This window comes from Aeromonas sp. FDAARGOS 1403 (assembly GCF_019047325.1).
GTDB lineage: Bacteria > Pseudomonadota > Gammaproteobacteria > Enterobacterales > Aeromonadaceae > Aeromonas > Aeromonas dhakensis.
Window position 1 is genome coordinate 656,498 of sequence record NZ_CP077249.1, and the last position, 56,169, is coordinate 712,666.

Here is a 56,169-nt window from a genome sequence, read left to right on the forward strand (position 1 = left end):
GTGGCATCGCGGGTGATCGGCCTGTTCGAGCACACCATCTCCCAGCTGGTGGCGCTGGCGGCCCTGATGCCCATCGTCGCCGGCATCGGCGGCAACACCGGCAACCAGACCATCACCATGATAGTGCGGGCGCTGGCGCTGCAGCACATCCAGACCGGCAACGTCTCCTTCCTGCTGTGGCGCGAACTGGGGGTGGCCCTGATCAACGGCCTGGTGTGGGGCGGCACCATGGGGGTGGCCACCTACATCCTCTATCAGGATGCGGCGCTGGGCGCCGTGATGACGCTGGCCATGATGCTCAACCTGCTGGTGGCGGCGCTGATGGGGGTCATCATCCCCATGACCATGAGCCGACTGGGGCGCGACCCGGCGGTGGGCGCCAGCGTGATGATCACCGCCATCACCGATACCGGCGGCTTCTTCATCTTCCTGGGGCTGGCCACCCTGTTCCTGCTTTAATCCCGTCTGCAACAAAAAGGGAGCCTTCATGGCTCCCTTGTTCATTCGGCGCGGCCGCTATACCCGGTATTTGGCCACTGCCTGGTTGAGCAACTTGGCCTGCTCGGTCAGGCCGTGACTCGATTTGGCGTTCTCCTCCGCCATCAGGCTCGACTCCTGGGCGATGTCACGGATGTTGTTGACGTTGCGGTTCACCTCGTTGGCCACCAGGCTCTGCTGCTCGATGGCGGCGGCAATCTGGGTGCTCATGTCCATGATGTGGGTGACGTCCTGGGTGATCTGCTCCAGCAGCTCACCCGCCATACTGGCCTGCTCCGAGCTGCTGTTGCCCTGCTCGCGGCAGGTCGCCATCATGCCCACTATGTTGCCGGTCTGCTTCTGCAGCGAGCTGATGATGCCGGCGATCTCCTGGGTCGACTTCTGGGTGCGGATGGCGAGGCTGCGCACCTCGTCCGCCACCACCGCAAAGCCGCGGCCCTGATCTCCCGCCCGCGCCGCCTCAATGGCCGCGTTGAGGGCCAGCAGGTTGGTCTGCTCGGCAATGCCGCGGATCACGTCCAGCACAGAGCCGATGGTCTCGCTCTCCTGCTGCAGCTGGGCCACTTCGCGGGAGGAGTTTTCCAGGTTGTCGGCCAGGGAGCGGATCTGGCTGACGGTGTTCTCCACCGCACTGCGCCCCTCCATCGCCTTGTTGTTGGTGGTCTGGGCATTGTTGGCGGCCTGCTCGGTGTTGCGGGCGATCTCCTCTATGGTGGAGCCCATCTCGGTGGAAGCGGTCGCCACCATGTCGGTCTCCTGCAGCTGGCGGGCCGCCCCCTCACTGGTGCGGCGGACGTTGCCTGAGAGGTGATCCGCCGCCTCGGTCAGAGTGTGCACGCTCTGCTTCACATCGCCAATGAGGTGGCGAAAACCTCCCAGCATGACGTCCAGGTTGCTCGCCAGCTGCGCCATCTCGTCCGCCCCCTGCAGCTCTATCTTGAGGCGCAGGTCATTGTCCTGCCGGATGCGGTTGACGGTGTCGTTCACCCGCGAGATGGGGCGATCGATGCTGCGGCCCAGCAGCATGCTCATGATGCCCATCAGCACTATGATGACGCCGCCACAGACCAGCATCAGGGTGTTGAGGCGCGAGGTCTGCCGTACCAGCTCGTCGGCGATGTGCTTGTCGACCGCGGCGAACCCTTGCTCGGTCTGGTGCACCAGATCCCGCATCTGGCTGCGCAGCCCTTCCCCCTCATTCAGCCCCAGCACCTGCATTCCCTGCACCAGGGCGATGAAGTCCTGCTTGTACTGCTCGCTGGCCTGCTCCAGCTTGCCGCGTTCAGCCTCCGGCAAGGTTGCCAGCCGCTGCTGGAAATCCTTGTGCAGGGTCTGGAAGCGCTCCAGATACTGGATGTCGGAGCGCAGCATGAAGTCTTTCTCCGCCCGCCGCAGCTGCAGCATGGTGATGAGCAGCCCCTGCTCATCCAGCTGCTTGAGCCCCTCCTCCACCTCGTGCACCGCCGTCCGCAGGCGACCGTAGAGTCCATCCTCCGGCCCCAGCCCGATCTTCTGCTGCTGGACCACCAGCTCGTTGAAGGCCTTGCCATAGGCCCCCATCTGCTGATCCAGCATGGTCAGCTCGCCCTGCACGGCACTCAGGTTGTCCTCCTGGCTCAGGGTCTGGTTGAGCCGGTGAAAGTCAGCCAGCACTTCATTGAAGCGGGCAACGAAGGTCGGATCCTTGCGGATCAGGAAGTCTTTCTCCGCTCGTCGCAGATTGAGCATGGCGATCTCGAGGCTGTCCACATTGCGCTGGGCCTCGGTCAGATGGCGACTCACCTGGTTGGAGTAGAAAAACAGGCTGCTCAATACCAGCATGGCTACGGCGACCAGCGCGGTATTCAGGATCAATTTATGACGGATGAGCACGATGAACCTCTCACAAACATGGGGTGGCATGCATTGAGCTTATGCAGAAAACGTTATCCCTGTTGTTGTTCAAGGAATATTCATTGAAATGCCAGTCCCACTCCTTATACTGGATCCCACCTGTTTCCAGCGGTGGATTTGACACAATGGAATACAACACTTCAGAACTGTGCGACATCTATCAGGACATGGTGGATGTGCTCGAACCCATGCTCTGCTCCTTCGGCGGCCGCGCCTCCTTCGGCGGCGTCATCACCACAGTCAAATGCTTCGAATCGAACGGCCTGATCCGTGAACTCGTCAAAGAGAACGGCGTTGGTCGGGTACTGTTGATCGATGGCGGCGGCTCCATGCGCCGTGCCCTGATCGACAGCGAGATCGCCACCACGGCGGCGGAGAACGAGTGGGAAGGGATCGTCTGCTACGGCTGTGTGCGCGAGGTCGACATTCTGGAAGATCTGGATATCGGCATTCAGGCGCTGGCGGCCATTCCGGTGGGAGCCGACAGCAAGGACGTAGGCGAGACCGATCTGCCGGTCAACTTCGGCGGTGTCACCTTCCTGCCGGACGACCACCTCTACGCCGATACCACAGGGGTGATCCTCTCCCCCGATGCGCTCGACATCGAGTAAGCAGAGCAGAGTGAGAATGGGAGCCAAGGCTCCCATTTTTTATGCCCGCGTGCTGCCGGACGCGGACAAAAAAAGAGGGCCAGTAAAAACTGGCCCCTTAACTGGAAGCAATGTGAGCAATGTCGTGCCTTCACAAGAAGTCCATCACGTTGGAACGAATGAAGTCTTTCCCGGAAAACAAGGTAACAATAATCATTCTCATTTAACTAAGCAACCCTTATTTGCCATAAATGCAAAAAAATTGACCACCCCAAGGGGTGGTCAATGTCGTCAGGCTTGCCGTGTGGCCGTTTGCAGGCCGCTCAAACCGGCCTCGCCCACCAGCTTGCGGCTGAGATAACGCAGCAGCACGCCGTAGAGCGGAACAAACAATCCCAGGCTTATCAGCAGCTTGAACACGTAGTCCACGGTTGCGATCTCGACCCAGTGCTCGGCCATGAAGGGGTCCGTGCTGCGCCAGAAGGCGATGGTGAAGAAGGTGATGGTATCCACCAGATTGCCGAACAGGGTGGAGGCCGCCGGTGCCACCCACCATGCTTTCAGCAGCCGCAGCCGGTTGAACACCACCACGTCCATGAACTGGCCCACCAGATAGGCCATAAAGCTGGCCAGGGCGATACGTGCCACGAACAGGTTGAACTCGGCCAGATTGCCAACGCCCTGGAAGCTGCCCTCAAAGAACAGCACCGACAGCGCATAGGAGATAGCCAGCGCCGGCAACATCACGGTCTGGATAATCTTGCGCGCCAGGCCGGCACCGAAGATCCGCACCGTCAGATCGGTGGCCAGAAAGATGAACGGGAAACTGAAGGCGCCCCAGGTGGTATGGAAGCCGAAGATGGTGATCGGCAGCTGCACCAGATAGTTGCTGCTGGCAATGATCAGGATGTGGAACAACGAGAGGCGCACCAGCGCCGTCTGGTGCTGAGCAGGGGTCAGATTCATATTGTGACCTTTTTGGTTAATGGGGTTAGGGAACCCATACCGCCACCATTGGCGATAATTGAGGGGCGAGATTATACGCCCCCAAATTGATAGTTCAATCTTTATGCGGTGGGTTGAGGCTGCGACGCCTGCTCAGCCCTGATGCTGGCGGGCCAGCCAGAGCAACACCTCGGCATCGGCCGGCTGCTCCGCCGCCAGCCAGCAGCCGCTGTAGTGTTCGTACTCGAGCCAAAAGCGGCTCCCCTCGAATTCCAGCAGCCAGCTGTGACGATCGGCGCCACACTCACGCTCGAGCGCCACCAGCTCCCACTCCTGCAACAGGGCATCGGCTAGGGTTGGAAAGCTGTCCCAGTCGAGCGCGGGGTGCTCCAGCGTCACCACCCCGGCCTCCCTGTCTATCTGCGTGATCCGCCAGTTCATCGGCTGCTCCTCAACTGCTGCAAGTGAGCTCGCCACCGCAATACCATGCTGGTTGCGGAGTAGCGAGATCCTCGTATTCGGGTTGTTCATCATAGGGATGCTGCAGGGCCGCAAACAGCCGCTCGAACGGCGCCATGTCTCCTCGCTCGGCAGCCTCGATCACCCGCTGGGCCAGCGCGTTGCGCAGCACATACTTGGGATTGACAGCATCCATCAGCCCCTTGCGCACAGCATCCTCGCTCCCCTCCCGGGCGAGGCGTGCCCGATAGGCCTCAAGCCACCCTTGCCAGGCGGCAGGCTCCGGCAGCAGGGCCAGCAGGCTGGCGGGCCAATCGCCCTGAACGGTCAGCGCCCCCAGCCGACGCAGGAACAGGTGGTAATCCACCTTGTGCGCCGCCAGCAGCCTGAACAGTTCGCGAAACAGCGCCGGATCCTCCTCTTCCCACACCGCCAGCCCCAGCTTGGCGCGCATCAGCTCGGAATAGTGCAGCATCAGCTGGTGCTCGTACTGAGCCAGGGCCGACGCCAGCGCGTCGCCATCGACGTGACCGGCCAGCGCCTGGGCCAACTTCTGCAGGTTCCAGTAGCCGACCGCCGGCTGCTGATCCAGCGCATAGCGACCACCCGGATCCGAGTGATTGCAGACAAAGTCCGGCACATAGGCATCGATGAAGCCATAGGGGCCGTAATCCAGGGTCAGCCCGAGCAGCGACATGTTGTCGGTGTTCATCACCCCGTGGCAGAAACCTGCCGCCTGCCACTTGGCGATGAGCCGCGCGGTGCGGCGCACCACTTCGGCAAACAGCTCGGTCCCGTTCGCAAGCTCCTGGAAATGATGACGCAGCGCATAGTCGATGAGGGCCGGGATCTTCTCCCCCTGCCCACTCCAGGCGAAATACTCGACATGACCGAAGCGCAGATGACTCGAGGCGGTGCGCAGTACGGTCGCGCCCGTCTCCACCTGTTCGCGGTAAACCGGCTCCTGACTGCCCACCAGCACCAGTGCCCTGGTAGTGGGGATGCCAAGGGCATGCAGCGCCTCGGAGGCCAGGTACTCGCGAATGCTGGAACGCAGCACGGCACGGCCATCGCCGAAACGGGAGAAGGGGGTCTTGCCCGCCCCTTTCAAGTGCAGGTCCCAGCGGCTGCCATCCGGTGCCAGCTGCTCCCCCAGCAACAGGGCACGGCCATCACCGAGACGCGGGCTGTAGCCGCCGAACTGATGGCCCGCATAGACCTGGGCCACCGGCTGCATGCCGGGCAAAGGCTGGCCATAACCACAGCAGGCCAGCCAGTCGGCCTCGCTCACCGCCCCCAGCCCCAGCTCGCCGAGCAGCGCACGGTTGAGGTGCAGCAGGCCGGGGGCATGCAGTGGTTGGGGGGCGACGGGCTCACAGGCCCAGGGCAGTTCGGTGGCAAAAGTGTTGATCAGCTTCATGGTGGTGCGGTTCGTCCCTGCGTATGCTCGTGTCACTCTTTATACCGCCGTCGGCCAGCAGTGGCTAACGGGCGATGCGCTATTTCATTTCAAGGAGAAGAAGATGCAAAGATGGTTGGGCGCCCTGCCCCTGTTGCTGTTGTTGTGGGGGCCGGCCCAGGCGGCCGATGTCGAGGCAGGCAAGGCCAAGGCCGCCGTCTGCGCCGCCTGTCATGGGGCCGAAGGCAGGGCCCTTGTCCCCAACTATCCCCATCTGGCTGGGCAAAACGCCGCCTATCTGGTGAAACAGCTGAAGGCTTTCAAGGATGGCAGCCGCAAGGAACCCCTGATGGTGCCCTTCATGGCGCCGCTCACCGAGGCGGACATGGAGAACCTGGCAGCCTATTACGCCAGCTTGAAATAATTCACGGCGTCCGGCCAACGGGCGCCACTCCCCTGATGTGCCGCACGGGCCTGAGTCTGCCGCGGCCGATGACGCCTTGCGAATCTCCCCTACCGGCGGCAGTAGTCGATGATCAAGTCCATAAAGGCTTCCCCGAAACGCTCCAGCTTGCGGTGACCGACACCGTTGATCGCCAGCATCTCGTCTTCCGTCATCGGCATGAATCGCCGCTGACCCCATCTCCACCAGGGTCGATCCTACCGACGGCAGTAGTCGATGATCAGGTCCATAAAGGCTTCGCCGAAGCGCTCCAGCTTGCGGTGACCGACACCGTTGATCGCCAGCATCTCGTCTTCCGTCATCGGCATGAGCTGCGCCATCTCCACCAGGGTGGCGTCGTTGAACACCACGTAGGGCGGCACCTCTTCATCCTCGGCGATCTGCTTGCGCAAGGCGCGCAGCTCCTTGAACAGCCGCTTGTCGTAGTTGGCGTTGTCGAGCAGGCCGTTGCGCTTCTCCTTGCGACTGGAGATGGGCTGCAGGCGGGGCACCGCCAGTTCCAGCTTCACCTCGCCGCGCAGCACGGGGCGGGCCGCCTCGGTCAGCTGCAGCACCAGGTTGCGGGTGATGTTCTGGGTCAGCAGCCCCTTGTGGATCAGTTGTCGGATGACGCTCATCCAGTACTCATGGCTCTGATCCTTGCCGATGCCGTAGGTCGAGAGCTTGTCGTGGCCGTGATCCTTGATGCGCTGATTGAGCGAGCCGCGCAGTACCTCCACCACATAGCCCACCCCAAAGTTCTGACCCACCCGCCAGACGCAGGAGAGCGCCTTCTGGGCATCTTCGGTGCCGTCATAGCTCTGGGGCGGATCGAGGCAGATATCGCAGTTGCCGCACGGCTTGTCGTTGTATTCGCCGAAGTAGTTGAGCAGCACCTGACGGCGGCAGGTCTGCGCCTCGGCGAAGGCCGCCATCACGTTGAGCTTGTACTGCTCCACCTGCAGTTGCTGGGGATTCTCGATGTTGTCGAGCAGCCGGCGCACCCGCCCGATGTCGGCGGGATCGTAGAGCAACAGCGCCTCGGCCGGGGTGCCGTCGCGCCCAGCCCGACCGGTCTCCTGATAGTAGGACTCGATGTTCTTCGGGATGTCGTAGTGCACCACGAAGCGCACGTTGGGCTTGTCGATGCCCATGCCAAACGCCACCGTCGCCACCACTATCTCGATGTCATCCTTGAGGAAGGCCTCCTGGGTCTGCTGGCGCAGCTCGAGGGGCAGGCCGGCATGATAGGGAGCAGCCTTGCAGCCGTGACGGGAGAGCCGCTCGGCTACCTCCTCCACCCGGTTGCGGCTGGAGCAGTAGACGATGCCGCAGTTGCCCTTCTGGCTCTGCACATAGCGCAACAGCTGCTCGGCCGCCTTGAACTTCTCCACCAGGCTGTAGCGGATATTGGGTCGGTCGAAGCTGGCTGTGTGGATAAAGGGATCGTTCAGTTCCAACCGGTGCAGCATGTCGCTGCGGGTCGCCTCGTCGGCGGTGGCGGTGAGTGCCACCACGGGCACCTGGGGGAACCACTGCTTGAGCCGCCCGAGCGCCGCATATTCCGGCCGAAAATCGTGTCCCCACTGGGAGACGCAGTGCGCCTCGTCGATGGCGAACAGGCCGAGCGGCAGCTCCGCCAGCCGGTCCATGAATTCGTGCTGCAGCAGGCGTTCGGGAGAGACGTAGACGATTTTTATCTCGCCGCGCCGCATGGCGGCAAAGTTCTGGATCATCTCCTCCCGGCTCAGGGCCGAGTTGATGTAGACCGCCGCCACGCCGTTGGCGCGCAGGCTGTCCACCTGATCCTTCATCAGCGAAATGAGGGGGGAGACCACCACCCCGAGCCCGGGCCGCAGCAGCGCCGGGATCTGGTAGCAGAGCGACTTGCCGCCGCCGGTGGGTTTGAGCACCAGCGCATCGCGCCCCGCCACTATCTGCTCGATGATCTCGAGCTGGCCCGGCCGAAACTGCTGATAGCCGAACACCGCCTGCAACAGGGCAAGAGGGTTCTCTGGCTGAGGGTCAGGCAGGGTTTCGGCAATGACGGTCATGGGCTCTCCTTTGGGGTCGCCATTCTAAAGCAGCCGCCGCCCACAATAAACCTGCCATTGCGACTGTTAAGGAAGTGTTGCAGACTGGCTGGAGTTTTTACTCGGCTATGCCGACAGGGATTGGACTCAAGGAATGAAACAGATGCTCAAGAAGATGGCGCTCAGTGGCATTGCCAACCTGTTCGCCGAGAGGATGCCCTTCAACAAGCTGATCGGCATGCAGGTCACCCACTACGACTTCGACAAGGTGGAGCTGCGTATCAAGATGGAGGAGAAGCTGATCGGCAACCCCTTCCACAACATCCTGCACGGCGGCGTCACCGCCAGCCTGCTCGACGTGGCCGGCGGCATGATAGTCGCCGCCTCCTGCATCGACGAGCTGGAAGACTTCTCCCCCAGCTATCTCAAGGAGCGCTTCTCCCGCCTCGGCACCATCGATCTCCGGGTCGACTACCTGCGGCCGGGGCGCGGCAACGAGTTCATCGCCACCGCCCACATCATCCGGGCCGGCAGCAAGGTCGCCGTTGCCCGCATGGAGCTGCACAACGAAGAGGGCACCCATATCGCCTTCGGTACCGGCACCTATCTGGTGGGCTGAACCCGCTCATTGCATAAAAACAGCGCTGCTAATCTGATTTTAATCATTAGAAACCTTACCCCCTCTGCCGCCACGGGGTTCATACTGAAAGTCGGGATTGTGTGCAGAGGGAGGATTGCAGGCGATGAGTGCGAAACTGGCCACCAAACCATCCAGAGCCTTGTTGAGGCAGCTCGAGTCCATGCTCGACGAGGTGCAGACACCCGAGTGTCGCCACTGGCTGGAACAGGAGCTTGAGGGATACTCTCTCTGTTCGCCCCTGCCCTGGTATCGCATCATAGCCTGTCGGCAACGCGGTCACTTCTTGGATCTGAAGACGGGAAAATACCTGACCTGTCACATCAACAGTCAAACGCTAAGCCAACGCGATCTGGCCCAGATTCAGTTCATCTATGCCCGTGAACCCGCCGCCCACTATTTGCTGCAACGCAATTCCGGTATTGAGCCCTGGCCAGAACAGCTGCTGGAAGATTATCAGGAGCAGCTGATCCCTGGCCATCTGTGCCTGCAAGCCTGGCATGAGCCCGTGTCTTCATTACGCGAACAACTGATGGAGGGAATAGAACATTTCATTAGTGAGTACCCCAAGCACGCGGCCTTGCAACCTCAACACAGCTTCAAGGCATTGCGGCATCAGCACTGGCATATCTAACAGGCGCCTGGCGCGCAAGGAGGGCACCATAGACAGAACCCAACGAGAGATTGCCACAATCTAGAGTGCCGGAGTCAGGATCAGACTCCACCCTGGGCCACCGAGCGGTGGCCCTTTTATTGTCAGGTTGTCTTGCACAGAACAACCCAACAAACGAGACAGCGAGGCAGCGAGGCAGCGAGGCAGCGAGGCAGGAAAGCAGGAAAGCAGGAAAGCAGGAAAGCAGGAAAGCAGGAAAGCAGGAAAGCAGGAAAGCAGGAAAGCAGGAAAGCAGGAAAGCAGGAAAGCAGGAAAGCAGGAAAGCAGGAAAGCAGGAAAGCATTGTACGACTGCCAGCGCTGGAGCCAGCCTCTGTTGAGGCGAAAGCCAAATGCGAAAAGGCCGCTCTATTGAGCGGCCTTTTCTAATGTGGTCGGTGTGAGAGGATTCGAACCTCCGACCCCTTCGTCCCGAACGAAGTGCGCTACCAAGCTGCGCTACACACCGATGTCTGCGGGACGGGAATTTACCTAAAGCCCCGACCCGACACAAGCCTTTTTTGCATTAAAAAGGAAAAAAAGTGCTGTTCGCTCAACTATTCAGCACTCCCCCCTCCGTTTTACCGAAATGCAGCCGGACGGTGACATTTCGCTAACCCAGTCTTAGGGCAGACGAAGCGACTCAGGCCCCAGCAACCGGCGTTGCCAATCCGCAATCGTGCCGTGCTCCAGCCAGTCCGCCGCATGCTTGCGCCAGTTGGGCGAGAGGGCCGGATTTTCCAGCAGCAACAGCAGGTCCGCCTCGTTGCGTAGCTGATTGAACAGGATATCGGCAGTACGCTTCACCGTGAGCTCAGGGTAGGGTCTGTCCACCAGCTCCAGTCGCTCCTGCGGCATCACCATCCCCTCCTCCAGCACCCGCAACAACCAGCCGCAGCGGCCACTGAGCTGCATCACCTGCGACATCTGGCCATAACCGAAACGCTGATTGAGCTTGAAACAGGGGGATCTGGGCTGGCTTATCTGGATCAGCGCCTCGCCGAGTCGATAGACATCGCCGATGCAGGCCTGCGCCTCGGTCAACCCGACCCCGGAGAGGTTCTCGCCGAAGGCGGCTGGCTGCCAGGGGGTACGCGGGGCCGCTAGGCCCAGCGCCGTCTGCCAGTTGTGCCACCAGGGGTAGTGATCGGCGGGATAGTAGTGCAGCGCCCGATCCGGGCCGCCATGGTGACGCTGGTCGCACTGTTCGTCGCCCGCGAGACCGCTGACGCCGCACCAGAGCGGTATGGTGGTGGCTTGTTTGTGGATGGCACTGACAAGACCGGGAACCAGTTCGGCACCCTGGCCGCTAAAGATGGAGATCCGCATTCTCATCCTCCGGATTGACGAGAGAATGCGGATCTTATCATGTGAGGGGTCAGGCGACTGCCTGCATCTGGGTGGTCATGGCGATCTCGGCACGGCGGCGTTTCTCAGCCTTGGCCATCAGATACCAGCTGCCGAAGGTGAACAGCGATACCGACAGCAGGATCAGGCTGGCCACCGCGTTGATCTCGGGTTTCACCCCGAGCCGCACCGCCGAGAAGACCTCCATCGGCAGCGTGGTCGAGCCAGGGCCAGAGACGAAGCTCGCCAGCACCAGGTCATCCAGCGACAGGGCAAACGACATCATGCCGCCCGCCGCCAGCGAAGGGGCGATCATCGGGATGGTGATCAGGAAGAACACCTTCCAGGGTTTGGCCCCCAGATCCATGGCCGCCTCCTCGATGGAGAGATCCAGCTCCCGCAGCCGCGCCGACACCACGATCGCCACATAGGCGGTACAGAAGGTGGTGTGGGCTATCCAGATGGTCACCATGCCCCGCTCGGCAGGCCAGCCCACCAGCTGGGCCATGGCCACGAACAGCAGCAGCAAGGAGAGACCGGTGATCACCTCGGGCATCACCAGCGGCGCCGTCACCATGCCGCCGAACAGGGTCCGACCGCGGAAGTGCGGGATCCGGGTCAGCACGAAGGCCGCCACCGTCCCCAGCGCCACCGCCGAGATGGCGGTGTAGAAAGCGATCTCCAGCGAGCGCAACACGGAGCTGATCAACTGCTTGTTGTCGAGCAGGCCGAAGTACCACTTGAGCGACCAGCCCCCCCATACCGTCACCAGCTTGGAGGCGTTGAAGGAGTAGATCACCATGATGATCATGGGCAGGTAGATGAACAGCAGCCCCAGCCACAGCATCAGCTTGGCAAAACCGAAACGTCTCATCATGCCTTGCCCTCCAGCTCTTTGGCCTGGTTACGGTTGAACAAGATGATGGGGATGATCAACACCGCCAGCATCACCACTGCCAGCGCGGAGGCCACCGGCCAGTCGCGGTTGTTGAAGAACTCCTGCCACAGCACCTTACCTATCATCAGGGTCTCGGGGCCGCCCAGCAGCTCCGGAATCACGAACTCACCCACCACCGGAATGAACACCAGCATGCAGCCGGCGATGATGCCGTTCTTGGAGAGCGGTACCGTGATCCGCCAGAACCGGGTCAGGTTGCGGGCGCCGAGGTCGGAGGCCGCCTCCAGCAGGCTCTGGTCATGCTTGACCAGGTTGGCGTAAAGCGGCAGCACCATGAACGGCAGGTAGGAGTAAACGATGCCGATGTAGACCGCCAGGTTGGTATTGAGGATCTGCAGCGGCTCATCGATGAGGCCGATGCCCATCAGCAGGCTGTTGAGCAGGCCGTTGTTGCTGAGAATGCCCATCCAGGCGTAGACCCGGATCAGGATCGCGGTCCAGGTCGGCATCATGATGAGCAGCAGCAGTACGGTCTGGGTCTCCTTGTTGGCCCGCGCAATGGAGTAGGCCATGGGATAACCGATCAGCAAGCAGAGAATGGTGCTGACCAGGGCCATCTTGAGGGAGCCGAGATAGGCCGCGATGTAGAGCTCATCCTCCCGCAGCAGCAGGTAGTTGCCCATGTTGAGCAGTATGGTGAGCTGATTGTCCGCCCAGCTCACCACGTCGGTGTAGGGCGGGATTGCCACGTCCGCTTCGGCGAAGCTGATCTTCACGACGATGATGAAGGGCAGCAGGAAGAACAGGAACAGCCAGAAGAACGGGATGCCGATCACCAGCTGCCGCCCCCCCAACGACTTCAGTCGTTTCAATGCCATCATGATTGCAGCACCACGCCGCTGTCATCTTCCCAGTAGAGGAACACCTGGTCATCCCAGGTCGGCCGCTTGCCGTGGCGTTCGGCGTTGGCGATGAAAGCCTGAACGATTTTGCCCGAGGGCAACTGGATGTAGTAAACCGAGTGACCGCCCAGATAGGCGATGTCGTAGACCTCGCCCTTGGTCCAGTTGAAGTCCGGATGCTCGATCTCCACCGGCTTTTGCAGGCTCATCAGCAGCTTTTCCGGCCGCAGGGCGTAGGTCACCTTCTTGTTCTCGGCGCGGGAGCTGATGCCGTGGCCCACGTAGATGGGCTGCTCCAGATCGGCGCAGGCGATGGTGGCGTGGTCCTGTTCGTCCTCCACCAGCAGGCCGTCAAACAGGTTGACGTTGCCGATGAACTCGCACACCAGCCGGCTGGCCGGGGTTTCGTAGATGTCCATCGGGCTGCCGATCTGCTCGATGCAGCCCAGGTGCATGATGGCGATCCGCTCGGCCATGGTCATGGCCTCTTCCTGGTCGTGGGTCACCATGACGCAGGTAACCCCGACCCGTTCGATGATCTCGACCAGCTCCAGCTGCATCTGGGAACGCAGCTTCTTGTCGAGCGCCCCCATGGGCTCATCCAGCAACAGCAGCTTGGGCCGCTTGGCCAGCGAGCGCGCCAGCGCCACCCGCTGACGCTGGCCACCGGAGAGCTGATGGGGCTTGCGGCGGGCATACTGGGTCATCTGCACCAGCTTGAGCATCTCCTCCACCCTGGCGTCGATCTCCGCCTTGGGCAGGTTGTCGTGCTTGAGACCAAACGCGATGTTCTGGGCCACCGTCATGTGGGGGAACAGGGCGTAGGACTGAAACATCATGTTGATGGGACGCTCATAGGGCGGCATGTCGGTGATGTCGACGCCATCGAGGAACAGCCGTCCCTCGGTGGGGCGCTCGAACCCCGCCAGCATCCGCAGCAGGGTCGACTTGCCGGAGCCGGACCCGCCCAACAGGGCGAAGATCTCACCCTTGTGGATGTTGAGGGACACGTTGTCGACCGCCAGCGTTTCATCGAACTGCTTGCTTACCCTGTCTATCTTGACCAGCACTTCTTTGCGTTGCTGGCTGCCCTCGAGGGCTTTCTTGTAGGCACTGGAGGCTATCGCCATTACCAAACTCCCAAAGGTAATACCGGCCGGGGCCGATCCATAAAACAGTCTGGCGCCCCGGGACGGGCGCCAAGGTTAGGTTCCGGACTTGATCCTGGTCCAACTCCGGGTGATCAGGCGCTGCACCGCACGGGGATGTGCCTGCTGCACATAGAGCCGTTCCAGCACCGCCTGGGGTGGATAGACGGATTCGTCTTCGCGCACGCGTTTCTCCATGAACTCTCCCGCCCTGCTGTTGGGGTTGGCATACCCCACGTAGTCGCTCACCTTGGCAATGACGTCAGGCTCGAGAATGTAGTTGATGAGGGCGTGCGCCTCTTTCACGTTGGTGGCATCGGCCGGGATCGCCATCATGTCGAACCAGAGGTTGCCCCCCTCCTTCGGAATGCTGTAGGCGATCTTGATCCCCTTGCCCGCCTCCTCGGCCCTCGCCGCCGCCTGCAGGATGTCGCCAGAGAAGCCGGCCGCCACGCAGATGTTGCCATTGGCGAGATCGCCGATGTACTTGGAGGAGTGGAAGTAGGCCACGTAGGGGCGCACCTTGAGCAACTGCTCTTCGGCACGCTTGAGGTCTGCCGGCTCATGGCTGTTGGGGTCGAGCCCCAGATAGTTGAGCGCCGCCGGGATCATCTCGTCCGCCGAATCGAGGAAGGCCACCCCGCAGTGGGAGAGCTTCTTCATGTTTTCCGGCTCGAAGATGGTCGCCCAGGAGTCGATCTTGTCGACCCCCAGCACCGCCTTGACCTTCTCGACGTTGTAACCGATGCCGTTGGTGCCCCACAGATAGGGCACGGCGTATTGATGGCCCGGATCCACCTTGTCGAGCTGCTTGAGCAGCACGGGATCCAGGTTGGCCAGATTGGGCAGCAGGGCGGGATCCAGCTTCTGGAAGGCCCCCGCCTTGATCTGCTTGGCCAGGAAATTGTTGGAGGGCACGACCAGATCGTAACCGGTACGGCCGGTCAGCAGCTTGCCTTCCAGCGTCTCGTTGGAGTCAAACACGTCATAGACGGTCTTGATCCCGGTCTTTTGCTGGAAGTCACTGAGGGTGGTCTCGCCGATATAGTCGGACCAGTTGTAAAAATGAACCACAGGGGCTGCCTGGGTCAGATTTGCAAACCCCAGGGTCAGGGCCAGCGTAGCTATCTTGGTCATGTGCACTTACTCAGTCCTCTTTATGTGTGATTTGCCAGTGCGCATCCATACGCGCCGTCCAACCTGTCGGGTGGGTCACCACCCTCCCGGCCGAACTGCGGACCGGGAGGGGCACTCTTCACTTACTTGCCTGACTTGATCTTGGTCCAGCTACGAGTCATCAGACGCTGCACCTTGGCCGGCAGATCCGGGAAGGTGTAGATCTTCTTGAGGGTCTCGTCGCTCGGGTAGATGCCCGGATCGTTGCGGATCTTCTCGGACACCAGCGGCACGGAGGCCTTGTTCCCGCTCGGATAGCTGACGGCGTCGGAGATCTGGGCGATCACCTCGGGCTTCATCAGATAGTTCAGGAATACATGGGCCGCTTCCACGTTCTTGGCATCGGCCGGAATGGCCAGCATGTCGAAGAAGCTGCCTGCCCCCTCTTTCGGGATCACGTAGGTCAGATTGATGCCGTTCTTGGCCTCGATCGCCCGGGACTTGGACTGCTGCAAGTCACCGGAATAGCCGACCGCCACGCACAGGTTGCCGTTGGCCAGATCCGAAATGTACTTGGAGGAGTGGAAGTAGGCGGTGTAGGGACGGATGGAGAGGAACAGCTCCTCCGCCTTCTTCAGCTCGTCCGGCTTCTGGCTGTCCGGCTTGAAGCCCAGGTATTGCAGGGCGGCCGGCAGCATTTCAGTCGGCGAGTCGAGGAAGGAGACACCGCACTCCTTCAACTTGGCCATGTTTTCCGGTTTGAACACCAGATCCCAGGAGTCCACCGGTGCCTTGTCACCCAGCACGGCTTTCACCTTCTCCGGGTTGTAGGCATAACCGATGGTGCCCCACAGGTAAGGAATGGAGTACTGGTTACCCGGGTCGCTCGGTTCGAGCGCCTTGAGCAACGAGGTATCCAGGTTTTGCCAGTTGGAGAGCTTGGACTTGTCCAGTTTCTGGAACACGCCCGCCTTGATCTGCTTGGCCAGGAAGGGGTTGGACGGCACCACGATGTCATAGCCCGAGCTGCCCGCCAGCAACTTGGCTTCCAGCACCTCGTTGCTGTCGAACACGTCGTAGACCACCTTGATGCCCGTCTCTTTCTGGAAGTCTTCCAGGGTGTTTGGCGCGATATAGTCGCTCCAGTTGTAGACGTGCAACACCTTCTCTTCGGCCATCGCCGCGCCGCTCATCATGACCAGCGCCACCGAGGCTGCAATCATTCCCGTTTTGAAAGACATCGTCCTTGTCTCCTAAGCAAATTGTATGCGCAAGCCAACCTGCCCGGCGCCCGCCTATCCCCGCAGCTTTGCCGCCGTCAGATCCAGACTGAGCCTGGCCAGATTGACCAATTCATCCACCTGTTCCTCGGTGATCACCAAGGGGGGCGATATGATCATGGTATCGCCGACCGCCCTCATCACCAAGCCATTGTTAAAGCAGAACTCCCGACAGGTCATACCGGCCTGCAGCTCAGCCGGGAAGCGGCTGTTGGTCTGCTTGTCCTGCACTATTTCCAGCGCGGCCACCAGGCCTTTGCCACGGGTTTCGCCCACCAGCGGATGGTCCGCCAGCTCCGCCCAGCGACGCTGCAAATAGGGGCCGATACTATCATGAACTCGCTTAACTATGCTTTCGTTTTGCATAAGCGTAATGTTGGCAATGGCCACGGCGCAGGCCACCGGATGACCGGAGTAGGTGAAGCCGTGGTTGAATTCGCCCCCCTCTTCCACCAGCACCTTGGCGACCCTGTCCCCCACCATCACGGCCCCCATCGGCAGGTAGCCGGAGGTGATCCCCTTGGCCAGGCACATGAGGTCCGGCTTGATGCCAAAACCCTCGCTGGCGAACCAGTGACCGGTGCGGCCAAAGCCGCAGATCACCTCGTCGGCGATCAGCAGGATGCCGTACTTGTCGCAGATGCGCTGGATCTCGGGCCAGTAGCTGTCGGGCGGGATGATGACGCCGCCGGCGCCCTGGATCGGCTCGCCAATGAAGGCGGCCACCTGGTCCACCCCCAGCTCCAGAATCTTCTCCTCCAGCTGACGGGCACGGGCCAGCCCGAATTCGTGGGCGCTCATCCCCTGCCCCTCGCCGAAGTGATAGGGCTGATCGATGTGCACTATGCCGGGGATCGGCAACCCGCCCTGAGCGTGCATCCCCTTCATGCCACCCAGGCTGGCCCCTGCCACGGTGGAGCCGTGGTAGGCGTTGTGGCGGCTGATGATCACCTGCTTCTCCGGCTGCCCCTTGCTGGCCCAGTAGTGGCGCACCATGCGCAGCACGGTATCGTTGCACTCGGAACCCGAGCCGGTGAAGAAGACGTGGTTGAGATGGGAGGGCGTCACTTCGGCCAGCAGGGTTGCCAGCTCGGCGGCAGGCGGGTGGCTGGTCTGGAAGAAGAGGTTGTAGTAGGGCAGTTGCTGCATCTGGCGGGTGGCGGCGTCCACCAGCTCCTGGCGACCGTAACCCAGGTTGACGCACCACAGACCCGCCATACCGTCCAGAATGCGCTTGCCTTCGGAGTCTTCCAGATAGACCCCCTCGGCACGGGTGATGATGCGGCTGCCTTTCTTGTTCAGCGCCTGAAAATCGGTAAACGGATGCAGATGATGGCTGGCTTCCAGTTGCTGCCACTCACGGGTGGTGTGCTGCATTGCTTGCTCCTCGGTTCCTTCGATGTAAGCGATGTTTGTTCGTCAACGGATGAGGGTGGGGGGCTCCCCCACTCACGCGTGGGAGAGCCTGACCTTGGCCCCGGCATTGTCGATATGAGCGGGAACACCCTCGGGCGCTCCCGGCAGGCCGATGCGCGTCAAGCGCGCATCCGGGTCACACGTTCAGCAGCAGGAACTCCCGTTCCCAGCGGCTGATCACCCCGAAGTAGGTTTCATACTCCTTGCGCTTCACCGCCACGAAGGCGCGGGTAAAGCGCTCGCCCAGCATCTCCTTGATGGGGTCGCACTGCTCCAGGTGGCTCAGTGCCTCCTCCAGCGAGCGGGGCAGGCTGTAGGGCAGCTCATAGGCGCTCGACTTCATCTCCGGCAGCGGCTCCAGCTTCTCCATCATGCCGAGGTAGCCGCAGGCCAGGGTGGCGGCCAGCGCCAGATAGGGGTTGGCATCGGCGCCGGCGAAGCGGTTCTCCACCCGGCGGGCGCTGGCCTCGGAGAAGGGTACCCGCAGCCCGCAGGTGCGGTTCTCCACCCCCCACTGGACGTTACGCGGCGCGCTCTCACCAAAGGTGAGGCGGCGGTAGGAGTTGACGTTGGGGGCCAGCAGCGCGGTCACCGCCGGGGTGTATTTCTGCAGGCCGGCGATGAAGTGCATGAACAGCTCGGAGTTGCCGCCGTTCTCAACCCCGAACAGGTTGCGACCGTTCTCATCTTCCAGACTCTGGTGGATGTGCATGGCAGAGCCGGGCTCATCGCTCATCGGCTTGGCCATGAAGGTGGCGTAAATCCCGTGACGGTGGGCCGCTTCCCGCATGGTGCGCTTGAACAGGAACACCTGGTCGGCCAGATCGATGGCATCCCCGTGCAGGAAGTTGATCTCCATCTGGGCGGCACCGGATTCGTGGATCAGGGTATCCACCTCCAGCTCCTGCGCCTCGCAGTAGTCGTACATGTCCTCGAAGATGGGGTCGAATTCGTTGACCGCGTCGATGCTGAACGACTGGCGGGCCGTCTCGGGGCGACCGTTGCGGCCGGTGGGCGGCACCAGCGGATAGTCGGGATCTTCGTTGCGCTTGACCAGGTAGAACTCCAGCTCGGGGGCCACCACCGGCTTCCAGCCCTGCTTCTCGTAAAATGACAGGACCCGACGCAGCACGGAGCGCGGCGCTATGTCGATCAGCTTGCCATTGATGTCGAAACAGTCGTGGATCACCTGGGCGGTGGGCTCCAGTGCCCAGGGTACGAAACGAATGGTATTGGGATCTGGATAGAGCTGCATGTCCCGCTCCAGCGGGTCGATCATGCTGTCGTCATCCGGATACTCGCCGGTCACCGTCTGGGTGAAGATGACCTCGGGCAGGCGCATGCCCCCTTCGCGCAGAAACTTGTTGGCTGGAATGATCTTGCCTCGGGCATTGCCGGTGAAATCCGGAAACAGGCACTCCACTTCCGTGATGCGATTGCTCTCCATCCAGCCCTTGATACTGTCCATGTTAAACCCCGACTCTACGGTTGCCATTGGCAAGGGTGTCTAATATATGGAACACCCTTGTTATCAAATTGTAATCAACATCACCATAAAAGCCCGCCATCAGGGGCAATGTCAAGCGGTGGTGTTTAAAAAACTATAAATAACGGCGCATATAATGACCATGGCGGGGACAAATACTAAACACCCTGTCATGGTAACGACTCACTGCAAAGCCGGTGCCAACGAGACGAGTTACCCCCGTATGTTCTCAGTCAGACCCTGTCGGAATCGGGCCATTTTTTTGCAAGGGCGCACAATCCTTGTCCTCTTTGCTTTGCATGCCTGCATTTTTTTGGTACAAGGCCCGCCCTGATTTGCACTCTCCTGCATGGATTTGGTGCAAATACAGGACACAGGGCTTGGTCTGCAGGCAGACAGCCCCCATAAACAGGGATAATTGGGTTAGTAAACTGACTGGTAGTAAATCGTATGTGTGATTTCATGACTGAAGACCAACTGGCCTTTTACAAGGGACAGATCGAGCGCCAGATCCTCGAACTCGAAGATCGCCTCAACTCCCAGGCCAGCCAGGCCATCGCCACCGATACCAACGAGATGGCTGATGAAATTGACCGTGCCAGCATCGAGGAAGCCCGCCGTCTGGAGCTGAACCGCATCGAGCATGACAAGCTGCATCTGCGCAAGCTGCGTGGTGCGCTCAAGCGCATCAGCGAAGGGGATTTCGGCTACTGCGAATCCTGCGGTGACGAGATCTCCCTCAAGCGGCTGCAGGCGCGTCCCGAGTCCCGCTTCTGCGTCGAATGCCAAAGCACCAAGGAGTTCAACGATACCCACGTGTATCGTCGCGTCGCCTGACGCCTCGCTGCCTGCTCACTGTCGTGCGGCGAGCGTCGCCAGCAGGGTGGGCATGCAGGTGACAATGAGGACACCAAGCTGCTCACCCTGGCGGATCACGGCTACGCAGCAAGAGAGTGACAAGTTCTGTTAGACTCCGGGCAAGCCCCGGACTCTACAGGAGAGCAGAGAGTGAAATGGTTCCTCAAACTGTGCTTGTGTCTGCCGTTGCTGGCACAAGCACAGACCCTCACGGTCAAGGTGCCCAGCCGACCGATCAACGACCTCGACAACGAGTACCAGCTCAAGTTGCTGGAACTGGCCCTCACCCATGCCGACCAGCCGTTTCGCATCCAGCAGGTCGAACTCAACCTCAACCAGTACAGCCTGCAGCAGCAGCTCAGCAAGGGCAAAACCATCAATGTGTTCTGGATGGGAACCTCCAGCGCCCTCGAATCCTCCCTCATCGCCGTGCCGATCCCGTTGTTTCGCGGTCTGGAAGGGCTGCGGCTCTCCTTCATCCACGCCGATGCCCAGGAGAAGTTCAACCAGATCAACTCGCTGGCCGATCTCAAGAAGCTGAAGGCGGCGCAAGGGGTGGGCTGGGCCGACAACAAGATCCTCGAAAACGCCGGCATCCCCACCTATTCGGGGCGCTACAGCAACCTGTTTCGGCTGATCAACGACGGTGACAAGCTGGACTTCTTCCCGCGCAACCTGGTGGAGATCTTCGCCGAGCGCAGCGAGCTGGTGGCGCAATACCCCAACCTGGTCATCGATCAGCATCTGCTGATCCGCTACCCCTTCGCCGAGTTCTTCTTCGTCAGTCCCGAGGCGCCGAAACTGGCCAAGGCGATTCAGACCGGGCTTGAGCGGGCCTATGCCGACGGCAGCTTCATGAAGTTCTTCCGGGAGAACCCCAAGATCCGCGAGGCGCTGGCCAGTGCCAAGCTCGACCAGCGGGTCACCATCGCCCTGCCCAATCCCGACATGACCCCCTTGCTCAAGAGCATTCCGGCCCAATATTGGGAGTATCCCCCGCAGGGATGACGAATCGGCCACCTCACAACGAGGTGGTACACACAGCGCGCCAGGGAGGTGCCATGAAGGGAATCGAGGAGTGGTTTGAACTGTACGGCCAGAGTCACCGGCACCCGGTCAATGTGGCGATCCACAAGCTGGCGGTACCGGGTATCTATCTCTGCGCCCTGGCCCTGCTCTGGTGCCTGCCGGCCGGGCCGCTGCCACCGTCGCTCAACTGGGCTGCGCTGGCCGCCATTCCGGTGCTGGCCTTCTACCTGCGGCTGTCGTTTGCGCTGTTCGTGGGGATGGTGGTGCTGACCGCGCTGGGCTTGGTCGCTTGCCACAGCTGGCAAGGCCCCTTGCTGTGGCCGGCGCTGGCCGGGTTCGTGCTGCTCTGGATAGCCCAGTTCGTCGGTCACAAGATCGAGGGCAAGCGCCCCTCCTTCCTCGCCGACCTGCAATTTCTGCTGATCGGCCCCGCCTGGGTGCTGGCCAGCCTCTATCGTCGTTTGGGCATTCCCTACTGAGGGAAGCCAACAGGAGAGAACATGAGACGTCCTCAGATCCTTGCTCGCGCCTTGCCGCTGCTGCTGGGCGCACTGATTGCCGGCCCGGTGCTGGCCGACAAGGCCGACCCGATCGGCGAGGTGAGCACCGCCTTCAAGCTGTTTGGCCCTAACCACAAGATCCTGGTGGAGGCGTTCGACGATCCCCGCATCGACGGTGTCGCCTGCTACCTGGCGCGCCCCAAGACCGGCGGCGTCAAGGGCGGGCTCGGGCTGGCGGAAGATCCCTCCCATGCCTCCCTCTCGTGTCACCAGATTGGCCCCATCACCCTGCCCGCCAAGCTGAAGGCAGGGGAAGAGGTGTTCGACGTCAGCACCTCGCTGGTGTTCAAGGAGCAGAAAGTGGTGCGCTTTTACGATCAAAAGCGCAACGCCCTGGTCTATCTGACTTACAGCACCAAGCTGGTGGATGGTTCTTACAAGAGTGCGGTCAGCGCCGTGCCCATCATGCCGTGGGGCTGAATCCCCACCATTTATCCCGTGATGACGACCCATATTTGTTGTAATTTAACTACATCATAATCTGCGGAGAGCGCACCATGAGAGTCGCCGTTTTCAGTACCAAGAGCTACGACAAAGAGCACTTCAATCAGGCCAACAGCCAGTACGGTTATGAACTGGAGTTCTTCGACGTGCGGCTGGAGGCCAAGACTGCCCGGCTGGCCCACGGCTTCCCCGTGGTGTGCCTGTTCGTCAACGACGATGCCGACCGCGAGGTGCTGACCGAGCTAGCCGCCAACGGCACCAAGGTGATCGCCCTGCGCTGCGCCGGCTACAACAACGTGGATCTGGCCGCCGCCAAGGAGCTGGGGCTGAAGGTGGTGCGAGTGCCCGCCTACTCCCCGGAAGCGGTCGCCGAGCACGCGGTGGGCCTGATGATGACCCTCAACCGTCGCATCCACAAAGCCTATCAGCGCACCCGTGACGCCAACTTCTCGCTGGAGGGGCTGGTCGGCTTCAACATGCACGGCCGCACCGCCGGCATCATAGGCACCGGCAAGATCGGCATCGCCACCCTGCGCATCCTCAAGGGCTTCGGCATGCGCCTGCTGGTGAACGATCCCTATCCGAACCAGGCGGCCATCGATCTGGGCGCCGAGTACGTGGATCTCGATACCCTGTTCCGCCAGTCCGACGTCATCAGCCTGCACTGCCCGCTGTTCAAGGAGAACTACCACCTGCTGAACAAGGAGGCGTTCGCCAAGATGAAGGACGGGGTGATGATCATCAACACCAGCCGGGGCGGCCTGCTCGACTCCAACGCCGCCATCGAGGCGCTCAAGACCGCCCGTATCGGCGCGCTGGGGCTGGACGTCTACGAGGAGGAGGAGGATCTCTTCTTCGCCGACAAGTCCAACGAGGTGATCACCGATGACGTGTTCCGCCGTCTGTCGGCCTGCCACAACGTGCTGTTCACCGGTCACCAGGCCTTCCTGACCCGCGAGGCGCTGCACGCCATCGCCGACACCACCCTCAGCAACATCCGCGCCATCGACAGTCAGGGCCGCTCTGACAACGAGGTGGAATAAGGGGCCTCCCCTGCCCCTCAGCGGTTCATTGCCGTGCGCCGGGTTGTGAGACCCGGCGCCTTCGGGTAGGCTACCAGCCCTTTTTTGCTCAGGAGTCTGGCCGCCCATGTTTATCGGATTTGATTACGGTACCTCCAACTGTGCCGTCGCCGTGATGGAACAAGGCAGCCCCCGGCTGCTGAACCTGAGCGGTGCCCACTATCTTCCCTCCACCCTGCACGCCCCCCACCGGGATGCCATCGCCGGCCTGTTGGCCGAAGGGCTGGCGCCTGCCCAGCAGAGCGAGTACCTCAAGCTGCGCGGCCCCGTGGTAACCCGGGCCCAGGCGGTACGCCGCCAGATGCGCGAAGAGGGACTGATCGACGAGCTCAGCTTCGGCGCTGCGGCGCTGGAGCGCTATCTGGAAGAGCCGGACGACGGCTACTACATCAAGTCGCCCAAATCCTTCCTCGGCGCCTACGGCCTCAAGGCACCACAGATCGCCCTGTTCGAAGACATCGTCTGCGCCATGATGCTGCACGTGCGGCGCGAGGCGGAGCAGCAGCTCGGCGCGCCGATTCGCCGGGCCGTGGTTGGCCGCCCGGTCAACTTCCAGGGGTTGGCGGGGGAAGAGAGCAACCGTCAGGCCATCGCCATCCTGAGCGAGGCGGCGCGCCTCGCCGGATTCGAGCAAGTGGAGTTTCTCTATGAGCCGGTGGCGGCCGGCTTCGAATTCGAGGCCCGCCTCAACGAGGATGCGGTGGTGCTGGTGGTGGACATCGGCGGCGGTACCACCGACTGCTCGGTGCTGCGGATGGGCCCGAGCCATCGCGCCCAGCTCGATCGCAGCGGCGATCTGCTCGGCCACAGTGGTCAGCGCATCGGCGGCAACGACTTCGACATCCGGCTGACGGTGGAGGGCATGATGCCGCTGCTCGGCATGCACGAGACCCTCAAGACCGGCAAGCCGCTGCCCCATCCGCTGTTCTGGGACGCCGCCGCCATCAACGACGTCAGCGCCCAGAGCCGCTTCTACAGCCTGGAGACGGGCCGCCAGCTACAGGATCTGCAGCTCGACAGCCTGCCCAGCAGCAAGCTGGGACGCCTCGCCAGCCTGCGTGCCCACAAGCTGAGCCACCAGCTGGTGTGGCGCGCCGAGCAGGGCAAGATCGCCCTCTCCCAGGAGGAGTCGGCCCAGCAATCTCTGGCCGAGCTGGAACGCGGGCTGACGGCCGAGCTCAAGCGCGATCAGCTGGCCAGCGCCTCCACCCCGCTGCTGGAGAAGATCGGTGAGCTGATGGACGAAGCCATCGCCGCCGCCGGCGTCCAGCCGGACCGGGTCTTCATCACCGGTGGCAGCGCCCGCTCGCCCCTCATCCAGGCCTTCATCCGCCAGAAGCTACCCCAGGTACCGCTGGAGGGGGGCGATGACTTCGGCTCGGTCGCCTCCGGTCTGGCCCGCTACGCCGAGCGCCTGTTCGGCAACTGACGCCTAGGCGGGGGTGCCGGCGACGACGCCGGCCCCCTTTGCAAGGCCGGTGTTGCCATTTAACGACACAGGCCCAATCCGCAGGACGACAGAAGCGGTCGGGGGCACTCCCCCTTGCCCTGCCTGGGGGGCCGCACAGAGGGTATGCTTGTCACTCCCACTACCGGAGCCCTTTCATGCCCAGATTCTTGCTACTGCTGCTCGCCCTGCTTCTGCTCAGCGCCTGCAGCAGTACTCCCCGCTTGGCCTCGCAAGACCTGCAGCACCACCACTGGGTGCTCGACAAGCTGGATGGCCAGCCCGTCACCGCGGCGCGAGACAATCCGCCCGATTTCGAGATAGGTGAGCACTTCACCGTCAACGGCATCGCCGGTTGCAACCGCTACTTCGGTCAGGGCCACCTCGAGGGGAACAAGTTCTGGGTGACCAGTCTGGGCAGCACCGAGATGGCCTGCCAGGCCCCGCTCGATGCGGTGGAGCAGGCGGTGCTGACCACCCTCACCGAAGGTGCCACCCTGGATGGCACCACCCAGACCCTGATCCTGCAGGGCAAACGGCATCGTTTGGAATACACCCTGCGCGACTGGGTGCTGTAACCCCCCCTTCGCATCACAAAGCCGGATCACAAACAGGAACATGTGCCCCGCCTGTGGCACAATATGAGGCAGTGCTCGCAATGGAGGCTGCCTCAGCCATGTCGATGGACCGTCTGTTTGACAAGATCAAACAACTCCCCACTATCCCGCAACTGCTGCATGAGTTGATGCAGAGCTTCAGCGATGAAAATGCCCGCATCGACCAGATCGCGGCCAAGATCGCCATGGACCAGGTGATCAGCGTCAAGGTGCTGCGAATGGCCAACTCGGCCGCCCTGCGCCGCGGCAACGAAGTCACCTCCATCGAACAGGCGGTGATCCGCCTCGGTTTCAACCGGCTGCGCTCTGTGGTGGTCGCCTCCGGCATCATCGGCAGCTTCAAGGCCCCTCCCAGCTTCGACAAGAACAAGTTCTGGACCGAGACCTTCCAGGTCGCCACCATTGCCAAGACGCTGGCCCAGGAGGCCAAGGTGCTCGACCCCGAGACCGCCTTCACCTGCGCCCTCATCCACAACATCGGCGAGCTGCTGATCCAGAGCACATTGCCGGAAGAGGCGGAGCTCATCAATCTGGCGATCCAGAAAGGGAGCAGCCGGGTCGAGGCCCAGCGCGAGATGCTGGGGTACGACTACGCCCAGCTCGGCGCCGAGCTGGCGCGACGCTGGAACCTGTCGGAGGCCTTCGTCGACGCCATCTCCCAGCAGCTGGATCCCCTCTCCCACGATCCGGTCAGCAAGGAGGCGGTACTGATCCGCCTGGCGGTCTTCATCTCCTTCGCCTGGAACGCCGGGGTGCCGGCCCAGGCCATCATAGCCCGCTTCCCCAAACCGCTGGCCGACCAGCTGGGACTGGATCCCAAGTCCCTCGCCGGTCAGCTCGAAACACTGCATGAACAGGGTAATGCCCTCGCCGATCTTCTGACTCAATAAGCATCATGACCCATCCGTTTCTGTTTCATCCCCAGGTGGCGCCCTGGTTCAAAGAGAGCGCCGACGCCCTGCAACTCACCCTGTTCAGCGAGCTGGACGCGCCGATCCGCGAGGTGTGGCTGCGCCACGAGCCGGACAACGAGGAGTATCTGGTGCCGATGACGGCGGTCTCCACCCGCGATCGGCTGCAGGTATGGCAGGGCACCTTGCCGCTTCACAAGGGGCAGGACATCCACCTCTACTGTTTCAAGTGTCTCACCGACGAGGAGCAGTGGTGGCTGCACGGGGCCGGCGTCAGCTCGGCCATGCCGCCGCGGGAACAGCATTTTCGCTTCAACAGCCTGCACCAGCCACCGGCCTGGGTGCAGGATCAGGTGTTCTACCAGATCTTCCCGGATCGCTTCTGCAATGGCGACCCGTCTCTCAGCGTCAAACATCACGAATACGAGTACCGCGGCAAGGCGGTCATCAGCAAGGCGTGGGGCGAGCCGGTCAGCCGCCACGAAGAGGGCCACGGCGCCTGCGAGTTCTACGGCGGCGATCTGGCGGGCATCGATGCCAAGCTGCACTATCTGCAGTCCCTCGGGGTGACGGCGCTCTACCTCAACCCCATTTTCGATTCGCCGAGCAACCACAAGTACGACACCCAGGACTACTTCAAAGTGGATGCGCATCTGGGCACCAACGCCCAATTCGCCGAGCTGACCCGCAACCTGCACCAGCGCGGCATGAAGATCATCCTGGATGCGGTGGTCAACCACACCTCCACCGAACACCCCTGGTTCTGCCCGCCGCTGGGGGCCCAGCGCAACCCTGACTCGCCGTGGCGCAGCTTCTACACCTTTGACAACGAAGGGGATTACGTCAGCTGGAAGGGCATCCGCAGCCTGCCCAAGCTCGACTTCTCCAGCGAACAGGTGCAGGACGCCGTCTATCGCGCCGACGACGCCATCCTGCGCTACTGGATGCGTGCCCCCTACCAGATCGATGGCTGGCGCTTCGACGTCATCCACATGCTGGGGGAGCGCGGCACTGCCGAGGGCAACCGCGGCCACGTGCGCGCCATTCGCGGCGCGGTGAAGCAGGAGAACCCGGACGCCTACGTGCTGGGCGAACACTTCTTCGAGGCGAGCCAGTGGTTGCAGGGGGATCAGGAGGATGGCGCCATGAACTACTACGGCTTCGCCCACCCGATCCGCGCCTTCCTGGCTGGCCAGGACATCGCCTACCACCCCATCAAGATCAGCGCCGAAGAGCTGGATCGCTGGCTCAAGCTGGCGCGGGCCCACATCCCGTTCAAGAATCAGCTGGCCCAGTTCAACCTGCTGGACAGCCACGATACCGCCCGCTTCCTCCATCTGCTGGGGGAGGACAAGCAGCGGATGCGGCTCGCCGCCACCCTGCTGCTCACCTATATCGGCGTGCCGTCCATCTACTACGGCGACGAGGTGGGGCTCTCTGGTGGCAACGATCCGGACTGCCGCCGCTGCTTCCCGTGGGAGACCACCGCCTGGGACCATGTGCTGCACGACCACTACCGCCGGCTGATCCAGATCCGCCGACAGCGTCCGGCCCTGCGCCGCGGCGACATCCAGACCCTCTATGCCGGCCCCCACAGCTATGTGTTCGCCCGCACCCTGCAAAGCGATCAGGTGGTGGTGGCCTGCAACCGTCACCCCAGCGAGCCGCGCACCATCAGCCTGCCCCTGTGGCAGACCGCGAGCCCGGCCAGCCGCTTCACAGACGCCTTCAACGGCGACAAATTCGAAGTGGTGCAGGGAGAAATACAGCTCACCATCCCCGCCAACTCGGCCAGAGTGTTGCTCTCCAGCTAGGCGTCAAAAAAGCGGAACCCCTGTGTTCCGCTTTTTGTTAAAGCCCCCGAGATCGCATAAAGTTGTTTGAACTGGGTTGGATTTCTCTATGAATCATCTAGTTAGTTCACTCAGAGTGGAATAAAACTGGCATCATACAAGGCCGCTTCCGCCCCTTTTCGGCTAAACTGGCCCAAGGCACATAAATTGCTTGTCACTTGGCATCACTAGCGAGAATCCGTCATGTTCGACAATAAAACCCTATTGATTACCGGCGGCACTGGCTCGTTTGGCAAGATGCTGGTCAAGACAGTGCTGGAACGCTACAAGCCGAAGCGGCTGATCATCTACTCCCGCGACGAGCTGAAACAGTTCGAGATGCAACAGGTCTTCAACGCCCCCTGCATGCGCTATTTCATCGGTGACGTGCGGGATGCCAACCGGCTCACCATGGCGATGCGCGGGGTCGACTATGTGGTGCATGCAGCGGCGCTCAAACAGGTGCCGGCCGCCGAATACAACCCCATGGAGTGCATCAAGACCAATATCCACGGGGCCGAGAACGTCATCCAGGCCGCCCTGCTCAATCAGGTCAAGAAGGTGATCGCCCTCTCCACCGACAAGGCCGCCAACCCCATCAACCTGTACGGCGCCACCAAACTGGCCTCCGACAAGCTGTTCGTCGCCGCCAACAACATCGCCGGTCAAGATCCAACCCGTTTCGCGGTGGTGCGCTACGGCAACGTGGTGGGGTCGCGCGGCTCGGTCGTGCCCTTCTTCCAGAAACGGATCGATCAGGGCGCCACCACCCTGCCCATCACCCATGTCGAGATGACCCGTTTCTGGATCACCCTGCAGCAGGGGGTCGACTTCGTGATGAACAACTTCCCGCGCATGAAGGGGGGTGAGATTTTCGTGCCCAAGCTGCCTTCGGTGCGGATCACCGACCTGGCTACCGCCATGGCCCCTCAGCTGGAGCAGGAGATCATCGGCATCCGCCCGGGTGAAAAACTGCATGAAGTGATGTGCCCGTGTGACGACTCCTACCACACCTTCGAGTTCGACGACTTCTTCATCATCGGACCGACCATCAACTTCAACAATCGCAACAATGACTTCTCCGTCACCGCCTCAGGTGAAAAGGGAACCATGGTGGCCCAGGGGTTCGAGTACAACTCCCGTGACAACGCTGATTTCCTGACGGTTGAACAGCTGAAAGAGTTGAACAGCAAGGTGGTAATGGAATGATCCCGTACGGCAGACAGTCGATCAGCGAAGCGGATATCGAAGCCGTGGTCGAAGTATTGAGGTCAGATTTTCTGACCCAGGGGCCTGTGGTGCCCCGCTTCGAGCAGGCAGTGGCGGATTACTGCGGAGCCCGCTTCGGGGTGGCGGTCAACTCAGGTACGGCCGCCCTGCATATCGCCTGTCTGGCTCTGGGTGTCGGCCCGGGTGACTGGGTCTGGACCTCCCCCATCAGCTTTGTCGCATCGGCCAACTGCGCTCTCTATTGCGGAGCCCAGGTCGACTTCGTCGACATCGAGCCCGATACCGGCAACATGTGCGCCATCGAGCTGGAGCGCAAGCTGGTAGCCGCCAAGGCTCAAGGATGTCTGCCCAAGGTGGTCATCCCGGTACACTTCGCGGGCCTGCCCTGCGACATGCAGGAGATCCATCGCCTGGGACAGGAGTACGGTTTTCGGATCATCGAGGATGCCTGCCACGCCCTCGGCGCCCGCTATCAGGGTGAACCCACCGGTAACGGCCGCTACAGCGACATCACCGTCTTCAGCTTCCACCCGGTGAAGATCATCACCACCGGCGAAGGCGGCATGGCAATGACCAACGACCCTGCAATTGCCAAAACCATGAGCATGTTGCGCAGCCACGGCATAACCCGAGATCCGGCCGACTTCATCAATGAGCCGGACGGCCCCTGGTACTACGAACAACAGATGCTGGGCTTCAACTACCGGATGACCGATATCCAGGCTGCATTGGGGTTGAGTCAAATGGCCAATCTGGAAAGCTGGATCGCCAAGCGAGGCGAGATTGCCCATCGTTACTTTGAAGCATTGGCCCCTGAACGTCTGCCCCGTTATTTCGGCGAAGAGCGGCGCAGCGCATTCCACCTGTATGTACACCATGTAGCCCCCGAACAGCGCGGTAACCTGTTCCAGCGACTACGCGATCAGGGCATTGGGGCCAACGTGCACTATATGCCCATCTACAAGCAACCTTGGCACCAAGAAGGCCACCAGTCAGCCCTACCGATGGCAGAGGTTTACTATTCCGGGGCCATCACCCTCCCACTTTTTCCACATTTAGCAATCGCAGAACAGCATCAGGTATTCACATTGATAGCTACAGACGCATAACGATGCAGACAAGAACAAGTAAAGTAGCCAAATTTGAAGCAAATAAGGGGGGTCATGCTAGGTAGTAGCATTGCTCATGAAAGGCGGCATCTTGCAGCCCTACCCACTCGTGATGCCCTACTGCCAGCATTGGTTGTATTGATCCTAGTAAGGGAACAGGCCTTGCAGCCATCTTAGCCACGCTACCAAGCCGCTTTATTCATAGCGACAGGATCAAGGTTAATCCGACAGCCTTTATGCAAAGGGCCATCAGTGACCGGTTTTGGCTATTGGAAACGCTAGGGTTCGCTGCAGACATACGCGTTGATATAGACCTGACTGACGGCATAAGAATACAGTTCCCTGATCACAGGATCATACACCTGCAGGCCTCTACTAATGCTCCAGAACTTCGTTGTTATGCAGAGGCCAAAAGTCAGCAGGAAGCAAAGACGCTAGTTGAAAACACTCTATATTGCAATAGAAACGATGAATAGCTGGAATAGCCAGTGACAAGCCTTATTTGGAGCGTTCATAACAACTAAGGGTATAACTGATAGCATCATACAATGCTTTCCCTAGTTGTTGTTGACGGATCAAACCTTCAGAAAGTAGCACATCTGCTACAGGCATCTTCCTCTCCTGGACTAATACCTTTTGCATATGCTGGGTCAAGTCTTCTGCATTCTGCTGATGAAAATGATATACCCCTGGTGTCATGATTTCCTGATTTACTTCAATATCTGAAAGCAAAACAGGGATACCAAGGGAGACCGCATCATAAGTTGCTCCACCACCAGGCCCACCTTCAAATAGGGTGGGCTGTACTAGCGCAATCGAACCTTTCAACAATCCTATTTGATCAAATTTTGGAAGGTGCCCAAGAAAGTGAACTTGATCAGAAATACCAAGTGTGTCAAGCAGCGCTTTTTGCTCCTCAACATAGCCAGGATGCCGATAATCAGATAATGTACCGGTGCAAACTAGATGTACATCCTTACTCGCTAGCCGCGCGAAAGCATGAAATGCTGTTGGATGATCTTTATGAATCCAAAACTGATTGCAGATAAGAAAATATTTTTGTGGCAGGCCATACTTTTTCTTTATCTCTAGCGAATCCACAGCTAACCAATCTGGTATTGGATGGGGAGTAAAAGGTAGCACTTTAATACGTGCAGCGTTAATCCAAGGATAAAACTTAACAATATCAGACTTGACTGACTTTGAGTTTACAACAACGGCTTTGCAGTCACGTAAGCGAGCAGAAAATGCCGTTTCTCTAGCGAAGCACTCATGCTCCGTAAAATAATAGTGAAGATACTTGTGTTGGAAATCAGGAATATAAGCTAACCAAGGAATAGGAAATTTAGCCCCCAAGTCACTGTTAACTGGGAGAACAATATCAACATTGTTATGTTCCAATGTACTAGCTAGATCGTCATGGAGAGAAGAATAAAATATCTGTTCAGGAACAATCGTAGCATTGGCAAGATAGTCCTGTAATTGAAGATATATATCATCCTTTACTAACTCTTCGTCCAACGCGATTACGACTTGCCATTCGTAGAGAGGAACTACTGCTGTGAGACCATTGAGTATATGACGAATAAACTCCAACCCTCCCGACCAACAGAAGTGCTGGGGTAATAAGGCTACTTTTAACTTTCTCATGTATATTTCCACTTAGAAGACAGATGACTTAGTGACTACTCTTGCTGGGTTACCAACAACAGTGCATTCGGGTGGTACATCTTTGGTGACGACGGCTCCCATACCTATTATGGCTCCACGCCCTATAGTGAGTGGGCGATGGAGGCTGCCATTGCGAATGATAGCGCCGGATCCTACGAATACATCATCAGATATGTGCACACGACCATTGCAGCTGACTCTAGGTGAAAAAGTAACAAAATCTCCAATAATACAGTCATGTTCAATATAGGAGTAAATGTTACAATGAAAAAATCGACCAATGACAATATCGGTTGTTGCCATACTATGGGCACACAAAATGGCACCAATGCCAACTATTACATTATCATAACATAAATGCTCGTCTGCGATCAGGTTAATCGGTACTCCACCAAGACGGATACATCGTTCGGCAATTTTACGCCTCAATACGACATCTGCGATCGCAATAGTAAAAAGAAAACCTGGTTTTATAGTGTTTTCAAAATATGAGTCAGAGACTATTTTACCATAAGGAAAACAATCTCCATTTATATCTTTTACTACAAAACAAAATTCTAAACTCTGCTGAATACAGAACTTTCTTATCAGCGGTAAAATACAACGAGCAAAACTACCAGCACCAAAAACATAAAGATTGTTAGCTTTATATGCAGAGTTAATATTCATTTATAAAAACCAGTGATTTTTTCAACTATATAATACAACATCTCATCTGTCATGCTAGGCCAACTTGGCAAGTTCATACCGCGTTCTGAAATATCCTCACTGATCGGAAAAGAATGCCCATCCTGATAATACATTGGCATGAAGTGAATGGGGGGGAATAATGGTCTTGTCTCTATTCCGGCATCACTTAAGTAATGACGCAATGTATCTCTTACTTCTCTAGTATCTGTTAAAATAGAAAACATCCACCAAGAATGACAACTGCCCGGCCGCTCTTTCTGAAATTGAAGTGGCAATCCTTGAAGATGAGCAATATAAAAGTCAGCAATCTCTCGCTTTCGATTAATGAAAGCGGTGGCCTTTTCCAATTGAGCCAGCCCAATAGCCGCACATATGTTAGTCATACGATAATTATAGCCGACAATATCATGCCAGTATTCTTTTCCTTCCATCAAACCCTGCCCCTTTAAGTGGCGAATTTTCCTGTCCAATTCAGCACTGTTGGTGGTGACCATGCCACCCTCTCCAGTTGTCACTGTTTTATTTCCAAAGAAACTATAGGTGGTAATATCAGATAAATGACCTATATGATGACCGTCAATGCGGCTACCAAAAGCCTCCGCGCCATCTTCAATGAGAAATAGCTTATGCTTTTTTGCAATGCTCTGTAGCCTGATCATATCTGTTGGCTGTCCATATATATGAACAGAAATAATTGCCTTGGTCTTCTCTGTAATTAGCTCTTCAACAAGATCACAATCTAACTGCCAGCCCAATGGTTCTATATCAACAAAAACAGGTTTTGCTCCAACATAATTGATAGCATTGACAGATGCAATATAAGTGAAGGTAGGAACAATAACCTCATCACCAGGTCCAATGTCCAATGCTAAAAGGGCTAGATGCAAAGCTACAGTGCCGTTGGAAACGGAGGCCGCATATGCCATGCCAGTAAAACTGGCAAACTCTTGTTCAAACTTTTGAATAAACTCTCCCTTCGAGGAAATCCAAGAGGAGTCGATACACTCGATCACATACTTTTTTTCATTACCTGACAGATCAGGCTGGTAGACAGGAATCATTGAGTACACACTAAAAGTCCTCAAGCTGTTTTGTCAGAGTATTAAAAACCGGCATGCCACGTATTTTTTCAATAGCACTAACCCCTGGGGTAAAAGTCAGCCCCCCCTGTTCGTCACGATGCTCTCTGAATTTGGCAAGAATATAACCTTGCTCACAACTTAGTTCAGCCAAAGCACCCGCCAGTCCATTAAGAACAAAATATGCGTTATTGCCCGCACTATTACACCCAATAAATTTGTATCCCTTTTCTTTTGCTAAGTAGCATAGAGCGTTTAAAGATGCCCCTGCATAGAGGCCACTATGATGTTTAACATGACGGATGAATTGTGGTTCATATGGTATCGTGATACTTCTTTTCGAACCGAAAAGGCTATTATACTCAACTATGACAATAGCAGGCCTCACTACATTAATGGCTTTCCAAATCCAATAGTCATTTCCATCTACATCTATGTGTAGTAGCCCAATATCTCCGGCAAAGCCAGCATCAGCAATTGTATCATTTATGTTTTCGGCAGTAACAAAGCCACAGAGAGCGGTCAGATCATGCCGCCAATAATTTTGTGTTTTTTTAATATATTCTATATTGCTAGGATCTGCATCGATAACCAACCCTCGCCAGTTATTATTTTCTAATAGGAATCGAGTGTTCGCCTCATTATAGTTTTCCACACCAAACTCAATAAAAATTGTTTCTTTTATACCAAGTATATTTACAAGATGTTGAATAATCCCATCATCACCAAATTGTGAAAACACTCTAAACTCAGCATCTTGTAAGGATGACACGGTGTTATAATTTAGTTTAGCTAGCAGCTTCCCTAACAGAACTTTATTTAGGGCACCGTCAATTTCAAACTTTCTATTTAAGTTGGCAAGTTTAGTGTGAATATCAGTATCATTACTTATGCTCTGCTTTTTATTCATTACTATCCTCTCATACAATAACTTATAATGAACGCCAACTCATGATAGTACAGCTAGGTAAAGCGTCAGATAACATACTTGTAATTACGCTTTCATGATTTCCCTCAATACAATTTATAACAATATCAGGATTAAAATCCTGCCACTGGTCAGATTGGCCAACAGGCACGCCTTCAATACATTCACATTGACCTGGGCTAGAGACTAAAAATGCACAGACAGATATTCCCCTAAGCCTTAGCAGCTGGAAGATTAGCAAGGAAAGATCTGCAGTTCCAAATATGGCAACCTTTTTTTCTGAAAGATAGGAAAAATGAGAGTGATGTGACAAAGAAACCCGAGTCAATCTCTTCAGGTCAACATTCGTTTTATTTTGGTTTGACTTTTTTTCATTATTAAGACCATTATTGAATCTAATAATAGAATTAACCACCTTACGGTTTTCAGATAAATCTATAGGAAAGCCATCTTTATGGTAAGAAGAGGATCTGTCATGTGGTAATGAATGTTCAATACTGGCATAATGTGTTCCAGAACCATCGAATCCAATGTTTGTGGTCATAGCTCTAATCGGGTTTAAGCACAAACCACCATTTTTAAAAATAGTTGCATACCAAAAGACCGCCCACGTGCTAATTTTACCAGTGGCGTTACTTATAACTTGATCCCAAAAGTTATAACTGCCATATATATTAAAGTTCTGAATGCCAACTTCATCAAATTCATCAATTAAAGCTTGCGGATCGCGCTCATAGTAATTCCAGCGATCAGCCCATGTAGCCCACCCCCACCCAAGGGCGGTTCGCCACAAAAAAGTAGATGGTAACCCCCCGACTTCAACAGGAAAATTCCAACCACTAATATGCCAAACCATAGGCTCATTTTTATAAAAATCGAGTGCATCATTCATATATTCAAGAAATGATGGAGCAACTAAAACGTCATCCTCTAATATTATGGCTCTACCATATTCAGCCATAACTTCACCAATACCAGATATAATATTCTCTGTCAGCCCTAAATTATATTCTCGTTGTTTAATAACCAATGAATAAAAACATTTTAAATGACTAATGTTGTGTAAATTCTCCAAAATTAGCGCTTGTTTACCATGATCATCAATATTCTTGATACCATCCAAATAAACTACTAGCGGTGTCTTTTCAGACAAATTACACTGCTGTAAAAATGCAAGTGTTTTGGCTGTATGTTCTGGCCTATTGTAAGCAAAAAGAACAACAGGAGCACAGCTATTGTATTGTGTATCTTGTCCCACCATAGCTGACTCCACTCTGGATTAGAAATAGGTTACTTAACAGCCACTGCATATATAGAACCATACTCTCTATCTTTAATATCAATTGAACCATCAAATGATCTCAGCAATACAGATGAAAACTCCACTTTTTTCAGCGTATTGACAAGGTTCTCCTCATCAAACATGTATTTATGCTGATCAGACATATAAGCCACATAATTCACTTGGTCAATTAACGAGCCGGTATCAATACGAGCAGGCTGATAAAAATCATTTGGATCTCGAAAGTAATGGCCATCGATATATGCCTCAATATAACATCTAGAATTAGGCACACACACAAGCAACTTACCGCTTGGCTTTAATACTCGGTAACATTCTTTTATAAATATTATCAAGTCATTATAATTAAAATGCTCTAACATATGAGATGTATATATCATATCCACCGAGCTCTGACCCAATGGAATTCCTCTTCTTAAATCGTAGTTGATGTCGGCACCATAAAGATCGACTGTTGTCCAACCATCACATCCTTTTCTTGTTCCAGATCCCAATTCAAGCTTTATTACGCTATTGATACTGAGCCTCTTCCAGAGAAGATTTGCAGTCCTACGTAACAGGGCAATCCTAATATATCTTTTGATTCGACCAAAAATATAAAATGGATTTATATAATCGATTATATTCATTTATATTTAATCCCATGATGAATCACGTAAGAGAGCTTTACCATCCGTTGTATACATCCCTTCTAGGAAACAAATAGTAGTAATATGGCGATGATATACCCTATCTCTAGCATATGAGCGGGTTGTAAATCTTCTTCCTTCATGTTCTAGTTGATGTTGTTCAAAATGAATGGTATTCAAGCCATATCTTTTTATTAAATATATATATTCACTATATTTATAGTCCATCCTTTCGGTATTGTCTAAGACAATGATTTGCTTTTTGTTTTTTATTTTACTCAATACTCTTTCAAAGCACATAACCCGATCTCTGCCATCAATCACGGTGATGCTTATATCTTCATCTTCATAAGAATCATCATATGGTCTTTCTGACTCAATCATTTTCAAACGGTCTTGATAATCAAATGCATATGCTGTATCGATGATTTTTTTTGCCCAATTGGTATCGTGTTCTACAGAAGTAACAAAACAACCTTTACTCAGAAAATAGAGAGTCGAGTTTCCCGAACCAAATTCAAACACTTTAGTTGGAAAACCCATTTTCCTTCTTTCTGAAATAAAAGTATCAAGAAAATCTATTGCTCCATCAGTAACCCATGGCAGGACTCTCAGCATATAAATCTCTCCGGTTGTTGTTGAATTTATTTATGGTTATCTTGGTACCAACGCCATACATCTTTGAGTCCCGAAGCTAAACATATTTTTGCTTGCCATCCGAGTTCATTCAACCGTCTAACATCTAGTCGCTTAATTGGTGTGCCCTCTGATTTATGTTCATTGAAGTTCAAGTCACCATTAAAGCCACTGACCGTTCTCAAATATCCTGCCAGTTCACGAATCGAACAATCAATTCCTGTCCCAATATTAATATGAGAACATCTAGGATCAGTCAGTGACTGTAAGTTTTGTTTAGATATAGACATAATATGTAAGCATGCTGCCGCCAAGTCATCGACATGCATGAATTCACGACGGGCGTTGCCACTACCCCAGATCTCTACAAACTTATCGCCTTGTTCAATGGCTCGATAGAACTTTCCTATTAAAGCAGGGATAACATGACTGTACTGAGGGTGAAAATTATCATATGGGCCATAGAGATTGGTCGGCATGGCACAGCGATAATCTCTTCCATATTGCCTATTGTAACTTTCACACAGTTTAATACCGGCAATTTTGGCAATAGCATAAGGTTCATTGGTCGGCTCCAATGGGCCGGTAAGAAGTGCCTCTTCCGAAATGGGTTGTGGGGTCAACTTTGGATAAATGCAACTAGATCCCAGAAATAACATTTTCTGTACATCAACAAGATGTGCACTGTGAATTAAATTAGCTTCAATCATCAAGTTTTGGTAGATGAATTCGGCTGGGAAACTTTCGTTTGCATAAATTCCTCCAACCTTGGCAGCCGCCACATATATTTCATCTATTTGTTGACGCATCAAAAACCGTTTTACCGCTTGTTGATCTGTCAGATCTAGCTCACCTCGAGTAGCGGTCACCAGTTCAACTGAATCCAGCATCGTAAGTTGCCGACACAAGGCTTGTCCTACCATGCCGAGATGTCCAGCAACAAAGACTCTCTTCTTAGCCATATATTCAGTCCCCCATGGACTCACCAATCTCAAATCCGTGTTTTTTCAACAAGGCATGGCACTGCGCTACTTTCACATCAGCAGCAACCATTTCGGCACACATTTCTCTGACTGTAAAACTGGGTTTCCAACCCAGTTTTTCTCGTGCTTTACTCGCATCACCTAACAAAGAATCAACTTCTGCAGGACGGAAATACCGGGGATCAATACGAAGGACCACATCACCAGGACGAACTGCCGGAGCCAGCTCTCCCTTGGTTGATACCACCACTGCAACTTCTTCAACCCCCTTGCCTTCGAAACGTAATTGCATACCTACATCTTCTGCTGCCCAAAGAATGAACTGACGCACAGAATACTGCTCGCCAGTCGCTATCACAAAGTCTTCAGGTTCTTCTTGCTGTAACATGAGCCATTGTAGTTGTACATAATCCTTTGCATGACCCCAATCCCGTAGAGAATCAATATTCCCCATGTAGAGACAACTATCCAAACCTTGGGCAATATTGGCCAAACCTCTGGTAATCTTTCGAGTAACAAAAGTTTCTCCCCTACGGGGAGATTCATGATTGAAAAGAATACCGTTGCATGCATATAAACCATAAGCCTCACGATAGTTCACCGTGATCCAGTATGCATAAAGTTTGGCAACGGCATAAGGAGAGCGTGGATAGAAGGGGGTGGTTTCTCTTTGCGGTATCTCTTGGACCAGGCCAAACAACTCTGACGTCGAAGCTTGATAAAACCGGGTTTTTTTCTCCAATCCCAACAACCGGATAGCCTCTAGCAGGCGCAGTGTGCCCATAGCATCCACATCGGCCGTATATTCAGGAGACTCAAAGCTGACGGCTACGTGAGATTGAGCCCCCAAATTATATACCTCATCTGGTTGAACCTCTTGAATAATACGGGTCAAGTTAGAGGAGTCCGTCAGATCACCATAATGCAGTACAAAATTTTGATGTTCAATATGAGGGTCTTGGTAGATATGGTCTATACGTTGAGTATTGAACGATGACGCTCGACGCTTGATCCCATGTACCTGATACCCTTTTTCTAACAGAAACTCGGCCAAATAGGAGCCATCCTGCCCGGTTACACCAGTGATAAGTGCGACTTTCTTATTCATAGATTTCATGCCACTTGATGATCTGTGCTACAGGAGCCTTGTGTTGTAACTTCAAAACTATTTCATCACCATGCTCTCCCTCTACGGAGTTAAATAAAATATCCACATTGGAGGGGAAATCATGTAAAGACCAGACTTGTCTACCATTAAAGGTACTGTCACTCCCCAGAGAGGTAATAAAGAAGTCTGTCACAATACCCGATTTTTCAAGCAGCATGTATATTATGTTAGCCATAATACCGGTACCAAAGATACCAATACGTCTTCCTTTCAGTACTGAAACATCTTGCTCCTTCTCCAAATAACTATGAAAAAGCCGCTTCAATAACGTCATATTTTTATTTGCTAATGCCAAAGCTACGTCTTGTTGGTTTACCCTTTCCAAATCAAGAAGTTCGTAAATAATCCTGGTTTCCCGATTGATTAGGTTATAGTTTTCAATATTACTGCTCAGCCCACCAAGATAGAAATGGGCCACTGTTCTGTCAGAAAAATCCCCACGCTTAAAAAGAATGGTCTTCAACATAATATAGGAATCAGCAGCAATATTAAAAGACCGGGGAAAACCACCATATTCCTGCAGCAGGGCTCGCTTCATGAAAAAGCCTTGATGATGAGGATGGCTAAATTCCTGTTCACCATTACGCAATTCATTTCCATGCAAAATCCACTCAGCATTGGTCGCAGGATCCTTTATAATAACTCTAGCAGCCAAATAATCTAGAGAATCGTCTTTTACAAATTCGGCCAAAATATCATAAATAACATCTGAGTCACAGAGATGATCATCTGAGCTAAGATAATAAATAATTTCACCCGTTGCAGCAGCTAATCCTTTGTTGAAAGCATCATAAACACCGTTATCTGCTTCTGACACTACTTTCGCTATATGTGGAAATGTAGACACTAGGGTAAGTGTTTGATCTGAAGAACGGCCATCGATAATAATATGCTCTATCTGGGAAATGGCTGTTTGTTTAGCCACACTAGATAAGCATCTTTCGATAGTTGCAGCACTATTATATGTTGCTGTAATGATAGAAACTTTCATTCAATTTTCATCCATTAGACCAGTATAAAGTGCATTCTAAAACCAGAGGTCAGCCATGAACACCTGCCGTTTTTCTCAATACACTGATACAATCCATATCCTTGCACTCCCAATCGATGAGTGTTTGCTCCACCACCTCGAAATCATGGTGCTGGGCAATGAAAGCAACATCATCTTTTGAGATCCTGCTACGTCCGGCCGGATTCAGATTCCATTGGTCGAATACTCTCATATTATCCACCAATGCACCAAGATTAGAGTGATGCATTACAACATACCCCTGATCTTTCAGTACACGATTGAACTCGCCGAGATAGAAATCCAAGCTTTTATAGGAAAAATGAACCATCGCATCCCAAGAATATATCAGACTTAGAGAGCTGGTTTGCTGAGGTAACTGATCTGTACCATTACATTGCATACTGATATTTGAATATTTAGCAAAGCGCTGGCGGCAGAACTCTATTGCGTCAAAGCTGGCATCAACCAATTGCAGATACTGACAACGTGTATGCACTATCTCTGCAATACGTCCCTTACCACAGGCAAAATCAAGGACATTGCTATAATCCAACACACCTTCCAGCCGGCTCAATACAGGTTGAATGAATCTATTATATTGGGCTTGTGCTGAATTCTCTGCCAATTTATAGTAGGCATCCCATTCATCATCTGCCGGGGTAGCACTCAGTCTGGTTTGAATCAGGTCTAGCACATCAATTTTCTGCTCAGCTCTGATACCTACAATTCTCGTAGGATCAACGCCCTCACTAACAAGATACTCTGTTATCTCCTCTTCAAATAATTGAGAAGCAATAATAATTTGCTCAGGTTGTTGCCAATTCATCAAATCCGGTGGTAGAAAAATGAGTTGTTGCTGTTTTCCCAAGGACTTAAATTTTCTATCGACCAGCCAAGATACATGACAAAAAGGAACTGCAGCCAACTGGCGAAGGAAATATTCACCAATTTCTCCAGCACCATAGATAGCAATGTTTGCTCCCTTTATGACGCGATCGAAGGGAAACAGTATGAGATTCATGAGTCAACCCTATTTATTGTAGTCCAATACGGATGGTGTATTGTACAGCCAGGTCACGGGGCGAAACCCAAACAGACCATTTTTCTTATTCACATGCCCATTCAACGCACAAAGCCTGGCCCAACGTTCAGATATCACACCAAAATCATCCGTCCAGTCAGCCCTGATACTGCTGCTGAGTTTTTCTAGCCATAAATAAATGCGTTCTAACTCTACATCACTTAAATCACTTCGTAGGTCACAGCACCATTCATGTGCCTCAATATCTATGTCCACGACGCCGAGAGTTTGCATGTATTTGATCATTATCTGCCGATACAAGGTCATTTGACGCGCACGTTTTATTTTTGAGACTTGAGCATCATGAACTCTGTAATGGACCAATACTTCCGGGATGTTGGCAAATTTAATTCCACGACAAAGCGCCATTCTGGACCAGAGCTCAGTATCCTCAACATCTTCATAATGTTTGTCATATGAAAATTTCTGAAACAACTCGATTTTGCCCATGATTGAGCTATGGCTGAACCCTGATGAACGAAACAACAGCATGAATTTAATAAATGTATCTTCCCGGCGGTGATGCCAAATCTCGCTGCGAGCCCCGAAAAGCTGCACCCAGCTTCCAACAATATCTATTTCTGGGTGAGCGTTGAGAAAAGCCAACTGACAAGAGAAACGATGAGGCTCACAAATATCATCGCCATCCATGCGGGCCAACCATCTGCCCTGGGCTAATGCCACCCCTTCGTTAAGAGAATCTACAATTCCGCTATTTTCCCGGGAAATGATCTTTATCCGTTTATCATGACAAGCTATCCGCCGAACAATTGCAGGTGTCTCATCACTGCAACCGTCATCGATCACCAGCACTTCAAAGTCTGTGAAAGTTTGAGCCTGGATACTAGCAAGTGCTTCTTCGATATATTCTGCACAGTTATAGACAGGCATTAATACAGATAACAGTGGTTTGGTCACGGCATGTGTATCCAAGGTTCAAAGAGTTGTCGTGTGCTTGGCAAAGTGATTCAACGCATTATTCACCGCATCATCCATATCAAAATAGCGATACTCGGCAAGGCGTCCTAGGGCGATCAGCTGTGGGAAATTAGTCAATTCATCACGGCACGCTTGATAATGCTGTTTGGCTGCATCGGTAAATAGCGGGTAGTAGGGCTCGAGCCCCTGTTCCGGCTGATAGTCACAGGGATATTCGTAAACGATGCTGGTACCGGGGTGCACCTGCCCGCTGAAGTGCTTGAACTCGGTGATCCGCGTGAAGGCTTCTTCATTCGGATAATTGACGGTGGTAACCGGTTGGAATTGTTCCTGCGCCAGATGGCGATGCTCAAAACGCAGTGAGCGGTATGGCAGGTAATTCCCCTCTGCCGGCAGCAGATGATCCAGCATCCCGGTATAGATCAAGGGGCCGTCAAACGGCGCTCCATCCAGCAGCACCCACTTATGTTGCCAGTCCAACCTGACGTGCTCTGCCATTGGGGTCGACAGCCTCACTTCAATCAGCGGGTGCGTGAGCATGCGCTCAAACATGGCGGTATAGCCTGCGGCCGGCACCGCCTGCCAGGGGTCGGTGAAGTAGCGATCATCTCGACCGACCACCACGGGTACCCGCGCCGTCACCTCGGGGGAAATCTGCTCGGGCGGTACCCCCCACTGTTTGCTGGTGTAGTTGACGAAAGCCTTCTGATAGATGAAATCCGCCAGTTCGCCCAGCAGGGGATCCTGCTCCTTGCGCAGTTCGAGAATCGGCACTCTGGCGCCATCCCCGAACCGGGTGCGCAGGGCTTCAATCATGGCGCCGGCCTTGTCGGCGGGGAAACAGCGCTCGATGCTTGTCAGGTTGAACGGGATAGGTACCAGTTGCCCGTTGATACGTGACAGCACACGATGCTCGTAAGGCAACCACTCGGTAAACTGCGACAGGTAATCCCATACCTCCTTGCTGTCGGTATGGAAGAGGTGCGGCCCATAGCGATGGATCAGCACGCCATGCTCGTCATACTCATCGAAGCAGTTACCCCCGATGTGATCGCGCTGTTCCAGCACCAGCACCTTCCAGCCAAGCTGGCTGGCCATGCGTTCAGCCATGACGGCACCAGACAGCCCGGCGCCAATGACGATTGCCTGATAACTCACGCCGCTTCTCCAAACAGTTGTTGTACGACCCGGGCAGGATGGGCTCGCTGCGCCCACGCCAGTTGATGGCGCTCGTCGAAGAACCAGCCAGGGGCCAGCTCCGCAACCTCTGCCGCCGACTGCTCGATGAGCTGAGTAAAGCGGGCGACATCATCCTGCCGCAAAAAGTAGAGCGCGGCAGAGTAGTAGTGATGGGCACGCCCCTGGGCAATGACCACTGGGTCTGCACCGAATGCAGCTGCATTGTCACAGGCGCGCAGCAGGTCGCGCAGCGACTGCTCACGCCGCTCTGCGGATTTGCGGGTCTGCCCACCGAAGCTCTGGGTATGGAAGCGATAACGCCCCAGCAGCTCGGGGATGAAATCCAGGGTGCCCGGATTGAGGGAGAGATTCAGAATGTGCCAGGGATAATCGAGAATGATCTTGCACCCTTCATCGATGGCATCGGCCATGCCGTCATAGCGGCGGAACATGATGGAGCTGGCATTGACGAAGACCCCGAAGCGGATCAGCGCCTCCCGCGTCATCACGGGTTCGAGGTAACGGGCATTGTAGTAATCACGAGTGAAGAGCTTGATGCGCGCATCGGTCTCATCATCAAACATCTCCGCCTCGTGATAGCAAAGCGTGCAGCCGGGGTGCGCGTCCAGATAGTCGGCCTGACGCTGCAGCTTGCCCGGCAAAGCCAGATCGTCGCCATCCACATAGGCAAGGTAGGCCCCATTTGCTTCACCAAGCAGCCGCTTCTGGGTTCTGGCCAGCCCCATGTTCTGTTCGTTTTGCAGGGCCCGCAGGGTCGGCCACTGCCGTGCCAGCCGCTGCATGATGGACCAGGAGTCATCACTCGAGCCGTCATCGATGGCGATCACTTCGAACTCGAAATCCGTCTGCTGCTCGAGCAGGCTGAGCAGGCAGGGTTCGATGAAGCGCGCCAGATTGTAGACGGGCACCAATACGCTGACTTTCATAGGGAAATCCAAGGGAAAATGAATAGAAAAGAAGCGGATGGGAGAAAATGGGCAAGGCTACCGCACGGTCCCTGTCAACCCTTCTCCCTCTCTGTCAGGTTTTACTGCAAGAGGTATGCCTGACCAAGCTAATCCATTGAAGCTGCTGGATTTATGTGAGCCACACCCGATTATTCACGTCGGCTGAGGCCACGGCTGCACAGTTGCAGCATGTCGATGCCATCCCAGTTCCATTCGAATGCGAGCGCCTGTCCCGGCGCCACCACCCGGTCAATCCGGCAGGTGGAGGCAGTCGGCAGCGCCGCTTCGACCCCGGCCCTGTCACCGCCGACCCAGACGCAGGTCTGCATGTCCCAGGGCTGCGCCAGCAGCTCATTCAGGGTATCGGCCACAAATTCGGCAACTGTACCTCCTCCGACGTGTGCGAGCCGCAGCGTGCGGGTCGGAGTCAATAAGGTGACACCGGGCAAGCTGGTCACCTTCATTGCCCCCTGCTCGGCGGCATTTTGTTGACTGTGGATGAGTCGTTCCATCGCCAGGGCGGGATCGGCGGCAAAGGGGGCAAACAGGGCTTCCAGCAAGCGGCGGCGCAGCCCCTCGTCGGGCTCGCCCAGCCAGCAGAGAGTGGTTGGCGAGGCGCAGGCCTGCTGGTTGAAACGGGTGCAGTCCTGCTGCAAGGCATCCAGCATCCGTTGCCACTCTTGCGGATCCAGCCCGGCCAGCCAGCGGCTGTCGAGCACCGCCATCGAGCGGCGATCCGGAAACACCACCTCCTGCGCCGTCGGTGCCAGGGGAATGGCCCGCACCTGTCGGATAGTCTCGTCGCCGCCCCAGATGATGCGCAGCCGGCAGCGCGCCGACAGACAGGCGGTGATGCCCTCGTCGTGGTCATAGCGAATGAAGCGGGTGCGGGCGGCGATCTCTTGCCATTCACCGAGGCTGAACAGTTCGTTGAGGATCGCCAGCATGGCCTCCTGCTGCGGATCGCGGCGTGACGACAGCCGCACCACGCAGGGGTTGCCCATCAACAGGGCCATCAACCAGGAGTAGAAAGCCACCGTCGGCACGTTGGAGGGCACCAGGTGAAAGGTGACTCCCAGCGGTCCCCGCCCCTGCAAGCGCTGCTGTTCTCTGGCCAGCTGGCGGGGCCGCAGCCAGAAACCGAACGCGGCCAGATCGGGGTGACGACGCCCCTCTTGTTGCAGGCGGGCCGACAGCGCCGCCACGAAATCGCAGATGACGGGGGCAAAGCATGGCAGCGGCTGCGGGCAGAAGGTTGGCCAGCCGGTCGTCGGGGCCACGAAGCTGACCGCCGGCCCCTCCTGCCAGAGCACTGTGATCGCCCCGGACAGGGTCATTGGAAGGTGTCGCTGCATCCCCTCACCTCGGCGCCGTGCTGGCGTCCCGCTACGTGAAAATAACGGCCATGGCGGCCACAAGGGCAGTCATCCTCCCCCAGCAGCATACCGAGATCTTCGCTCAGCAGGCTGTGGCCGGGATAACTGCCGGGAATGGCGGAGAGCACCTGCAGCAGGCCTGGGCTGCCAATCCCGAGCGGCTGATGGGTGAGCGGATCGCGCACCTGTACATCGGCAAACACGGGAGCATGCAGGTGTCCCTGCTCGCACTCGACGAAGATGGAGCCCACCTGCTCCACCATGCCGTAGAAGTTGTGAACCCGACCCAACCCCAGCAGGTCACGGCAGCGGGCCTTGAAGGCGGAATTGTCCACCGCCAGGTGCTGCAGTTTCTTCCAGCCGCCGCTGTGAAACAGAATGCCCTGCGTCAGCGGCAGTTGCAGGCCGCGCTCGCGCAGCGGCTCCAGCAGGCATTGCCAGACCATGAAGGTGAAGCCGAACAGCAGCACCGGCTGGCCGGCATATTTGTCGCAGAAGGCCTCGATGACGGGCCAGTTGGGCCGCATCTGCTCGTCGAGGGCATAGGTATGGTCACGACCGAGGAAAGAGAGCCCCAGCGCGCCCGCGCCGCGCGCCGAAAAGCCGCTGCGGTTCTGGATGAGGGCGGGTTGCTCTACCAGGAGCATGGGCAGGCGCTGCTTGCCGACAAACTCCTGCAGGATCTTCACCAGCACCTTGCTCTGCAGGGCGGCGGTCTCCCTGTCCAGCACGATCCGTGATGGCGAGCCCGTGGTGCCCGACGAGGTGAGCACCTTGAACACTTCGCTCTGCGGCACGCTCTGCCACTGGGCCAGTTTGAACAGCCGGGCTGCCAGGTAGGGCAGCGCATCGTAGTCGGTCGCCGCGGCCGTCCAGCCGAAGGCTTGCAGCACATTGTTATAGGCCGTGCAGTGGGCCTGATGGTGCGCAGTCAAGGTGTTGAGTCGCGCCAGCAGCAGCGCCTGTTTGGCGGCCTGGGGCAGGGCGAAGACCGGCGCGCTCAGCAACTGCTCCATCACGCCTCCTCCGCCAGTCTGGCCAGGGCGGCGTAGTCAATCTTGTGATTGGTGGTGCGCGGCAGTTGTGTCACCTGTACCACCTGCACCGCCCGCGGCGGGGCTTGCAGCCACTGCGCCAGCTCGCGCTGCAAGCCGTCGGTCGTCAAGTCATCGCGGGGCTCGACGGCCACCAGCAGGCAGTCGTCACGTCCGCCGCAGGCCCCCGTCCAGCCCCAGCGATGGAGCTGGCTCTCGACCTCCGCCAGGCTGACCCGCTTGCCGAACAGCTTGAGAAAACGGCTGAGCCGGCCGCAGATGTAGTAGCGGCCCGCCTCGTCACAGCGGGCCAGATCGCCGGTGGCCAGCTCCTGCAGCTGGGCGCCCAGCGCCAGATCAGCGGCGGTACCGGCGTAGCCCAGCATGACGTTGTCGCCGCGATAGACCAGCTCCCCCTCCCCGGGTTTGCCCCCCTCCAGCGCGCGCAAGGCGAACTGGCCGCCGGGGATGGCGCGGCCGATGGCATCGGGATGAGCGGCCACCTCGGGCGCTGCCAGCCAGGCCATGCGGGCGGTGGCCTCGGTCTGGCCGTACATGACGAAGAAGCGCCGATCCAGCCGCAGGGCCTGCTCGGCAAACTGCTGCGCCAACGCGGGCTCTAAACGCCCGCCCGCCTGGGTCAGGGTCTGCAATGAGGAGTAACGGGCCCAGTCAAAGCGCAGCCTGGCCAGCATCTGATAGGTAAAGGGCACCCCGGCAAAGCTGCTCACCTCGTGCAGATCGACCTGCTGCCAGAAGTCGCGCTCCAGCACGCTCCCCTCGTGCTGCACCAGAGAGGCGCCCACCAGCAGATGGCTGTTGAGCACCGACAGGCCGTAGGAGTAGTACAGCGGCAGGCTGGTGATGGCCCGCTCGGCCGCCGTCAGCGCCAGATAGTCGGCGATGGCGGTGGCGTTGGCAGCCAGATTGCGCCCCGACAGCCGCACCCACTTGGCGCTGCCGGTGCTGCCCGAGGTCGGCAGCAATACTGACAGTTCCGGGTGCAGGGTGGGCGCCGTCGCGGCGAGCCGCTCCAGCTGACCGGCGTCATTGACCCGCCAGCTCACGTCAAACTGCCGGCAGCTGGCATTGTGCTGACTCGTTGGGAGGGCGGGGTCTGCCAGCATCACGACATGCCCCAGCTTGAGCGCAGCCAGATAGTGCAGCAGGTGGGCGGTGCGGGTGAAAAAGGGCAGATAGACCAGGCTGCGCTCGTCCGGATAGCTGGCCGCCAGCCGCGCCAGCCGCCGTGCCAGCTCGCCGTAGGAGAGCCAGCCCTCTTGCGGATCGCGCCAGGCCGGTGACGGGTTGTCTTCCCGCAGGTGGGCGAGCAGTACGTGCGCGTGATCCATCAGACCGTCATGCCTCCATCCACACCGATGACCTGACCGGTCACATAGCTTGCCAGGTCGGAAGCGAGAAACAGCGCCACCTTGGCCACCTCGTCCGGGGTGCCGATGCGCCCCATGGCGATGCTGGCGAGCCGCTCGGCAAACTTGTCGTCCGGGATGGCGTGGGCCATCTCGGTGTCGATGAAACCGGGGGCGATGGCATTGACCCGGATCTGGCTGGCAGCCAGCTCCTTGGCCAGCGACTGGGTGATGCCGATCACCGCCGCCTTGCTGCCGGCATAGCTGCAAAGCCCGGCGGCACCGACCCGCCCCATCAGGGAGGCGAGATTGATGATGCTGCCGCCACCGCTGCGCTGCATCAGGCGGGCGGCATACTGGCTGCAATAGACCACGCTGAAGGTGTTGTGGCTGAAGGTCTGCTCCAGCTGGGCCTGATTGACCATGCCGAGCAGCCCCTCTTCCAGCATGCCGGCATTGTTGACCAGCACGTCCAGCATTCTGGTCTGGGCAAACAGCTGCTGAAAGGCCTGCTTGACTGCCTGCGGCTGCGCCACGTCGACACAGAGCGAGTGACAAGGTACGCCGAACTCGGCGCCGAGCTCATCAGCCAGCCGGCTCATGGCCGCCTCGTCACGTCCCGCCAGCCACAACTCGGCCCCCTGCGCGGCAAACCGCCGGGCAATGGCAAGCCCGATGCCGCGCCCGGCGCCGGTGATCAACACCCGCTTGCCTTGCAGCAGCCCCTGCATCAGAGGGCGACCCCGTATTTGGCGAGGATCTCCCGCGCCTTGGCGACCGAGCTCATGTCGATGATGTCATCGGTATCGAGCAGCACGCCGTAGCAATCCTCCAGCTGGGCGATCAGGCCCATGTGGGCGACGGAGTCCCACTGGGGAATGCTGTTGTAGGCCAGCTGGTCGCTGACACTGCCGACGTCGATGCCGAGGGCATCGGCAAAAACCTGTTCCAACGCTGTAGTCATCTGAAAAATCTCCGTAGCCGTTCTCGGGCGGCATAATAGTCGGCTGGCTGCAGTTCGAGGGCGATGAAGTCACCCTGTTGCCCCTGTTGGCGATAGCCGAGCTGTGCATTGAGGCGCAAAGCGGCGTCGTTGCCGGTGCGCACCAGGGTGCGGATGCAGCCGAGCCCGAAGGTATCGAAGCCCTGATCGAGCTGTGACAGGGCGGCGGCGACGGCCAGCATGGGGTGACGCACGCTGGAGCGGCCCAGATAGAGGCCGGCATCGGCCACCGGCTGCCCCTGCAACGATTGCCGCGTCTCCCCTTTCAGATTGACGTAGCCAGCCCGCAGGCCGCGGCACCAGAGCACCCAGTGCTGCTGGTCAGCCCGTTCAAGGCTGCTGACGAACCACTGCCGTTGCTGGCGGGGGGAGATGAGCGCCTGCTCCACCATCTGCAACCGCACCTCGTCCAGGTTGCGCCAGCGTCGCAGGGTGGGCAGATCCCAGGGCTGGAGCGGGCGCAATTCGACACCATAACTCATGTTCAATACCAACGACGTCCCATCACTTGCCCATGTTATCGACCATCACCGGGCAATTCCGTAGCAAAGCTCAATAATATAAGATGAAAACTCGGTATAATCTCAAAAATAATCAACGAGTTGTCATCAATTATCCGGCTCGGCGACCACGTCGGGCTCCTCAGGGAGAGAGCATCATGGCCATCGCCATCATCCCGGCACGGGGCGGCAGCAAGCGCATTCCCCGCAAGAACATCCGCCCCTTCTGCGGCTTGCCCATGATTGCCTACGCCATCGGGGCGGCCAGGGACTCGGGCTGTTTCAGTCGGGTGGTGGTCTCCACCGATGACCCGGAGATCGCCGAGGTGGCCCGTCGCCTCGGGGCCGAGGTGCCTTTCCTGCGGGGCGCCACGCTGGCCGATGACCATACCGGCACCACCCCGGTGGTGATCGACACCATCCAGCGGCTCGACCAGCTCGGCATCCAGGCAGAGCACTACTGCTGCATCTATGCCACCGTGCCGCTGATCCAGGCCGCCGACCTGCGCGCCGCTCACGCCCGCCTGCTCGCCAGCCAGGCTCCCTTCGTCTACACGGTGGCCGAATTCGGCTTCCCGATCCAGCGGGCGGTGCGCATGGACGCACAAGGCAGGGTCACGCCGTTCTGGCCGGAGCAGATGGCGAAACGCTCCCAGGATCTGGAGCCCGCCTATCAGGATGCTGGCCAGTTCTACTGGGGCAGCCGCGCGGCCTGGCTGGGAGGGATCAGCCCGGTGGGGGGAGAAGGGATCGGCCACATATTGCCGCGGCACAGGGTGGTCGACATCGACACGCCGGAAGATTGGCACCTGGCCGAACTGCTCTATCAAGTGCTGGCCCAAGATGACGTTTAAGGTTGCCTTCCGGCTCGACGCCGGCGCCGAGATCGGGCTGGGCCACCTGATGCGCTGCCTGGCCATCGCCGATCGGCTGCACGCCGCCGGGGCCGAGTGCCACTTCCTCTGCCACGATCTGCCGGCGCACTTGCTGTCGTTGCTGCGGCCCCATCACCATCATCCCCTGAGCGCGCTGGATGACACCGGCCCGCTGCCCGGCTTGCAGCCCGATTGGCTGGTGTTCGATCACTACCGGATTGACCAGCGGCTCGAAACCCAGCTGGCCGCCCACTGCGGCCGCATACTGGTAATCGATGATCTGGCCGACCGACCGCACCACTGCCAGCTGCTGCTGGATCAGGGCCCCTTGCGCCGCACCGCCGATTACCAGCCGCTCACCCCATCCGATTGCCGGCTGCTGCTCGGCACCGACTATGCCCTGCTGCGCCCCGCCTATCGCCAGCTGGCGCGGCAACACGCCAGTCAGTGGCAACGGGGGCTTGTCTGCTTTGGCGGCGCCGATCCCGCCGGCGCCTGCCTCATCACCCTCAACAGCCTGGCTAGGCTGCCTTGGGCCCGCACCATCCGCTGGACCCTGGTGGCGGGCGGCGCCAATCCCTTCTGGCCCGAGCTGGAACAGAGAGTGGCCAAACTGGCCGACCTCGACCTGGTGCTGCTGCGCCAGAGCGACCAGATGGCCGACCTGATGAGCCGGCACGACTTCGCCATCGGCGCCGCCGGCGGCATGACCTGGGAGCGGGCCTGTCTCGGCCTGCCGACCCTGGCGGTACCCATCGTCGACAACCAGCAGTTCAACGACCAGGTGATCGCCCGCTTTCAGCTTGCCGAGCGGCTGACCCTGAACGAGCTGGCCAAGCCTGAGCGGCTGCTGCAGGCCCTGCAACGGCTTGAACAACAGTCAGACGACTACCGCCGCCGCGGCCAGCAGCAGGTGGACGGGCTGGGGCTGGATCGGCTCACCGCCCGGTTGCTGCAACAATCGGATTATCAGCTGTTACCAGATGGCCAACAGTGGCAACTACGCCATGATGGCAAACTGCTGCTCACCCTGACCCTGAACGGCCAGCAGCTGACATGGCAGGCCACCCGGCCACTGCAACCAGCGGAGTGGCAAGAGCTGGCACATCGCTTGCAAACAATTTTCTCCCAATTTCCCCTCTATCTTGCCGAGCCACCGCAGATAGCGCCCCCTGCCCCCTGGCAGCCGGCGCCGCATGGCTGGCAACTTGGCACAGGAGTCTGAACACAGATGCAGATCGCCCATCAATCCATCGGCCCGGCGCAGGCTCCCTATGTGATCGCCGAGCTGTCGGCCAACCACAACGGCAACCTGGATCGCGCACTGGCCATCATGACCGCCGCCAGGGAGGCCGGGGCCAGTGCGGTCAAGCTGCAGACCTACCGGCCCGATACCATCACCCTCAACAGTGACAGGCCCGAGTTCCAGATCCACGGCGGCCTCTGGGATGGTCACAACCTGTACGACCTTTACGAGTGGGCGCACACCCCCTGGGAGTGGCATCAGGCCCTGTTTGCCAAGGGGCGGGAGCTGGGGCTGACGGTCTTCAGCAGTCCGTTCGACTTCAGCGCGGTGGATCTGCTGGAATCCCTTAACTGCCCGGCCTACAAGATCGCCTCCTTCGAGCTGGTGGACTTGCCCCTCATCCGCTACGCCGCCCAGACCGGCAAGCCGCTCATCATGTCCACCGGCATGGCGAACGAGGCCGAGATCGCCGCCGCGGTCGAGATGGCGCTCAAGCACGGCAACGGCCAGCTGGCCCTGCTGCACTGCGTCAGCGGCTATCCGGCGCCGGCAGCCGAATACAACCTGCGCACCATCCCCATGTTGCGCCAGCGCTTCGGGGTCGAGGTGGGGCTCTCCGATCACACCTTGGGATCGGCCACGGCCATCGCCGCCACCGCGCTCGGGGCCACCCTCATCGAGAAACACTTCACCCTGGCCCGCGCCGACGGCGGGCCGGATTGCGCCTTCTCCATGGAGCCGGCCGAACTCACCGAGCTGGTGGCCTCGGTCAATACCGCCCATGCCGCCCTCGGGGTGGCCGATTACCAGCTCACCGCCAGTGAACAGGGCAACCGCGCGTTTCGCCGCTCCCTCTATCTGGTCAAGGAGATGGCCGCCGGCGAGGTGCTCACCGCAGCGCACATCAAGTCGGTGCGCCCCGCCCTCGGCCTGCCTCCCGCCGATTACGATCGGATCATCGGCAAGCGGGTCAACCGCAGCCTGAGTGCCATTCAACCGCTGAGCTGGGAGTGGATAGACAAGGATGAGTGATGATCTGTTCAACCAGCACGGCAGACTCATCAGCCAGCGCTGGCCCGCCCTCTGGCCCCACCTGCTGGCACAGGACGTGGAAAGCCTGCCGGCCGAGCTGACCGAAGGGCTCGGCTCTACCCTCAGCCTCCACGGCATCCAGCTCACCAGCCGGCACGACCGGGTGAAAGAGGCAGAACTGCAGGCCGCCAGCCTGCCCGAGCAGCCGGTGCTGCACCTCTACGGCACCGGGCTCGGCGATCTGCCGCGCGCCCTGCTGGGGCGCAGCAACCTCAAGCGGCTGGAAGTGAAGATCATGAATGGCGCCCTGTTTGCCCTGGTGCTGCGGCTGCTGGATCAGCAGGACTGGCTGACGGACCCCAGGGTAGAGCTGATGATGGCCGGCGACGAGGGGGAGGTGCGGCTGCCCTTCTTCGCCCTGCCGCCCGAGCTGCTGCTGGTGGAAGATGCCGCCGCCCGCATCCGCGACCGGCTGGTGAGTGAAATAGACTTGCCGTTCGCCCGGGCCAGGTTCGACGCCGAACACCCCGACGTCACCCGGCGGCTGGCCGAAAACCGTGAACTGGTGGCCGGCGACGGCGATGTGGCGTCCCTGTTCGGTCTGGCTCAGGGCAAGCAAGCGCTGATAGTGGCGAGCGGCCCGACCCTGCAACACAACCTGGCCACCCTGCAGGCCCAGTTGCAGAGTCGTCGGCAGGACTACCTGCTGATCAGCGTCGATACCGCGCTGGCCTTCTTGCTTGCCCACGGCATCCGGCCCGACATCGTCATCACCATCGATGACGCCATCCACGGCAACCGGCTACCCGCCGCCCAGTCGGCCCAGACCACCCTGATCTATTACCCCACGGTTCCCACGGCAGCCCTGCTGGCCTGGCAGGGGCCGCGCAAGACCGCCTACTCCCGCAGCCCCATGTACCAGCAGTTGCGACAGACGCTCCCCAAGGGCGTGCTGCACTCGGGCGGCAGCGTCATTCATCCCGCCGTGGATCTTGCCGTGCAGATGGGTTGCCGCCAGGTCATCCTGCTGGGCACCGACTTCGCCTTTCCCGGCGAGCTCACTCACTCGGGCTGGGCCGATGGCGCCCTCGGCCCCAGCGCCGCGCTGGCGCTCAGCTGGACCCTCGACGGCCATGGCCGGCGGGTCAAGACCAATCCGAACTTTTCCGCCTACCGCACCGAGCTCGAGCGCTACATAGCGCGCCACCCCGAGGTGCAATTCTGGAACTGCAGCAGGGAGGGGGCGGAGATCGCCGGCTGCCACTATCACCCGGAGTACGTGCAATGAAAAACGGCCAGATCACCCGTCTCACCGCCCTGGCGCACCAGTTTCGGCTGGGGCAGTCGGTCGCCGCGAGTCAGGCACTGCCGGAACTGCTGCAAGAGGTGCTCACCGAGCAGGGCAAGCTGCCACCCGGACTGGTAGCCGCCCTGCTGCAGTGTCAGGAACGCCAGGACTGGCTGGGGCTGGCCGACTACCTCGAATATGAAGTGGTGCACTGCCTGTCGACCCCGGCCGGCGACACCCCCACAGGAGACCATTGATGATCAAGGCCATGTCCAACGCCTCCGAGCAGGAGTTGTCACGCCGCCAGACCTTCAGCGAGTTGCTGCACGCCAGCCCGCTGCCAGCGGCCGAACTGCAGAACAACCTGGGCCTCTACCTCAAGCGCCAGTCGCTCTCCCGCATCCTGTTCATGCACGAGCTGTATCAGAAGATCGTGCCGGTCCACGGCGTCATCATGGATTTCGGCACCCGCTGGGGTCAGAACCTGGCGCTCTTTTCCTCGTTTCGTGGCATGTATGAGCCTTACAACTACAACCGCAAGCTGGTGGGATTCGATACCTTCAGCGGCTTCCCTTCCCACGCCCCGCAAGATGGCAGCGACGCCGCCATCCAGCCCGGCGCCTACGGGGTGACGCCGGGCTATGAGCAGCATCTGGCCCAACTGCTCGCCGCCCATGAGGCGGAAAGTCCTCTGGACCATATCGTCAAACATGAGCTGGTGAAGGGGGATGTGACCGAGACGCTGTCGGCCTATCTGGCTCGTCAGCCGGAGACCATGATTGCACTGGCCTATTTTGACTTTGATCTCTACGAGCCGACCCGCCGCTGCCTCGAGCTCATCAAGCCGCACCTGACCAAGGGATCAGTGCTGGCATTCGATGAGCTCAACTGGCCCGCCTTTCCGGGGGAGACCCTGGCCCTCAAGGAGGTGCTGGGGCTGGATCGCTACGCCATCCGTCGCACCCCGCACAACCCGGGCCCGGCCTATCTGGTGATCGAGTAGTCTGGTTGCGGGCTGAGGCGACGCAGCAGCCCAGCATCCAGCAACATCCGCGCCAGCGGCTCCACCCGCCAGAACGGCGCCCCTATGGTCTCGGCGATCTCGAACAGGGTCAGCTTGCCGTCGCTGTAGGCCAGCAGATTCATCATCTCCCGTACCTGCCAGCCCGAATAACGGGTCGACAAGTCCGGGTAGAGCCCCCGCTTGCCGAGCTGGGGTTCGCCCAGTACGGTGACCTCGCAGCGCTCATCCCGCTCCAGACACTCGATGGCCCGGCGCAGCGCCATGAAGCCGCCGGCCAGACCGGCCGGCGTCACCAGAGAGAGGTCATCGAGCGAGGTGTGGTACTCGGCATAACAGCCGTATCGGCTGCGCATCACCGAGGTGACCGGCAGATCGATGCCGGGCGCACACAACTGCCGCTCGTTGGAACCCCGCTCCAGGAAGCTGTAGGCTTTGTAGCCCGGCGCCAGATGACCCAGCACATGGCGACCGATGCGGTCCGCCAGCGTGTTGCCCTGGCGGGAAGGCAGGAAGGAGTAGCCGCGGTCATCGCCAAGACAGGTCAGGTTGAAGCCGGCCAGGGTGCGCTGCTTGAGCTGGTCCAGGTGGCGGGAGAGATAAACGATGGCCCCCAGGGTTTCAGGTACCAGCATCAGCCGGTAGCTGTAGCGGCGTGTGGGCAGTGACGCCAGCCAGGCCATCAGGAAGACGCCGACACAGGGGCCGGAGAGCTCGTTGTTGGCCATGGAGGGGTGACAGGTGTAGCTCGACAGCAGGATCTCCTGCTCGCTCTCTCCCGGCAGCACCCAGTCACCATAGGTGAGCGAACCCGGCGCCAGGGTGGCATCGATCACCACCTGATATTCCCCCTCCGGCAGCGCCTCACGCAGTCGATGGGGCAGACAGAATCCCCAGCG

General features: G+C 57.8%; 57 protein-coding genes and 1 tRNA gene (2 of these 58 only partly in view). 22 read left to right on the forward strand and 36 right to left on the reverse strand.

Going from position 1 to position 56,169, the window contains the following annotated elements; all coding sequences use genetic code 11:
* On the forward strand, positions 1–459 hold the 3' portion of the coding sequence (mgtE, locus tag I6L33_RS03210) for a magnesium transporter (RefSeq protein ID WP_010635780.1). Its footprint begins 966 nt before the window's first position; only the last 459 of its 1,425 coding nucleotides appear in the window; the start codon falls outside the window, past its left edge; the stop codon is at positions 457–459.
* A 57-nt stretch (positions 460–516) separates the two neighbouring features.
* On the opposite strand, the gene I6L33_RS03215 is transcribed toward mgtE, so the two are convergent.
* Positions 517–2,370, reverse strand: coding sequence for a methyl-accepting chemotaxis protein (locus I6L33_RS03215; RefSeq protein WP_206866061.1), 1,854 nt, complete (start codon positions 2,368–2,370; stop codon positions 517–519).
* A 146-nt stretch (positions 2,371–2,516) separates the two neighbouring features.
* On the opposite strand from I6L33_RS03215, the gene rraA reads away from it, so the two are divergent.
* Positions 2,517–3,002, forward strand: a complete 486-nt coding sequence (gene rraA / locus I6L33_RS03220) for a ribonuclease E activity regulator RraA (RefSeq protein ID WP_005306574.1) — start codon at positions 2,517–2,519, stop codon at positions 3,000–3,002.
* Between the two features lie 270 nt (positions 3,003–3,272).
* Here the strand turns inward: rraA and I6L33_RS03225 are convergent, their stop codons facing one another.
* From I6L33_RS03225 to I6L33_RS03235, 3 genes are all read right to left on the reverse strand, one after another.
* Positions 3,273–3,947 (reverse strand): 7-cyano-7-deazaguanine/7-aminomethyl-7-deazaguanine transporter, encoded by a 675-nt coding sequence (locus tag I6L33_RS03225; protein WP_010635778.1) that lies wholly within the window; start codon positions 3,945–3,947, stop codon positions 3,273–3,275.
* A 132-nt stretch (positions 3,948–4,079) separates the two neighbouring features.
* Positions 4,080–4,367 (reverse strand): DUF3630 family protein, encoded by a 288-nt coding sequence (locus tag I6L33_RS03230; protein ID WP_216973534.1) that lies wholly within the window; start codon positions 4,365–4,367, stop codon positions 4,080–4,082.
* A 10-nt stretch (positions 4,368–4,377) separates the two neighbouring features.
* On the reverse strand, positions 4,378–5,805 hold the full coding sequence (locus I6L33_RS03235; RefSeq protein WP_216973535.1) for a YdiU family protein: 1,428 nt from the start codon (positions 5,803–5,805) through the stop codon (positions 4,378–4,380).
* A 103-nt stretch (positions 5,806–5,908) separates the two neighbouring features.
* Here I6L33_RS03235 and I6L33_RS03240 point away from each other — a divergent pair, with 103 nt between their 5' ends.
* Positions 5,909–6,208 carry a c-type cytochrome gene (locus I6L33_RS03240; protein WP_005306588.1) on the forward strand — a complete coding sequence of 100 codons (300 nt, stop codon included), beginning with the start codon at positions 5,909–5,911 and terminating at the stop codon, positions 6,206–6,208.
* Positions 6,209–6,297: 89 nt separating this feature from the next.
* Here I6L33_RS03240 and I6L33_RS03245 read toward each other — a convergent pair whose 3' ends face one another.
* A complete protein-coding gene (locus I6L33_RS03245) occupies positions 6,298–6,408 on the reverse strand; it encodes an HRDC domain-containing protein (protein ID WP_080631854.1) in 111 nt (36 codons plus the stop codon).
* 36 nt (positions 6,409–6,444) lie between these two features.
* Entirely contained in the window at positions 6,445–8,280 is a 1,836-nt protein-coding gene (recQ, locus tag I6L33_RS03250) for an ATP-dependent DNA helicase RecQ (protein WP_095591632.1), read from the reverse strand.
* A gap of 133 nt (positions 8,281–8,413) precedes the next feature.
* On the opposite strand from recQ, the gene I6L33_RS03255 reads away from it, so the two are divergent.
* Together I6L33_RS03255 and I6L33_RS03260 are read left to right on the forward strand one after the other, a co-directional pair.
* Positions 8,414–8,878, forward strand: coding sequence for a thioesterase family protein (locus tag I6L33_RS03255; protein ID WP_029306122.1), 465 nt, complete (start codon positions 8,414–8,416; stop codon positions 8,876–8,878).
* 124 nt (positions 8,879–9,002) lie between these two features.
* Positions 9,003–9,530 carry a hypothetical protein gene (locus I6L33_RS03260; protein ID WP_005306599.1) on the forward strand — a complete coding sequence of 176 codons (528 nt, stop codon included), beginning with the start codon at positions 9,003–9,005 and terminating at the stop codon, positions 9,528–9,530.
* A gap of 409 nt (positions 9,531–9,939) precedes the next feature.
* Here I6L33_RS03260 and I6L33_RS03265 read toward each other — a convergent pair.
* From I6L33_RS03265 to I6L33_RS03305, 9 genes are all read right to left on the reverse strand, one after another.
* A tRNA-Pro gene (locus tag I6L33_RS03265) sits at positions 9,940–10,016 on the reverse strand.
* 155 nt (positions 10,017–10,171) lie between these two features.
* Positions 10,172–10,876 carry an MOSC domain-containing protein gene (locus I6L33_RS03270; RefSeq protein ID WP_043170586.1) on the reverse strand — a complete coding sequence of 235 codons (705 nt, stop codon included), beginning with the start codon at positions 10,874–10,876 and terminating at the stop codon, positions 10,172–10,174.
* A 49-nt stretch (positions 10,877–10,925) separates the two neighbouring features.
* The gene (locus tag I6L33_RS03275; RefSeq protein ID WP_005306605.1) at positions 10,926–11,768 is read right to left on the reverse strand and encodes an ABC transporter permease subunit; all 843 of its coding nucleotides are present in this window, start codon (positions 11,766–11,768) and stop codon (positions 10,926–10,928) included.
* Entirely contained in the window at positions 11,768–12,673 is a 906-nt protein-coding gene (locus tag I6L33_RS03280) for an ABC transporter permease subunit (protein WP_010635771.1), read from the reverse strand. The genes I6L33_RS03275 and I6L33_RS03280 overlap by 1 nt, the downstream gene beginning before the upstream one ends.
* Positions 12,670–13,824 carry a polyamine ABC transporter ATP-binding protein gene (gene potA, locus I6L33_RS03285; protein ID WP_216973536.1) on the reverse strand — a complete coding sequence of 385 codons (1,155 nt, stop codon included), beginning with the start codon at positions 13,822–13,824 and terminating at the stop codon, positions 12,670–12,672. Before potA ends, I6L33_RS03280 begins: the two co-directional genes overlap by 4 nt.
* Before the next feature lie 75 nt (positions 13,825–13,899).
* Positions 13,900–14,985 (reverse strand): polyamine ABC transporter substrate-binding protein, encoded by a 1,086-nt coding sequence (locus I6L33_RS03290; RefSeq protein WP_017764857.1) that lies wholly within the window; start codon positions 14,983–14,985, stop codon positions 13,900–13,902.
* Between the two features lie 116 nt (positions 14,986–15,101).
* The gene (locus I6L33_RS03295; protein ID WP_017779519.1) at positions 15,102–16,199 is read right to left on the reverse strand and encodes a polyamine ABC transporter substrate-binding protein; all 1,098 of its coding nucleotides are present in this window, start codon (positions 16,197–16,199) and stop codon (positions 15,102–15,104) included.
* A gap of 54 nt (positions 16,200–16,253) precedes the next feature.
* Entirely contained in the window at positions 16,254–17,615 is a 1,362-nt protein-coding gene (locus tag I6L33_RS03300) for an aspartate aminotransferase family protein (RefSeq protein ID WP_005306621.1), read from the reverse strand.
* A 175-nt stretch (positions 17,616–17,790) separates the two neighbouring features.
* The gene (locus tag I6L33_RS03305) at positions 17,791–19,122 is read right to left on the reverse strand and encodes a glutamine synthetase family protein (RefSeq protein ID WP_017764859.1); all 1,332 of its coding nucleotides are present in this window, start codon (positions 19,120–19,122) and stop codon (positions 17,791–17,793) included.
* A 468-nt stretch (positions 19,123–19,590) separates the two neighbouring features.
* On the opposite strand from I6L33_RS03305, the gene I6L33_RS03310 reads away from it, so the two are divergent.
* The 11 genes from I6L33_RS03310 to pseC all read left to right on the forward strand — a co-directional run bounded on the left by I6L33_RS03310 (position 19,591) and on the right by pseC (position 30,259).
* Positions 19,591–19,977, forward strand: a complete 387-nt coding sequence (locus I6L33_RS03310) for a TraR/DksA C4-type zinc finger protein (RefSeq protein WP_010635769.1) — start codon at positions 19,591–19,593, stop codon at positions 19,975–19,977.
* A gap of 171 nt (positions 19,978–20,148) precedes the next feature.
* On the forward strand, positions 20,149–21,006 hold the full coding sequence (locus tag I6L33_RS03315; RefSeq protein WP_216973537.1) for a hypothetical protein: 858 nt from the start codon (positions 20,149–20,151) through the stop codon (positions 21,004–21,006).
* 53 nt (positions 21,007–21,059) lie between these two features.
* Entirely contained in the window at positions 21,060–21,506 is a 447-nt protein-coding gene (locus I6L33_RS03320; protein ID WP_216973538.1) for a DUF962 domain-containing protein, read from the forward strand.
* 21 nt (positions 21,507–21,527) lie between these two features.
* A complete protein-coding gene (locus I6L33_RS03325; protein ID WP_054543698.1) occupies positions 21,528–22,007 on the forward strand; it encodes a CreA family protein in 480 nt (159 codons plus the stop codon).
* 77 nt (positions 22,008–22,084) lie between these two features.
* On the forward strand, positions 22,085–23,074 hold the full coding sequence (locus I6L33_RS03330; RefSeq protein WP_216973539.1) for a 2-hydroxyacid dehydrogenase: 990 nt from the start codon (positions 22,085–22,087) through the stop codon (positions 23,072–23,074).
* A gap of 106 nt (positions 23,075–23,180) precedes the next feature.
* Complete coding sequence (gene yegD, locus I6L33_RS03335; protein ID WP_026141325.1) at positions 23,181–24,542, forward strand: molecular chaperone; 1,362 nt, start codon at positions 23,181–23,183, stop codon at positions 24,540–24,542.
* A 176-nt stretch (positions 24,543–24,718) separates the two neighbouring features.
* Positions 24,719–25,138, forward strand: a complete 420-nt coding sequence (locus I6L33_RS03340; protein WP_216973540.1) for an META domain-containing protein — start codon at positions 24,719–24,721, stop codon at positions 25,136–25,138.
* An 80-nt stretch (positions 25,139–25,218) separates the two neighbouring features.
* On the forward strand, positions 25,219–26,067 hold the full coding sequence (locus tag I6L33_RS03345) for an HDOD domain-containing protein (RefSeq protein WP_017764864.1): 849 nt from the start codon (positions 25,219–25,221) through the stop codon (positions 26,065–26,067).
* A gap of 5 nt (positions 26,068–26,072) precedes the next feature.
* The gene (malZ, locus tag I6L33_RS03350) at positions 26,073–27,902 is read left to right on the forward strand and encodes a maltodextrin glucosidase (RefSeq protein WP_017787063.1); all 1,830 of its coding nucleotides are present in this window, start codon (positions 26,073–26,075) and stop codon (positions 27,900–27,902) included.
* A gap of 222 nt (positions 27,903–28,124) precedes the next feature.
* Entirely contained in the window at positions 28,125–29,129 is a 1,005-nt protein-coding gene (gene pseB / locus I6L33_RS03355; protein WP_017779517.1) for a UDP-N-acetylglucosamine 4,6-dehydratase (inverting), read from the forward strand.
* Positions 29,126–30,259 carry a UDP-4-amino-4,6-dideoxy-N-acetyl-beta-L-altrosamine transaminase gene (gene pseC, locus I6L33_RS03360; protein ID WP_211048791.1) on the forward strand — a complete coding sequence of 378 codons (1,134 nt, stop codon included), beginning with the start codon at positions 29,126–29,128 and terminating at the stop codon, positions 30,257–30,259. Before pseB ends, pseC begins: the two co-directional genes overlap by 4 nt.
* 498 nt (positions 30,260–30,757) lie before the next feature.
* Here the strand turns inward: pseC and I6L33_RS03365 are convergent, their stop codons facing one another.
* The 20 genes from I6L33_RS03365 to I6L33_RS03460 all read right to left on the reverse strand — a co-directional run bounded on the left by I6L33_RS03365 (position 30,758) and on the right by I6L33_RS03460 (position 49,802).
* Positions 30,758–31,909, reverse strand: a complete 1,152-nt coding sequence (locus tag I6L33_RS03365) for a glycosyltransferase family 1 protein (protein WP_211048794.1) — start codon at positions 31,907–31,909, stop codon at positions 30,758–30,760.
* A gap of 12 nt (positions 31,910–31,921) precedes the next feature.
* On the reverse strand, positions 31,922–32,599 hold the full coding sequence (locus tag I6L33_RS03370) for an acetyltransferase (protein ID WP_010635756.1): 678 nt from the start codon (positions 32,597–32,599) through the stop codon (positions 31,922–31,924).
* Complete coding sequence (locus I6L33_RS03375; RefSeq protein ID WP_017764869.1) at positions 32,596–33,681, reverse strand: DegT/DnrJ/EryC1/StrS aminotransferase family protein; 1,086 nt, start codon at positions 33,679–33,681, stop codon at positions 32,596–32,598. Before I6L33_RS03375 ends, I6L33_RS03370 begins: the two co-directional genes overlap by 4 nt.
* A 10-nt stretch (positions 33,682–33,691) precedes the next feature.
* The gene (locus I6L33_RS03380) at positions 33,692–34,609 is read right to left on the reverse strand and encodes an NADH dehydrogenase (protein ID WP_081050768.1); all 918 of its coding nucleotides are present in this window, start codon (positions 34,607–34,609) and stop codon (positions 33,692–33,694) included.
* A 22-nt stretch (positions 34,610–34,631) separates the two neighbouring features.
* Positions 34,632–35,888: a hypothetical protein gene (locus tag I6L33_RS03385; protein ID WP_216973541.1), complete on the reverse strand. Its 1,257-nt coding sequence runs from the start codon at positions 35,886–35,888 to the stop codon at positions 34,632–34,634.
* 29 nt (positions 35,889–35,917) lie between these two features.
* On the reverse strand, positions 35,918–36,559 hold the full coding sequence (locus I6L33_RS03390; RefSeq protein WP_010635751.1) for a methyltransferase domain-containing protein: 642 nt from the start codon (positions 36,557–36,559) through the stop codon (positions 35,918–35,920).
* Positions 36,560–36,565: 6 nt separating this feature from the next.
* A complete protein-coding gene (locus I6L33_RS03395; protein ID WP_144439509.1) occupies positions 36,566–37,177 on the reverse strand; it encodes a hypothetical protein in 612 nt (203 codons plus the stop codon).
* A gap of 26 nt (positions 37,178–37,203) precedes the next feature.
* On the reverse strand, positions 37,204–38,157 hold the full coding sequence (locus I6L33_RS03400; protein ID WP_081050769.1) for a GDP-L-fucose synthase: 954 nt from the start codon (positions 38,155–38,157) through the stop codon (positions 37,204–37,206).
* A 4-nt stretch (positions 38,158–38,161) separates the two neighbouring features.
* Positions 38,162–39,286 carry a GDP-mannose 4,6-dehydratase gene (gene gmd / locus I6L33_RS03405; protein WP_081050770.1) on the reverse strand — a complete coding sequence of 375 codons (1,125 nt, stop codon included), beginning with the start codon at positions 39,284–39,286 and terminating at the stop codon, positions 38,162–38,164.
* Entirely contained in the window at positions 39,279–40,337 is a 1,059-nt protein-coding gene (locus I6L33_RS03410; protein WP_216973542.1) for a glycosyltransferase family 2 protein, read from the reverse strand. Before I6L33_RS03410 ends, gmd begins: the two co-directional genes overlap by 8 nt.
* A gap of 49 nt (positions 40,338–40,386) precedes the next feature.
* Positions 40,387–41,379, reverse strand: a complete 993-nt coding sequence (locus I6L33_RS03415; RefSeq protein WP_216973543.1) for a class I SAM-dependent methyltransferase — start codon at positions 41,377–41,379, stop codon at positions 40,387–40,389.
* Between the two features lie 9 nt (positions 41,380–41,388).
* A complete protein-coding gene (locus I6L33_RS03420) occupies positions 41,389–42,357 on the reverse strand; it encodes a glycosyltransferase (protein WP_216973544.1) in 969 nt (322 codons plus the stop codon).
* An 18-nt stretch (positions 42,358–42,375) separates the two neighbouring features.
* Positions 42,376–43,536, reverse strand: coding sequence for a UDP-galactopyranose mutase (gene glf / locus I6L33_RS03425; RefSeq protein ID WP_216973545.1), 1,161 nt, complete (start codon positions 43,534–43,536; stop codon positions 42,376–42,378).
* The gene (locus tag I6L33_RS03430) at positions 43,533–44,516 is read right to left on the reverse strand and encodes a glycosyltransferase family A protein (RefSeq protein ID WP_216973546.1); all 984 of its coding nucleotides are present in this window, start codon (positions 44,514–44,516) and stop codon (positions 43,533–43,535) included. The genes glf and I6L33_RS03430 overlap by 4 nt, the downstream gene beginning before the upstream one ends.
* A 158-nt stretch (positions 44,517–44,674) precedes the next feature.
* Complete coding sequence (locus I6L33_RS03435) at positions 44,675–45,862, reverse strand: acyl-CoA reductase (RefSeq protein ID WP_216974095.1); 1,188 nt, start codon at positions 45,860–45,862, stop codon at positions 44,675–44,677.
* On the reverse strand, positions 45,859–46,917 hold the full coding sequence (locus tag I6L33_RS03440) for an acyl-protein synthetase (protein ID WP_216973547.1): 1,059 nt from the start codon (positions 46,915–46,917) through the stop codon (positions 45,859–45,861). Before I6L33_RS03440 ends, I6L33_RS03435 begins: the two co-directional genes overlap by 4 nt.
* Complete coding sequence (locus tag I6L33_RS03445) at positions 46,917–48,287, reverse strand: AMP-binding protein (protein ID WP_216973548.1); 1,371 nt, start codon at positions 48,285–48,287, stop codon at positions 46,917–46,919. The genes I6L33_RS03440 and I6L33_RS03445 overlap by 1 nt, the downstream gene beginning before the upstream one ends.
* Positions 48,287–49,036 carry an SDR family NAD(P)-dependent oxidoreductase gene (locus I6L33_RS03450; protein WP_017779505.1) on the reverse strand — a complete coding sequence of 250 codons (750 nt, stop codon included), beginning with the start codon at positions 49,034–49,036 and terminating at the stop codon, positions 48,287–48,289. Before I6L33_RS03450 ends, I6L33_RS03445 begins: the two co-directional genes overlap by 1 nt.
* The gene (locus I6L33_RS03455) at positions 49,036–49,269 is read right to left on the reverse strand and encodes an acyl carrier protein (protein ID WP_005306726.1); all 234 of its coding nucleotides are present in this window, start codon (positions 49,267–49,269) and stop codon (positions 49,036–49,038) included. Before I6L33_RS03455 ends, I6L33_RS03450 begins: the two co-directional genes overlap by 1 nt.
* Positions 49,266–49,802 (reverse strand): GNAT family N-acetyltransferase, encoded by a 537-nt coding sequence (locus I6L33_RS03460; RefSeq protein WP_017779503.1) that lies wholly within the window; start codon positions 49,800–49,802, stop codon positions 49,266–49,268. The genes I6L33_RS03455 and I6L33_RS03460 overlap by 4 nt, the downstream gene beginning before the upstream one ends.
* 164 nt (positions 49,803–49,966) lie before the next feature.
* On the opposite strand from I6L33_RS03460, the gene pseF reads away from it, so the two are divergent.
* The 6 genes from pseF to I6L33_RS03490 are packed head-to-tail and all read left to right on the forward strand — an operon-like array spanning position 49,967 to position 55,252.
* Positions 49,967–50,662 (forward strand): pseudaminic acid cytidylyltransferase, encoded by a 696-nt coding sequence (pseF, locus tag I6L33_RS03465; protein WP_216973549.1) that lies wholly within the window; start codon positions 49,967–49,969, stop codon positions 50,660–50,662.
* On the forward strand, positions 50,652–51,908 hold the full coding sequence (pseG, locus tag I6L33_RS03470; protein WP_216973550.1) for a UDP-2,4-diacetamido-2,4,6-trideoxy-beta-L-altropyranose hydrolase: 1,257 nt from the start codon (positions 50,652–50,654) through the stop codon (positions 51,906–51,908). Before pseF ends, pseG begins: the two co-directional genes overlap by 11 nt.
* Positions 51,909–51,914: 6 nt before the next feature.
* Positions 51,915–52,961, forward strand: coding sequence for a pseudaminic acid synthase (pseI, locus tag I6L33_RS03475; protein ID WP_216973551.1), 1,047 nt, complete (start codon positions 51,915–51,917; stop codon positions 52,959–52,961).
* Positions 52,954–54,249: a motility associated factor glycosyltransferase family protein gene (locus I6L33_RS03480; protein WP_216973552.1), complete on the forward strand. Its 1,296-nt coding sequence runs from the start codon at positions 52,954–52,956 to the stop codon at positions 54,247–54,249. The genes pseI and I6L33_RS03480 overlap by 8 nt, the downstream gene beginning before the upstream one ends.
* Positions 54,246–54,506, forward strand: coding sequence for a hypothetical protein (locus I6L33_RS03485; protein WP_216973553.1), 261 nt, complete (start codon positions 54,246–54,248; stop codon positions 54,504–54,506). The genes I6L33_RS03480 and I6L33_RS03485 overlap by 4 nt, the downstream gene beginning before the upstream one ends.
* Entirely contained in the window at positions 54,506–55,252 is a 747-nt protein-coding gene (locus tag I6L33_RS03490) for a class I SAM-dependent methyltransferase (protein WP_216973554.1), read from the forward strand. Before I6L33_RS03485 ends, I6L33_RS03490 begins: the two co-directional genes overlap by 1 nt.
* Here the strand turns inward: I6L33_RS03490 and I6L33_RS03495 are convergent.
* On the reverse strand, positions 55,234–56,169 hold the 3' portion of the coding sequence (locus tag I6L33_RS03495) for a DUF4910 domain-containing protein (RefSeq protein ID WP_216973555.1). Its footprint extends 426 nt past the window's final position; the window shows 936 of its 1,362 coding nt (coding positions 427–1,362); its start codon lies off the right edge, out of view — the gene reads right to left on this strand; it ends in the stop codon at positions 55,234–55,236. The two genes, I6L33_RS03490 and I6L33_RS03495, sit on opposite strands and share 19 nt — an antisense overlap.

Bases quoted from the DNA above. Each gene is read 5' to 3' on its own strand.
- I6L33_RS03245 (WP_080631854.1), bottom strand. From the start codon at position 6,408: ATGCCGATGACGGAAGACGAGATGCTGGCGATCAACGGTGTCGGTCAC.
- pseF (WP_216973549.1), top strand. From the start codon at position 49,967: ATGGCCATCGCCATCATCCCGGCACGGGGCGGCAGCAAGCGCATTCCC.
- I6L33_RS03480 (WP_216973552.1), top strand. From the start codon at position 52,954: ATGAGTGATGATCTGTTCAACCAGCACGGCAGACTCATCAGCCAGCGC.
- malZ (WP_017787063.1), top strand. From the start codon at position 26,073: ATGACCCATCCGTTTCTGTTTCATCCCCAGGTGGCGCCCTGGTTCAAA.
- I6L33_RS03440 (WP_216973547.1), bottom strand. From the start codon at position 46,917: ATGGAGCAGTTGCTGAGCGCGCCGGTCTTCGCCCTGCCCCAGGCCGCC.
- pseG (WP_216973550.1), top strand. From the start codon at position 50,652: ATGACGTTTAAGGTTGCCTTCCGGCTCGACGCCGGCGCCGAGATCGGG.
- I6L33_RS03300 (WP_005306621.1), bottom strand. From the start codon at position 17,615: ATGCAGCACACCACCCGTGAGTGGCAGCAACTGGAAGCCAGCCATCAT.
- rraA (WP_005306574.1), top strand. From the start codon at position 2,517: ATGGAATACAACACTTCAGAACTGTGCGACATCTATCAGGACATGGTG.
- I6L33_RS03415 (WP_216973543.1), bottom strand. From the start codon at position 41,379: ATGAATCTCATACTGTTTCCCTTCGATCGCGTCATAAAGGGAGCAAAC.
- I6L33_RS03485 (WP_216973553.1), top strand. From the start codon at position 54,246: ATGAAAAACGGCCAGATCACCCGTCTCACCGCCCTGGCGCACCAGTTT.
- potA (WP_216973536.1), bottom strand. From the start codon at position 13,824: ATGGCGATAGCCTCCAGTGCCTACAAGAAAGCCCTCGAGGGCAGCCAG.
- I6L33_RS03235 (WP_216973535.1), bottom strand. From the start codon at position 5,805: ATGAAGCTGATCAACACTTTTGCCACCGAACTGCCCTGGGCCTGTGAG.
- I6L33_RS03295 (WP_017779519.1), bottom strand. From the start codon at position 16,199: ATGTCTTTCAAAACGGGAATGATTGCAGCCTCGGTGGCGCTGGTCATG.
- I6L33_RS03490 (WP_216973554.1), top strand. From the start codon at position 54,506: ATGATCAAGGCCATGTCCAACGCCTCCGAGCAGGAGTTGTCACGCCGC.
- I6L33_RS03330 (WP_216973539.1), top strand. From the start codon at position 22,085: ATGAGAGTCGCCGTTTTCAGTACCAAGAGCTACGACAAAGAGCACTTC.
- recQ (WP_095591632.1), bottom strand. From the start codon at position 8,280: ATGACCGTCATTGCCGAAACCCTGCCTGACCCTCAGCCAGAGAACCCT.
- I6L33_RS03445 (WP_216973548.1), bottom strand. From the start codon at position 48,287: ATGGATCACGCGCACGTACTGCTCGCCCACCTGCGGGAAGACAACCCG.
- I6L33_RS03455 (WP_005306726.1), bottom strand. From the start codon at position 49,269: ATGACTACAGCGTTGGAACAGGTTTTTGCCGATGCCCTCGGCATCGAC.
- I6L33_RS03450 (WP_017779505.1), bottom strand. From the start codon at position 49,036: ATGCAGGGGCTGCTGCAAGGCAAGCGGGTGTTGATCACCGGCGCCGGG.
- I6L33_RS03325 (WP_054543698.1), top strand. From the start codon at position 21,528: ATGAGACGTCCTCAGATCCTTGCTCGCGCCTTGCCGCTGCTGCTGGGC.
- I6L33_RS03365 (WP_211048794.1), bottom strand. From the start codon at position 31,909: ATGAGAAAGTTAAAAGTAGCCTTATTACCCCAGCACTTCTGTTGGTCG.
- yegD (WP_026141325.1), top strand. From the start codon at position 23,181: ATGTTTATCGGATTTGATTACGGTACCTCCAACTGTGCCGTCGCCGTG.
- I6L33_RS03435 (WP_216974095.1), bottom strand. From the start codon at position 45,862: ATGACCCTGTCCGGGGCGATCACAGTGCTCTGGCAGGAGGGGCCGGCG.
- I6L33_RS03305 (WP_017764859.1), bottom strand. From the start codon at position 19,122: ATGGACAGTATCAAGGGCTGGATGGAGAGCAATCGCATCACGGAAGTG.
- gmd (WP_081050770.1), bottom strand. From the start codon at position 39,286: ATGAATAAGAAAGTCGCACTTATCACTGGTGTAACCGGGCAGGATGGC.
- pseC (WP_211048791.1), top strand. From the start codon at position 29,126: ATGATCCCGTACGGCAGACAGTCGATCAGCGAAGCGGATATCGAAGCC.
- I6L33_RS03410 (WP_216973542.1), bottom strand. From the start codon at position 40,337: ATGAAAGTTTCTATCATTACAGCAACATATAATAGTGCTGCAACTATC.
- I6L33_RS03385 (WP_216973541.1), bottom strand. From the start codon at position 35,888: ATGGTGGGACAAGATACACAATACAATAGCTGTGCTCCTGTTGTTCTT.
- I6L33_RS03310 (WP_010635769.1), top strand. From the start codon at position 19,591: ATGTGTGATTTCATGACTGAAGACCAACTGGCCTTTTACAAGGGACAG.
- I6L33_RS03390 (WP_010635751.1), bottom strand. From the start codon at position 36,559: ATGAATATAATCGATTATATAAATCCATTTTATATTTTTGGTCGAATC.
- I6L33_RS03240 (WP_005306588.1), top strand. From the start codon at position 5,909: ATGCAAAGATGGTTGGGCGCCCTGCCCCTGTTGCTGTTGTTGTGGGGG.
- I6L33_RS03230 (WP_216973534.1), bottom strand. From the start codon at position 4,367: ATGAACTGGCGGATCACGCAGATAGACAGGGAGGCCGGGGTGGTGACG.
- pseI (WP_216973551.1), top strand. From the start codon at position 51,915: ATGCAGATCGCCCATCAATCCATCGGCCCGGCGCAGGCTCCCTATGTG.
- I6L33_RS03260 (WP_005306599.1), top strand. From the start codon at position 9,003: ATGAGTGCGAAACTGGCCACCAAACCATCCAGAGCCTTGTTGAGGCAG.
- pseB (WP_017779517.1), top strand. From the start codon at position 28,125: ATGTTCGACAATAAAACCCTATTGATTACCGGCGGCACTGGCTCGTTT.
- I6L33_RS03340 (WP_216973540.1), top strand. From the start codon at position 24,719: ATGCCCAGATTCTTGCTACTGCTGCTCGCCCTGCTTCTGCTCAGCGCC.
- I6L33_RS03370 (WP_010635756.1), bottom strand. From the start codon at position 32,599: ATGAATATTAACTCTGCATATAAAGCTAACAATCTTTATGTTTTTGGT.
- I6L33_RS03270 (WP_043170586.1), bottom strand. From the start codon at position 10,876: ATGCGGATCTCCATCTTTAGCGGCCAGGGTGCCGAACTGGTTCCCGGT.
- I6L33_RS03400 (WP_081050769.1), bottom strand. From the start codon at position 38,157: ATGGCTAAGAAGAGAGTCTTTGTTGCTGGACATCTCGGCATGGTAGGA.
- I6L33_RS03275 (WP_005306605.1), bottom strand. From the start codon at position 11,768: ATGAGACGTTTCGGTTTTGCCAAGCTGATGCTGTGGCTGGGGCTGCTG.
- I6L33_RS03395 (WP_144439509.1), bottom strand. From the start codon at position 37,177: ATGCTGAGAGTCCTGCCATGGGTTACTGATGGAGCAATAGATTTTCTT.
- I6L33_RS03280 (WP_010635771.1), bottom strand. From the start codon at position 12,673: ATGATGGCATTGAAACGACTGAAGTCGTTGGGGGGGCGGCAGCTGGTG.
- I6L33_RS03320 (WP_216973538.1), top strand. From the start codon at position 21,060: ATGAAGGGAATCGAGGAGTGGTTTGAACTGTACGGCCAGAGTCACCGG.
- I6L33_RS03345 (WP_017764864.1), top strand. From the start codon at position 25,219: ATGGAGGCTGCCTCAGCCATGTCGATGGACCGTCTGTTTGACAAGATC.
- I6L33_RS03380 (WP_081050768.1), bottom strand. From the start codon at position 34,609: ATGAATAAAAAGCAGAGCATAAGTAATGATACTGATATTCACACTAAA.
- I6L33_RS03255 (WP_029306122.1), top strand. From the start codon at position 8,414: ATGAAACAGATGCTCAAGAAGATGGCGCTCAGTGGCATTGCCAACCTG.
- I6L33_RS03375 (WP_017764869.1), bottom strand. From the start codon at position 33,681: ATGATTCCTGTCTACCAGCCTGATCTGTCAGGTAATGAAAAAAAGTAT.
- I6L33_RS03225 (WP_010635778.1), bottom strand. From the start codon at position 3,947: ATGAATCTGACCCCTGCTCAGCACCAGACGGCGCTGGTGCGCCTCTCG.